Genomic DNA, 57,671 nt, shown 5'->3' with positions numbered 1-57,671 from the left:
CGTTTTGTTGGGCGCCAGCACCATCGTCGGTCGCTGCAAATCCGCGATCACATTCGCAATGGTGAACGTTTTCCCCGACCCCGTTACGCCAAGTAGCGTCTGATGCGCCAGGCCGTCCTCCAGTCCCTCTTCCAGACGGCGTATCGCCTCAGGCTGATCGCCGGAAGGTTTAAATGCGGAATTCAGTTTGAACGGTTTACTCATGAGCAGCTACCTGAAGGAATGAGCGGGCAGGTGTGTAATTTTACTCGCAGAAGATAATATTGCCAGTAAAATATACTGGATGAAAAAACAGTAACGCCTCATAAAATTTGTGTTACGCATGATAAAAGCGGATCGGAGATGGCTATAATTTCACCGCTGGCAAGATATTACACTATGAAGCGGGTTTATCCCCAGACCATTGACTTCGTTAACATTGTCAAGATGCGTGATGAAAGTTTTATTGCATTCAATGACCACAATATGACAGCCATTGATTTTATCTAACGCGCTGTAAATTAAAGGATATTTTATAAAGACGCCTTTCGCACCAATTCGGCTGGAAGCCGCGTAATCTCTCGCTTGCCTTGTGTTTTCTAACTCTAATACACAAGGTTATCCACAGGAATGGTGGATAACTGCCTGCAGGCCATATGGTCTGCCGCCTGGCAAATTCCCGGTCCAACCCACCAGGCAGCACATAAAAAAAAATTATCGCTAAATTTTGATTTTTATCAGCTAAAGAAGTGTCCCTGGCAGGCGAGATCTTGCTCGCAATTTCGCCTTTTACTCACCCGCGAGTAAAGCGAGATCCAGATATTGTCCTGTGGCCGCATTTTCGGCTCCCGCCGCCAGCCACGGGATTTCGCCTAACAATGGCGCAGGGATGACCCGTTTAAGCGTCGCCAGATACTCATGATGGCGTTTTCCCGGCGGCGTGACGTCATTCGCCACCCACCCGACAAGCGGAAGTCCTGCCTGCTGTACCGCCTGCGCGGTCAGCATCGCATGGTTTATACACCCCAGCTTCACGCCGACGACCAGGACCACCGGCAGGCGCTCGATCTGCACCCAATCAGCGAAGGTAAAATCCTCCGCAAGCGGGGTAAACCAGCCGCCAGCACCTTCCACCAGCAGCCACTCCGCCTGCGCGTCCAGCGCGCGCAGGCCGTCTGACATCACATCAGCACGAATTGGCCTTCCCTCATCAGCGCTGATGATATGCGGCGAGGTGGGTTCCGCGAAGGTGTAAGGATTCACCGCCGCGTAGTCCAGCGCCAGACTGCTGTTGCGCTGAAGCGCCAGGGCGTCGCTGTTGCGCAGTCCCTCTGGCGTCATGTCACTACCTGATGCGACAGGTTTATACCCGGCCGTCCGATAACCCAGACTGCGCGCCGCCTGTAGCAGCGCACAGCTGGCGACGGTTTTACCGACTTCCGTATCGGTACCGGTGACAAAATAACGTTTAGTCACGTGCAATCACTCCTGCAAAAAGATGGTAGGTCAGCAGATATTTCCCCTGCCGCTGCGGCCAGGCCAGTTGAAGCTGCTGCAACTGCGAGCGGGTTAAGACGCGCGGCTCGCGCCCCTCGTGCAAATGGGTCGCGCCGATGCCTTTCAGTGAGCGCATAGCGCTCAGGGCGTCATCAAACTCCAGCGTCAGGGAGATTGATTGATGATGCCCCTGCCAGCCGTGCATCGCTTCACACAGCGCCTCGCGGGATAAAAACCGGTTGCCGTGCGCCCGCTCATCCACCGCGCGCCAGGCCTGATGAAGCTCCGGTAGCGAATCCTGGGCCAGCGTGGTGAAGGCCACGCAGCCACCGGGGCGCACGACCCGATACAGTTCGCTCAGCGCCTGATGCAGACTGTTACACCATTGCACGGCCAGATTGCTCCAGGCCAGGTCAAACGTTGCGCTGGCTAACGGCAGTGACTCAATGTCGCCGGTGAGATAGTGATGCGCCACGTCCTGGCGACGCGCCTCGTCCAGCATGCGGGCAGAGAGATCCAGCGCAGTGACCTGACTCCCCAGCTCGCGCCAGTAGCGACTCAAACGCCCCGGCCCGCAGCCGGCATCCAGTACCTGTAAAAATGGGCGTTCCGGCAGTTGCGCCAGCAACGCGTCGGCGCTCAGGCGCTGCAATGTGGCGTGCTGCTCATAGTGCGCTGCCGCACGACCAAACGCCGCCGCGATTGCCTGTTTATTTACCTGCCCCATGCAGCACCTCCAGCAATCGGTCGATATCCTCAGGCTCATGCGCCTGAGTTAAGGTCAGTCGCAGACGGGCTGTCCCGGCGGGCACGGTCGGCGGACGGATCGCCGTGACCCAACATCCCTGACGGCGCAAGGTGTCCGCCAGCTGCAATGCGCGCGCATTTTCGCCGACAATCAGCGGCTGGATGGCGCTGTGCGACTGCGCCAGCATGAAATCGGGATGGTTGATAGCCGAGCGGAAGCGCTGGATCAGCGCAGTCAGTTTCTCCCTGCGTGCGTCACCTTCCTGACTGCGAATCACCGAAAGCGACGCCTGTAACGCCATCGCCTGCGCGGGCGGCATGCTGGTGCTGTAAATCAGATGACGGGCGAACTGCAGCAAATAATCGGCAACGTTTTCAGAGCACAGAATCGCCGCACCGCTGACGCCAAAGCCTTTGCCGAATGTTACGACCAATAGCTCAGGTTTTACCCGCTGCTGCCAGCAGCTCCCGCGACCCGCTTCTCCACTGACGCCAATGCCGTGGGCATCATCCACCAGCAACCAGGCATTACGCGCCTGTGCGGCCTGCTGAATGTCCGCAAGCGGCGCATTGTCGCCATCCATGCTGAACACGCCTTCGGTCACCACCAGTTGATGCCCGGAACAGGGGGCGCCAAGCAGGCGCGTGAGATGCGAGGCGTCGTTATGGGTAAAACGGCGAAGCTGCGCCGGGCAAAGACTGGCCGCTTCCAGCAGCGAAGCATGGCTGAGACGGTCAGCGACAATCCGGTCATCCTTTTCCATCAGCGCGGTAATCACCGCCTGATTTGCGGCGAAACCGGAAATAAACAGTAACGCGCGCGGATAGCCCAGCCAGTCGGCCAGTTCCTCTTCCAGTTGCTGATGGGCAATGGAATAACCGCTGACGTGGCCCGAGCCGCCGCTGCCGACGCCAAACCGCTCCGCCCCCTGCTGCCAGGCACGAAGGATATGCGGATGATGACTCAACCCCAGATAATCATTGCTGGAAAAATTGAGATAGCGCTGGTCATTCGTCTCCAGCCAGCGACCGGCTCCCTGTGCTACCACATAACGTCGGCGCAACGTATCCGCCGAACGACGCGCCGCCAGCGCATCGTCGATTTTGTGTTGCCAGGTCATACGGCAGCCGCGTTGTAGTAATCGTCAGTATCCGGTGTCAGCAGCGCCTGCTCCAGACGCGCACGCTGCTCGTTATCCCCGGCGAGCACCGCCGTTTGCTGCGGATTCAGCCCCAGCTTATGGAAAAGCTGGAGATCTTTGTCCTCTGCCGGGTTTGGCGTGGTGAGCAGTTTGCAGCCGTAGAAAATAGAGTTGGCGCCAGCCATAAAGCACATGGCTTGCGTTTGTTCATTCATCTGCTCACGACCGGCAGACAGGCGCACATACGAGGTCGGCATCATAATGCGCGCCACGGCAATGGTGCGAATAAAATCAAATGCGTCGACGTCATCGTTATCTGCCAGCGGCGTACCTTTCACCTTCACCAGCATGTTGATCGGCACACTTTCCGGCGGGGTCGGCAGGTTTGCCAGTTGCAGGAGCAGCCCGGCGCGATCGGTCACCGTTTCGCCCAGGCCGACGATGCCGCCGGAACAGACCTTGATCCCGGCCTCGCGTACTTTGTCCAGCGTGTCGAGTCGCTCCTGGTAGGAACGGGTGGTGATGATGTTGCCGTAAAATTCCGGCGAGGTGTCGAGGTTGTGGTTGTAATAGTCCAGCCCCGCCTCCGCCAGCCGTTGCGCCTGTGATTCATCGAGTGTGCCAAGCGTCATGCAAGCTTCCAGTCCCAGCGCTTTCACCCCCTGAACCATCTGCTGCAAATATGGCATGTCGCGCTCGTGCGGGTTCTTCCACGCCGCACCCATGCAGAAACGAGTGGAACCGGCGTTCTTCGCCTGGCGCGCCGACTCCAGCACCTGCTCAACTTCCATTAGCCGCTCAGCTTCAAGGCCGGTTTTATAGCGCGAACTTTGCGGACAATATTTGCAGTCTTCCGGGCAGGCACCGGTTTTGATCGACAACAGTGTGCTGACCTGCACCTGACGAGGATCGAAATGCTGACGGTGGATTTGCTGCGCCTCGAACAGCAGATCCAGCAGCGGTTTTTCAAATAATTCGGTGACTTGCGACAGCGTCCAGCGAGAATGAGTGGTCATAATTTTATACGTTTTGTGGTGATAAGGGTGTAGACTTGTAAACCTAAATCTTTTTAATTTGGTTTACAAGTCGATTATGACAACGGACGATCTCACGTTTGATCAGCGCCACATCTGGCACCCCTACACCTCTATGACCTCCCCGCTACCGGTCTATCCTGTTGAACGGGCCGAGGGCTGCGAACTGATTTTATCCAGCGGTGAACGCCTGATTGATGGCATGTCGTCGTGGTGGGCCGCGATTCACGGCTACAACCATCCGCAGCTCAATGCGGCGATGAAAACGCAGATAGACGCCATGTCGCATGTGATGTTTGGCGGGATCACGCATGCCCCCGCCGTCAACCTGTGCCGTAAACTGGTCGCCATAACGCCCGCGTCGCTGGAATGCGTGTTCCTCGCCGATTCCGGTTCCGTCGCGGTGGAAGTGGCGATGAAAATGGCGCTGCAATACTGGCAGGCCAAAGGGGAATCCCGTCAGCGCTTCCTGACGTTCCGTAACGGCTATCACGGCGATACCTTCGGCGCGATGTCGGTCTGCGATCCGGACAACTCCATGCACAGCCTGTGGAAGGGCTATCTGCCGGAAAACCTGTTTGCCCCTGCGCCGCAAAGTCGAATGGACGGCGAGTGGGATGAGCGCGATATGGTGGCCTTCGCGCGCCTGATGGCCGCACATCGTCATGACATTGCGGCAGTGATTCTCGAGCCGATTGTTCAGGGCGCGGGCGGAATGCGGATGTACCATCCGGAGTGGCTGCGCCGTATCCGCAAAATGTGCAACCGTGAAGGCATTCTGCTGATTGCGGATGAAATCGCCACCGGATTTGGCCGCACGGGCAAACTGTTTGCCTGCGAACACGCCGGGATCGCGCCCGACATTCTGTGTCTGGGAAAAGCGCTGACCGGCGGAACGATGACCCTTTCCGCCACCCTGACCACCCGCCAGGTGGCGGAAACCATCAGCAACGGCGAGGCGGGCTGTTTTATGCATGGTCCGACGTTTATGGGCAATCCGCTGGCTTGCGCGGTGGCGACCGCCAGCCTGTCACTACTCGAATCCGGCGACTGGCAGGCGCAGGTCTCGTCCATTGAAACCCAGCTACGCCAGGAACTCGCCCCGGCGCAGACATCGCCATGGGTGGCTGATGTCCGCGTGCTGGGGGCGATTGGCGTGGTGGAGACGACGCATCCGGTTAATATGGCGGCCCTGCAGAAATTCTTTGTGCGACAGGGTGTGTGGATCCGCCCGTTTGGCAAACTCATCTACCTGATGCCGCCGTATCTCATCCAGCCAGAGCAACTGCGCCGCCTGACGCAGTCCGTGAACGACGCTGTGCGCGACGAAACATTTTTTAACGGGTAACTGGCGGTAAGCTGTGCGGTTTCTGGCTACACTTTTTGGCGAGAATTAAGGAGAGTGCATGAAAGTAATCAGCAACGATTTTCGCGACGGGGAAAAACTCCCCCTGCGCCATGTCTTCAACGGTATGGGTTATGAAGGGGATAATATTTCCCCGCATCTGGCCTGGGATGAAGTGCCTGCCGGAACGAAGAGTTTCGTGGTGACCTGTTTCGACCCCGATGCACCGACCGGCTCTGGCTGGTGGCATTGGGTGGTGGCTAATTTACCGGCCGATACCCGTGTTCTGACCCAGGGCTATGGCTCCGGGCTGGTCGCCGTGCCAGACGGCGTTATCCAGACACGAACCGATTTCGGTAAAGCGGGCTATGGCGGCGCGGCGCCGCCAAAAGGCGAAACCCACCGCTATATCTTTACCGTTCACGCGCTGGATGTGGACAGGATTGACGTCGATGAAGGTGCCAGCGGGGCGATGGTCGGATTTAACGTCCATTTCCACTCGCTTGCCAGCGCCTCAATTACCGCGATGTTCAGTTGATCGCTGTTGTGCCGGATGACGACGCTCACGCGTCTTATCCGGCCTACGGGAGGGATTCACAGGCCGGATAAGCGTTAGCGCCATCCGGCGCGGTTCAAAGAAATTCCGGCACGAGCTGCAGCAACGCCCCCTGTGCAAGCAATTCTGTCGCACGCTCAATATCCGGGGCGAAGAAGCGGTCCTGGGTGTAATGCGCAACCTGCTCACGTAATACCGTTCGCGCCTGCTCCAGCAGCGGGCTTGACGTTAATCCTTCACGCAAATCGATCCCCTGACACGCGGCCAGCCATTCGACGGCCAGCACGCCGCGAGTATTCGCCGCCATTTCCCACAACCTGCGCCCTGCCGCCGGTGCCATCGAGACATGATCTTCCTGATTCGCCGACGTTGGCAGGCTGTCCACGCTGTGCGGATGCGCCAGCGCTTTGTTCTCGCTGGCAAGCGCCGCCGCCGTCACCTGGGCAATCATAAAGCCGGAGTTCACGCCCCCGTTTTTGACGAGGAAAGGCGGCAACTGCGACATATGCTTATCCATCATCAGCGCAATACGGCGTTCGGACAACGCGCCAATTTCAGCAATCGCCAGCGCCAGATTATCTGCCGCCATCGCCACCGGTTCAGCATGGAAATTACCGCCTGAGATAACGTCTCCCTGCTCAGCAAAAACCAGCGGATTATCGGAGACCGCATTGGCTTCCGCCAGCAGTACGTCCATCACCTGACGCATCTGTGTCAGACATGCGCCCATCACCTGCGGCTGACAGCGCAGAGAATACGGGTCCTGCACCTTTTCGCAATTGTGGTGCGACTGAGACAGCGCGCTGGTCTCCGTCAATACATGGCGATACAGCGCCGCCGCGTCGATCTGTCCACGCTGCCCCCGCGCGGCGTGAATACGCGCATCAAACGGACGGCGAGACCCTAACACCGCTTCGGTGGTTAACGATCCGCACATGACAGCCGACGCGAACAGCTCTTGTGCTTCAAACAGTCCGCGTAACGCAAACGCCGTCGATGCCTGTGTGCCGTTAAGTAACGCCAGCCCTTCTTTCGCCGCCAGCGTAATCGGCTCCAGGCCGGCTTTTTTTAACGCTTCCGTCGCCGGTAACCATTCCCCCTGCCAATGCGCCTTTCCTTCCCCCAGCAGCGTGAGCGACATATGGGCCAGCGGCGCTAGATCACCGGAGGCGCCTACCGATCCTTTCGCCGGGATGTGCGGCCAGACTTCGGCGTTCACCAGCGCAATCAGCGCCTCTATCACGCTAAGACGAATACCAGAAAAGCCGCGCGCAAGGCTGTTTATCTTCAGCACCATGATCAGGCGCACCAGTGCGTCATCTAAGGCATCACCCACGCCTGCCGCATGCGACAGCACCAGCGAACGTTGCAGGTTTTGCAGATCCTCATTGGCGATGCGCGTCTGCGCCAGCAGACCAAAGCCGGTGTTAATGCCGTAGGCCGTGCGGCCCTCAGCGACAATGGTGTTGACACAGGCCACGCTGGCGTTAATGCCGTCAATAGCGCTGGCGTCGAGGCGCAGTTTAACCGGCTGCTGCCAGACTTCGCGTAGTTGTGAAAAACTCAGATGGCCCGGCGTTAAGGTCATGGTATTCATATCAGCGTTTCCCCTGCGTTGCCGCAACCATCGGCAGATTCAGCCCTTGTTCCACAGCGCACGCCACGGCAATATCGTAGCCCGCATCCGCATGACGCATTACGCCGGTCGCCGGATCGTTATGCAAAACCCGGGCAATGCGCTCGGCGGCTTCATCGCTACCGTCACAGACAATGACCATCCCGGCATGCTGTGAGAAGCCCATTCCCACACCGCCGCCGTGATGCAGCGATACCCAGGTCGCCCCGCTGGCCGTGTTGAGTAGCGCATTGAGCAGCGGCCAGTCGGAGACGGCGTCAGAACCGTCGCGCATCGCTTCGGTTTCGCGGTTGGGGCTGGCGACAGAACCGGAATCCAGGTGGTCGCGACCGATCACAATTGGCGCAGACACTTCCCCCCTGCGCACCATTTCGTTGAATGCCAGACCCAGTTTTTGCCGCCATTCGAGCCCCACCCAGCAGATACGCGCTGGCAGCCCCTGAAAATTAATGCGCTCCCGCGCCATGTCCAGCCAGCGGTGGAGATGTTCGTCATCCGCCACGATCGCTTTCACTTTGGCGTCGGTTTTATAAATATCCTGCGGATCGCCGGAAAGCGCCACCCAGCGAAACGGCCCAATGCCGCGGCAGAACAGCGGGCGAATATAGGCCGGTACGAAGCCAGGAAAGGCAAAGGCGTTTTCCACGCCCATCTCTTTAGCCATCTGACGAATGTTGTTGCCGTAATCGAACGTCGGTACGCCCATGTCGTTGAACGCCAGCATCGCCTCCACGTGTTTTGCCATCGAGCGCTTCGCTGCCTCTACCGTACCCTGTGGATCGGCGAGCGCTTTTTGCTGATAGGTTTCCCAGTCCCAGCCGGAAGGCAGATAACCGTGCAGCGGGTCATGAGCGCTGGTCTGGTCGGTAACCATGTCCGGACGCACACCGCGCTTCACCAGTTCGGGCACCACATCCGCCGCATTGGCGCACAGGGCAATCGATACGGCTTGACCTTCGCGGGTGTATTTTTCGATACGCGCCAGCGCATCATCAAGAGATGTCGCCTGTTCATCGACATAACGAGTGCGCAGACGAAAATCGATACGACTCTGCTGACATTCAATGTTCAGGGAACAGGCGCCTGCCAGCGTCGCCGCCAGTGGCTGCGCGCCGCCCATGCCGCCAAGCCCGGCGGTTAACACCCAACGCCCGCGCAGGTCGCCGTCGTAGTGCTGCCGTCCCGCTTCAACAAATGTTTCATAAGTGCCCTGCACAATTCCCTGACTGCCGATATAGATCCAGCTTCCGGCCGTCATCTGTCCGTACATCGCCAACCCTTTCGCATCCAGTTCATTGAAATGCTCCCAGGTCGCCCAGTGAGGCACGAGGTTGGAGTTGGCAATCAGCACGCGCGGAGCGTTCTGGTGAGTTCTGAACACACCAACCGGTTTACCAGACTGGACCAGCAGCGTTTCGTCCTCTTCCAGTTGGGTCAGGGCGTTGACAATCGCGTCATAGCATTCCCAGTTACGGGCCGCGCGGCCTATACCGCCGTACACCACCAGCTCATGTGGGTTCTCGGCGACGTCGGGGTCCAGGTTGTTCATTAACATGCGCAATGGCGCTTCGGTCAGCCAGGATTTGGCCGTCAGCGTTGTCCCTCGCGGGGCGCGGATATCTTGCTGACGAAACTTGCTATGAGACATAACAACGACTCCTCACGGACATGCCGGAAAAGGTTTATCCGGCAAAGGGAATGATCGGGTGTGAGGTAAATATATACTTGTCTATACAAGACATAACAAGATGCAATTTAACAAATAAGATACATTTTTGTTATATTGCGTCAGCAATCACGCTTTCAGTCCGCGTGCGTCAGGAGGAGAAGTGGCCCTGCAAGCGGTAACGAGAGCCCGGAAAGAGCAACCGCGCGTGAGAAACGATCTGCGAGGCGGACCAGGTGGTACGACGAATGAGCAGGCAAGGATCGGTCTCGCCGATGTCGAGTAACGCGCACTCTTGCGTCGTGGCGCGCACCGCTTCAACAATGTGCTCCCCTTCCGTCAGCGGGGCAATCAGCGACAAATATGCATGCGGCGTGGTCTGGCTGTAATCCTGCGCCAGATATTCCGGCACAATGTCGGCATTCACACAGCGATCTTCAATCTGTACCGGCTGGTCGTTTTCAAAATGTACCATCACAGAATGAAAAATCGGCGTACCTTCCGTCACCTTCAGCGCCGCTGCCTGCCGCGCATTGGCCGGTTTCTTTTCCAGAATCAGCACCTCGCAGTGATGCCGATGCGCCCGTGCGGCAATTTCGTCGGCAATACTGCGAATTTCAAACAGCGCGGACTGGCCTTTCGGCTCCGCGACAAAGGTTCCCACCCCCTGCAAGCGCACCAACATCCCTTCGTCAGTCAGTTCACGCAGCGCCCGGTTGATGGTCATCCGGCTGAAGCCGTACTGCGCCACCAGCTCCGCTTCCGACGGAATACGATCGTGCGGCTGCCAGACGCCGCTGGCGATCTTTTCGCTAATCTCGCGTTTAACCGTCTCATAAAACGGTGCGGGAGCAGAACGAGGCCGAGAAAGTGTCATGGGAATGTTTACCTTATCAATCGATTACTGCCACCAGTGGGCGATTTGCCAGCCAAGCCGCGCCGCCACGCGTGCCGACCTGCCATCATTATCAAAGCGCGGATTAAATTCAACCACATCCACCGCCTGGAGCTTACCGCTGCGGCAAACAGGTTCAATCAATTTCAGCAGGGTCGTCAATGGCACGCCCAGCGCCGCAGGCGCCGATACGGCTGGCATCTCTCCAACGGGCAGGACGTCGAGATCGACAGTCAGATAGAGTTTATCCACCTCGCTGATAAACGCCGCCAGCTGAGCGTGGGCGTCATTACACTGCAAATCTTCCACCACCAGCACGTTGCGCTTGTGCGCCTCATCCCACAGCGCCTGGGTGTTTGCCGCCCGGCTAACGCCGATGCACGCATAGCGGAACTCACGCTGCTGCTGGTCGCAAAGCTGCGCCAGTTGACGAAACGGCGTGCCTGAGGTTGCCCGCCCAGCGTTACGCAGATCCAGATGCGCGTCGAGATTAATGATCCCTACCCGCTCGCCAGGGAATGCATCGAAAATGCCCGCTCCATGACCGAATGCCGTTTCGTGCCCGCCGCCAAGAACGAAGGTGCGCATCCCCGCCTGCTGACATTGACAGACCGCATCACGTAGTGCTTGCTGCGCCCCTTCCAGATCCGCTGTCGGGGCCAGCAGATTCCCCATATCCACCAGTCGCTCGTGTCCCGCGTGACTCGCCAGGTTAGCCAGCGCTGAACGCAGCGCGTCCGGCGCACCGGCGGCACCAGGACGCCCATGATTACGCTTGACCCCCTCATCGCAGGCAAAGCCGAGCAGCGCGATCCTGTCGCGGTATCGCTCTGGCGAAAACGTCAGGCTGCGATCGATCGTCTGAAACAGGCGCAGCGCGTTCGCGGCTTCGCCGCTGTCATCTCGCCCCCGCCACAGGTCAGGGGCAGCCGCTTCCCATTGTGTCATGTGATTTGTCCTCGAAATATGCGTAGATACAGCGGGTTGCGCCCAGGCTCATAGAGGATCTCCACCGGGTTTTGCGCATCCCAGACGTTAAAATCGGCAACGTAACCCGCCTTTAGCTGTCCGTGCGTCGCCTGGCGGCCCAGCGCCTGAGCGGCATGACGGGTGACGCCCGCCCATGCCTCTTCCGGCGTCAGTCCGAACTGAACGCAGGCCATGTTCATCGCCAGATGCAAGCTGATAAAGGGACTGGTGCCGGGGTTGAAATCGGTCGCCACCGCCATAGGTATCTGGTAACGGCGCAGCAACTCAACGGGCGGATGCTGCGTCTCTTTAAGGAAATAGAACGCCCCCGGCAGCAGAACGCCAACGGTGCCGCTGTGACGCATCGCGGCCACGCCCGCTTCATCAAGATATTCAATGTGATCCGCAGAAAGCCCATGATAGCGACTGACCAGTTGCGCTCCACCCAGCAGAGACAACTGCTCGACATGCCCTTTGACCGGAATGCCCGCCGCCTGCGCCGCGCGCAATACCCGCTCGCTTTGCGCCAGGGTAAAGCCCACGCTCTCACAGAACAGATCGACCGCTTCAAACAGCCCCTTTTCCCATAGCTGCGGCAGTATCGTTTCGCAGACGTGGGTGATATAGCCGTCAGGATTGTCACGATACTCAACCGGCACGGCATGGGCCGCCAGCAGCGTGGGGCTGATTTCGATAAGATTCTCTTCGGCCAGGCGGGCCGCGACGCGCAGCATCTTTTCTTCGGCTGTCGCATTCAGGCCATAGCCGGATTTCACTTCCAGTAGCGTCACGCCCTCGCGCATCAGACGCGCGATCCGCACCTGTGCAGAGGCAAAAAGCGCCTCCTCCGTCGCGGCACGCGTCGCCGTCACGGTGGCGTTAATCCCGCCGCCCTGCGCACTAATCTGCTGATAAGAAACGCCGTTCAACCGTTGCTCCCACTCGCTGGCGCGATTGCCGCCAAACACCAGATGAGTGTGACAATCAATCAACCCAGGCGTCACCAGACGTCCTTGCAGGTCATGCGTATTGGCATGCGCAGTCGGGAGTGAAGCCTCTGGCACAATCGCCAGCACCCTTCCCTTACGGATAATCAGCGCATGATGGTCCAGCATGCCATACGGTGCCGTCTGCGCCGGATCGAGCGTCGCCAGGCGCAGGTTTCGCCAGAGCGTATCATCAGGTAACAGGGGTTCCATGCTTTCTCCAGCTTGTCTTAGGTTGTATAGACATTTATTTGAGATCGCACGCGGGAAGTCAATCATCCCAGGCAAATATGTTATTTAATTGTGACTTTGACGGTACCCGAATCCGCGAGGAGGGGTTTAAAAACAACTTTTTAGCTTTTCACCTTTCTGTTTTGCTCAACTTAGTATAAAAAAGCAGGCTTCAATGGATACTTTTATAGCCCGGAGCAACTCGTGAACACATCATCAGTTTCCCGTCTGGCGCTGGCACTGGCTTTTGGCGTGACGCTGACCGCCTGTAGCTCTACCCCGCCGGATCAAATTCCTTCCGATCAAACCGCGCCAGGAACCTCCTCGCGCCCGATTTTATCGGCGAATGAAGCGCAGAATTTTGTCGCTAAAAACTATTTTTCTTCCCTGACGCCGAACACCGCGCCGTGGACGCCATCTTCAATTTCTCTGCCTGCGCAGCCTGACTTTGTGGTCGGCCCGGCCGGTACGCAAGGCGTTACCCACACCACCATTCAGGCGGCGGTGGATGCGGCGATCACTACGCGCACCAACAAACGTCAGTACATTGCGATTATGCCGGGTGAGTATCAGGGGACTGTCTATATCCCTGCGGCACCAGGCAGCCTGACGCTGTACGGAACGGGTGAGAAACTGCTGGACGTGAAAATTGGCGCGGCAATTGACGGTGAAATGAGCACCGCTGACTGGCGTCATACAGTGAATCCGGGCGGGAAATATATGCCTGGTAAACCGGCCTGGTACATGTTTGACAACTGCCAGAGCAAACGCGGCGCGACTATCGGCGTGATGTGTTCAGCGGTATTGTGGTCACAGAATAATGGCCTGCAGTTACAGAATCTGACCGTTGAAAACAATCTTGGCGATAGCGTGGATGCGGGTAACCACCCGGCCGTTGCGCTGCGCACCGACGGTGACAAAGTTCAAATCAATAATGTGAACATTCTGGGCCGCCAGAACACCTTCTTTGTGACCAACAGCGGCGTGCAGAACCGTCTGGAAAATAATCGCCAACCGCGTACCCTGGTGACCAACAGCTATATCGAAGGTGATGTGGATATCGTTTCCGGTCGCGGCGCGGTGGTGTTCGATAACACCGACTTCCGCGTAGTGAACTCGCGTACTCAACAGGAAGCGTACGTCTTCGCGCCTGCAACGCTTGCGAACATTTATTACGGTTTCCTCGCCACCAACAGCCGCTTTACCGCCGCCGGTGACGGCGTGGCGCAGTTGGGTCGCGCACTGGATGTCGACGGCAACACCAACGGTCAGGTCGTGATCCGTGATAGCGTGATTAACGAGGGCTTTAACATGGCACAGCCGTGGGCTGACGCCGTGATCTCTAAACGTCCATTCGCGGGCAATACCGGGGCGAAGGATGATAAAGGCGAAACCCAGCGTAACCTGAACGACACCAACTTTAACCGCATGTGGGAATACAATAACCGCGGTGTGGGCAGCAAAGTCGTGGCTGCGCCGAAGCAGTAAGCATAAAAAAACCGGCATCACAGGATGCCGGTTTTTATTTATCGGTTGGCTAATAAGCGCCCCTATTAATACGCGTTAACCACCACCCACATCGGGCCCTGGCCTACCGCATAACGTCCCTTCTCCGTTAACAGCCCCTGCTCACCGGCAATCTCGTACACCGCGATATGGTGTGACTTCTGTCCGGCAGCAATCAGGTATTTCCCGCTATGGTCAACGTTGAAACCACGCGGCTGTGTTTCGGTTGGCTGGAAGCCTTCTTTGGTCAACACGCTGCCATCTTCTGAAACGCTGAACACGGTAATCAGGCTGGCGGTACGGTCACAGGCATACAGATGACGACCATCCGGCGTAATGTGAATGTCCGCCGCCCAGCGGGTGTCGGAGAAATCAGCCGGCATCATGTCCAGCGTTTGCACGCATTCGATATCACCGTGCGGATCTTTCAGTTCCCAGACGTCCACAGAGCTGTTGAGCTCGTTGACGCAGTAGGCATATTGCTGATTCGGGTGGAACGCCATATGGCGCGGACCGGCCCCTTCAACGGTGGTCACTTCCGCAGGCTCTTGTGCCACCAGCTTACCGTCATCGCTGAGGGTAAACAGGCAGATACGATCCTGCTTCAGCGCAGGCACCCACAGGGTGCGGTTGTCCGGGGAGATATTGGCGGAGTGACAGCCATCCATTCCCTCCACCACATCCACCACCCCAACCGGCAGGCCGTCTTCCATACGGGTGACGCTGACGTTACCCGCGTTATAGGAGCCAACAAAAACAAAACGGCCATGATGATCGGTTGAAATGTGTGTCGGGCTACCCGGCAGCGCGGATTCTGCGGCAAACGTCAGCGCACCATCATCCGGCGCAATCCGGTAAGCCAGTACGCGGAATTCAGGACGCACGCCCACGTAGAGATAACGTTTATCCGGGCTGACCACCATCGGCTGAACCTGCCCGGGCACATCAACCACCTGTACCAGCTTCAATGCGCCATCATGATTCAGGCTCCAGACATGGATCTGTTGGCTTTCAGGGCTGGCGGTATAAACGGTTTGCTTCATGAATGCTCCTCTGCTTTAGGCAACTGGCTGCAAAAATGGAATACAGCTTAACGTAGTCGCTTTTAACGGTGAATGCTGAATATACGCACAAAATTTTGCCTGCTCCCCGTCCCGGTGTACCATTCAGGCAGACAAAACTTCAATGTTAATCGGGATGACGATATGACCGCTCGCGTGATTGCCCTTGATTTAGATGGAACCTTGCTAACCCCGCAAAAAACCCTGCTCCCCTCGTCTGTCGAAGCACTGTCGCGCGCCAGGGAGGCAGGCTACCAACTTATCATCGTCACCGGGCGTCATCACGTCGCAATTCATCCTTTTTATCAGGCACTGGCACTGGATACACCTGCAATTTGCTGTAATGGCACCTATTTGTATGATTATCACGCAAAAAATGTTCTCGCAGCCGATCCCTTGCCGGTTAACCAGGCGCTACAGCTTATTACGCTGCTGGAAGCGCATCAGATTCACGGCCTGATGTATGTCGATGACGCCATGCTGTATGAGCACCCGACCGGCCATGTCATTCGCACCTCAAACTGGGCGCAGACGTTGCCGCCGGAACAGCGCCCGATCTTCACCCAGGTGCCTTCACTGGCGCAGGCGGCGCACGATGTCAACGCGGTGTGGAAGTTCGCTCTGACAGACGACGATATTCCTAAGCTGCAGCAATTTGGCAAGCATGTCGAAGAGCTGTTGGGCCTTGAGTGCGAATGGTCCTGGCACGATCAGGTCGATATCGCTCGTCAGGGTAACAGCAAAGGCAAACGCCTGACCCAGTGGGTTGAATCTCAGGGTGGGTCGATGGAAAACGTAATTGCCTTCGGGGATAACTACAACGACATCAGTATGCTGGAAGCGGCTGGTACCGGCGTGGCGATGGGCAATGCTGACGACGCAATCAAAGCACGCGCCAACGTCGTCATCGGCGATAACACCACCGACAGCATCGCGAAGTTCATCTATAGCCAGCTGCTGTAATCAGGCGGTTATCGATACACTCTTAATCTGCGCATACAGCCAGAGGCCAGCTTTGATCCCCAATTCATCCCTGGCCCATGGGCTAATGCGCGCCCACAGCGTTTTACCTCCCACCTCAAGCTGAACTTCCACTTGCCCGTTATCGTCGTAGCAGTGGATCACCTTCGCGCGCAGGATATTACGAATGCTGGTCTGCTGCGGCGGCTGTAGCACCAGCGAGACATCCGACGCCTGAATGCGAATGCGCAGCGAGGCCTGCAGCGGCTCATTGAGCTTATTGACCCATAGATGCTGATCACCCAGCGCCAGCGCCGTCATCGCGTAATGCGGATGATGCTCCAGTACGCTCACTTTCAGGATGCTGCTCTGCTGTTCTTTCGGCAGCCATGGATGCATCACGCTGCTCCCCCAGACCTCTTCCAGCGCGCCAAACGCCTTCACCTGACCGTCTTCCAGCACCATTACGTTATCGGCCAGATGGAGAATTTCATCGAGCGAGTGACTGACATAGAGCATGGGAATATTGATCTCCCGCGCCAGCCGTTGCAGATAGGGCAACAGTTCACGCTTACGCGGAATATCCAGCGAGGCGAGCGGTTCATCCAGGAGTAACAGTTCCGGCGCGGTCAACAGCGCCCGGCCAATCGCCACACGTTGTTTTTCACCGCCGGAGAGGCCGCCCGGCAGTCTGTCGAGCAGAGGCTCAATACCCAATAGCGCCACCAGCTTATCGAACTGGCCGGCCATACTTTTCGCCATGCCGTAACGCAGGTTGCCGCGCACTTTATAATGGGGAAACAGGCGCGCATCCTGAAAAACGTAGCCTATCCGGCGTTTTTCCGGGGTCAGACAGATGTGGTTTTCCGCGTCATTCAGCACCCGTCCGTTGAGTACAATGCGCCCTTTCTGCGGTCGCGTCAGGCCACTGATGGCATTGATCAGCGAGGTTTTTCCAGAACCAGAGACACCAAATATCGCGGTGATACCGCTGGCGGGCAGCGTTTCGTTGAGCGAGACGCAGTGGGTCCCCAGCGTCTGAGAGAAATTGAGTTCCAGCATAATTATCGCCCCGTCCGCTCACGGCTGAGTCGCGCCAGCCATTCAGAAATTAACAGCGAAATCAGCGCCAGTACGATGGAAATAAGACACAGCCTTGCCGCAGCGCTTTCACCGCCCGGCGTCTGAATCAGGGTATACATCGCCGAAGGAATGGTGCGGGTTTCGCCGGGAATATTGGAAACGAAGGTAATCGTCGCGCCAAACTCGCCGAGCGAACGGGCAAATGCCAGTACCGTCCCGACGATAATGCCAGGAAGCGTCAACGGAAGGGTAATGGTGAAGAAGACGCGCCAGCGTCCCGCCCCCAGCGTCCGGGCGGCCTGCTCAAGCTTAAGATCCACCCCTTCCAGCGCAAGTCGGATAGCCCGCACCATCAGCGGAAAAGACATCACTGCCGCCGCCAGTACCGCGCCGCGCCAGCTGAAGGCAAAGGTTATGCCGAACCAGTCGTATAGCCACTGGCCGATAAATCCGCGTCGTCCCATCGAAACCAGCAGCAAATAACCGACCACCACCGGCGGTAATACCAGCGGCAGATGCAGTACGCTGTCCAGCAGGGCTTTGCCTGGGAAAGTGCAGCGCACCAGCAGCCAGGCAAAGAAGATCCCAAATGGCAAACTAAACAACACGGCCAGGGAAGACACTTTCAGGCTCAGAAGCACGGCCTGCCATTCAGGATCGGTCAATATCATTACTTGGTCGTAAATCCGTAACGTTTAAAGATTTCAGCAGCCTGCGGTCCTTTCAGGTAATCATAGAACGCGCTGACCGTGGCGTTTTTATGTCCATCGACAATCGCGATGGGGTACTCCACTTTTTTGTGCGAATCTTCCGGGAAGGTGGCCACGACGTTAACGCCTTTACTGGCAACCGCGTCAGAGCCGTAAACAATGCCCAACGGTGCTTCGTTACGCTCGACCAGCGCCAGCGCGCCGCGCACATCTTCCGCCGGAGCCAGTTTCGGTGACAGCGTCTCCCAGGCCCCCAGTTTCTGCAGCGCCTCTTTCGCGTAAATCCCTGCCGGAACGTGTTCCGGGTCGCCTACCGCCAGACGTCCACCGTTCAGCAGCGTCGTCCAGTGGGTATTATTGTCAATCGTAAACGCTTTCTGCTCATTGGCTTTTGGCGCCACCACCACAAGGCTGTTGCCCAGCAGCGTCTGACGCGTTGCGGTATCAATCGCTTTCTTATCTACCGCGTAATCCATCCATTTCTGATCGGCAGAAATGAACAGATCTGCTGGCGCACCGGCTTCTATCTGGCGAGCCAGCGTGGAAGACGACGCAAAAGAGGAGACCACGTCGACATTCTTCTCTTTTTTATACTCTGCCGCGATATCCTGCATCGCATTAGTCAATGACGCTGCGGCAAACACGGTGATTTTCCCTTCATCCGCCAGCGTTTGTCCAGCAACCGAAAATGATAAGGTTGCCCCAGCAAACAGGCGTAACCAGGTACGAGCCATTTGTAACTCCTTTGCATATCGTTATGTATTTATGAATATAACGATAAAGCAACGATTTTCCCAGAAGTTATTGATACCACTAAGAGGTTACGCAAAGAAAATATCGGCAGGAATAAGGAGAACTTGAGAAACAATCCCAATGGGGTGCGCACTGCATTGAGGCGCGACCAACTAAAGATACGGTTTGAAAGATGAGAAAACAAAAACGCCCGACTGAGCGGGCGTTTGGGAAATCAATGATTCTGTCTGGACTGGTTTTTCTGACCGATACCGGAGAAAATGTTGAACACTTCACCGAGACCGTAAATCAGACCCAGGATGATGGCCATCACCACAGGTACCATGATTACGGCGAATACCAGACTTTTCAATAACTCTAACATGGTCAACTCCTGATATAGTCCTTGTAGTATTCTAACCGCATCACTGAGAAAAGCACTCCCCTTTTGTGCGGTCGGCTTTGCGTCTCTGCAGTTTTCCGTCACAATACCCTTTTTGCCAGGATCTTGTTATGCAAGCCGAAATCCTTCTTACCCTGAAACTTCAGCAAAAACTGTTCGCCGATCCCCGACGCATCTCTTTGCTCAAGCACATTGCGCTTTCCGGTTCCATTAGTCAGGGCGCGAAAGACGCAGGCATCAGCTATAAGAGCGCCTGGGACGCCATTAATGAAATGAATCTTCTCAGCGAGCAAACGCTGGTCGAGCGTGCGACAGGCGGTAAAGGCGGCGGCGGTGCGGTGTTAACCCGCTACGGTCAGCGTCTGATCCAGCTCTACGATCTGCTGGCACAGATTCAGCAAAAAGCCTTCGATGTTTTAAGCGACGATGACGCGCTGCCGCTCAACAGCCTGCTGGCGGCCATCTCGCGTTTTTCTCTGCAGACCAGTGCGCGCAACCAGTGGTTTGGCACCATTACCGCCCGCGATCGCAATCAGGTACAGCAGCATGTCGACGTGCTGTTAGCCGATGGCGAAACGCGACTGAAAGTGGCCATTACCGCCCAGAGCGGCGAGCGTTTAGGGCTTGATGAAGGCAAAGAGGTTCTCGTGCTGCTGAAAGCGCCGTGGGTGGGGATTACCCAGGACGACGCCATCGCCCAGGCGGCGGATAACCAGCTCCAGGGCATTATCAATCATATTGAACGCGGTACAGAGCAGTGTGAAGTACTGATGGCGCTACCGGACGGTCAGACGTTGTGCGCCACCGTGCCGCTGGACGCCGCCGCCACGCTGACGGAAGGCACGAACGTGACGGCGTATTTCAACGCCGACAGGGTAATTATCGCAACATTGTGCTAAGTATCGCCACCACGGTGATTACGGCGGGATGTTACCCGCCGTAAATTTTTCTTTGAAATTCATTACAGGATGAATAATTCCACCCGGCAAAAAACGACGCATCGTTGGCTATTTTTTGCTGGCGACAGAGGACAGTAAAAAGCTCATCGTACTCGCAATCCCCTCTTTTTATTGCGGAATACGGAGCAAAATATGTCAGACTTATCAGAGTGGCAGACACTCGCCAACAAGGAGCTCAGCCGGCGGAATAAAACCGTCGAGTCGCTGGTCACACAGACAGCGGAAGGCATTGCCATCAAGCCGCTGTACACCGAAGCCGACCTCGATAAACTGGAGGTTACCGGCACCCTTCCCGGCCTGCCGCCTTACGTTCGCGGCCCACGCGCTACCATGTATACCGCGCAACCGTGGACCATTCGTCAGTACGCTGGCTTCTCTACCGCCAAAGAATCTAACGCCTTCTATCGTCGCAACCTTGCCGCCGGGCAAAAAGGCCTTTCTGTCGCCTTCGATCTCGCCACCCACCGCGGCTATGATTCCGATAATCCACGCGTCGCAGGCGATGTCGGGAAGGCCGGTGTGGCTATCGATACCGTTGAAGACATGAAGATACTGTTCGACCAGATCCCGCTGGATAAGATGTCGGTATCAATGACCATGAACGGCGCGGTGCTGCCAGTAATGGCTTTTTATATCGTGGCCGCGGAAGAGCAAGGCGTTTCGCCGGAACAGCTTACCGGCACCATTCAGAACGATATTCTGAAAGAGTACCTGTGCCGTAACACTTACATTTACCCGCCGAAACCCTCCATGCGCATTATCGCCGACATCATCGCCTGGTGTTCGGGCAACATGTCACGCTTTAATACCATCAGCATCAGCGGCTACCATATGGGCGAAGCAGGCGCCAACTGCGTGCAACAGGTCGCTTTTACCCTGGCGGATGGTATTGAATACATCAAAGCCGCCCTTTCAGCCGGGCTGAACATTGATGACTTTGCGCCCCGCCTTTCGTTCTTCTTTGGCATCGGCATGGATCTGTTCATGAACGTCGCCATGCTGCGCGCGGCGCGTTATCTGTGGAGCGAAGCGGTGAGCGGCTTCGGCGCAGCAGACCCGAAATCGTTAGCCCTTCGTACCCACTGCCAGACTTCCGGCTGGAGCCTGACCGAACAGGATCCCTATAACAATGTGATCCGTACCACTATCGAAGCGCTCGGCGCCACGCTTGGCGGCACCCAGTCACTCCATACCAACGCCTTTGACGAAGCACTCGGTCTACCCACCGACTTTTCTGCCCGCATCGCGCGTAACACGCAAATCATCCTGCAAGAGGAATCAGAAATCTGCCGCACCGTGGATCCGCTGGCTGGCTCTTACTATGTGGAGTCGTTGACCGATCACATTGTTAAACAGGCGCGGGCCATCATCCAGCAGATCGACGACGCGGGCGGGATGGCAAAGGCTATCGAAGCCGGGCTACCGAAACGGATGATTGAAGAAGCGTCTGCCCGCGAGCAATCACTGATCGACCAGGGCAAACGCGTCATTGTCGGCGTCAACAAATACAAGCTGGAAAAAGAGGACGACACGACCGTCCTGGAGATCGACAACGTCAAGGTGCGCAACGAGCAGATCGCCTCTCTGACGCGGATCCGCGCGACCCGCGATGATGCCGCCGTTCACGCGGCGCTGGCGGCGTTGACTCACGCCGCATTGCATCATGAAAACCTGTTGGCCGCCGCCGTGAACGCCGCACGCGTCCGCGCCACGCTGGGTGAGATCTCCGACGCGCTGGAGTCGGTATTTGACCGTTATCTGGTGCCAAGCCAGTGCGTCACTGGGGTGATTGCGCAGAGCTACCATCAGTCCAACCAATCGGCCTGCGAGTTTGACGCCATTGTTGCGCAAACAGAGCAGTTCCTGGCAGACCGCGGTCGTCGTCCGCGCATTTTGATCGCCAAAATGGGTCAGGATGGTCACGATCGCGGCGCAAAAGTGATCGCCAGCGCCTATTCCGATCTCGGCTTCGATGTCGATCTCAGCCCGATGTTCTCCACTCCGGAAGAGATCGCCCGCCTGGCGGTAGAAAACGATGTACACGTCGTCGGCGCCTCATCGCTCGCGGCCGGTCATAAAACACTCATCCCGGAACTGGTCGGCGCGTTGAAAAAATGGGGACGCGACGATATCTGCGTGGTCGCCGGCGGCGTGATCCCTCCCCAGGATTACGCCTTCCTGGAGGAGCGCGGCGTGGCGGCCATTTATGGACCCGGCACACCAATGCTGGAAAGCGTACGCGACGTACTGAAACGGATAAGTCAGCATCATGATTAGCGAATCCACGCTGGCTGACACCGTGCGGCGATTACGCCAGGCCGAGCGGGCAACGCTCGCCCAGGCCATGACGCTGATTGAAAGTCAGCACCCTCGTCACCAGACGCTGAGCACACAACTGCTGGATGCCATAATGCCTTTCACCGGCAACGCGCTGCGTCTGGGAATCACGGGTACGCCGGGGGCCGGGAAAAGCACCTTTCTGGAGGCTTTCGGTACGCGACTGATCCGCGACGGACTGCGCGTGGCGGTGATTGCCGTCGACCCCAGCAGTCCGATCAGCGGTGGCAGCATCCTTGGCGACAAAACGCGGATGACCGAACTGGCGCGATCGGATGCCGCCTTCATCCGTCCGGCCCCCTCCCGCGGGCATCTGGGTGGAGCCTGTCTGCATGCACGAGAGCTGGGGCTGTTGTGCGAAGCGGCGGGCTTCGACGTTGTGATTATCGAAACCGTCGGCGTTGGACAATCGGAAACAGAAATTGCCCAGATCGTGGACTGCTTTGTGTCGTTACAGATAGCCGGCGGCGGCGACGACCTGCAGGGCATCAAAAAAGGGATCATGGAAATGGCGGACGTGATTGTCATCAACAAGGATGACGGGGAAAACCATAACCGTGTCGCCATCGCCCGCCATATGTACGAAAGCGCACTGCATATTGTGCGGCATAAATATGCCGAGTGGCAGCCGCAGGTATTGACCTGTAGCGCGCTGGAAAAACGCGGGATTGACGAGGTCTGGCAGACCATCTGCGATTTCAGAACACAGATGACCTCCAGCGGACGGCTGCAACAGGTGCGCCAGTTGCAGGAAATTGCCTGGTTGAAAAAGCAGACGGAAGCCGAGGCGTTGCGATTGCTGTTCTCCCGTGACGACTTCGACCGCTACTACCACCTGACGCAGCAGGCCGTCAAAAACAACCGTCTCTCGCCGCGCGCTGGCCTTCAGCGAATCAGCGAATACATTCAGAATCATTACTTTGCATAAAGAGAAAAATATGTCTTATCAATACGTTAATGTTGTTATCATCCGTAAAGTGGCGGTCATTGAGTTCAACTATGCCCGCAAACTGAACGCCCTGAGCAAAGTCTTTATTGATGATCTCATGCTGGCGCTCAGCGATCTCAATCGCCCGGATATTCGCTGTATTATCCTGCGTGCGCCCAGCGGCGCGAAGGTCTTCTCCGCCGGTCATGACATTCATGAACTTCCCTCCGGACGTCGCGATCCGCTCTCTTATGACGATCCGCTGCGCCAGATCACCCGCATGATTCAGAAGTACCCCAAACCGGTGATCTCCATGGTCGAAGGCAGCGTCTGGGGAGGGGCGTTTGAGATGATCATGAGCTCCGATCTGATCATCGCCGCCAGTACCTCCACGTTCTCCATGACCCCGGTCAACCTTGGCGTTCCATACAATCTGGTCGGGATCCACAACCTGACCCGCGATGCGGGTTTCCATATCGTCAAAGAGCTGATCTTCACCGCGTCCCCTATCACCGCACAGCGCGCGATGGCGGTCGGCATTCTCAACCATGTCGTCGCCGCCGAAGAGCTGGAGGATTTCACGTTGCAGATGGCGCACCATATCTCGGAAAAAGCGCCGCTGGCCATTGCCGTGATCAAAGAAGAGCTACGCGTGCTTGGCGAAGCGCACACTATGAATTCCGATGAGTTCGAACGTATTCAGGGGATGCGCCGCGCCGTTTACGACAGCGAAGATTATCAGGAAGGGATGAACGCGTTTATGAATAAACGTAAACCCAATTTTGTGGGCCATTGATACCAGGAAGGGACAAGATATGAAAGACCCCTGGACACGGATGAGCGCCGACGACGCCGCGCAGGTCATTGAGCACAATGCGATGGTTGCTTTCAGCGGCTTTACCCCCGCCGGTTCGCCCAAAGCACTCCCTGCGGCTATCGCCCGCCGCGCCAGCGAACTGCATCAGGCGCAACAACCGTTTCAGATTCGGTTATTGACGGGAGCGTCTATTGGCGCTGCCGCCGATGATGCGCTGTCTGAGGCTGACGCCATTTCATGGCGTGCGCCCTATCAGACGTCAGGCAGCCTTCGGCAAAAAATCAATCAGGGTCAGGTTCGATTTGTAGACCTGCATCTGAGTGAAGTGGCGCAGATGGTAAACTATGGTTTCTTTGGTGATATTGACGTCGCGGTGATTGAAGCCTCGGCGATCGCGCCTGACGGACGAGTCTGGCTCACCAGCGGGATCGGCAATGCGCCCACCTGGCTACTGCGGGCGAAGAAAGTCATCATTGAGCTGAATCACTACCATAACCCACGCGTCGCTGAACTGGCTGATATCGTCATTCCCGGCGCACCGCCGCGTCGCAACAGCGTCCCCATTTTTCATGCGATGGATCGCGTGGGCGCCCGGTATGTGCAGATTGATCCCATCAAGATTATTGCGGTGGTCGATACAGAACTCCCCGACGGCGGAAACGTGCTGGATAACGCCAATCCTGTCTGCCAGCAAATCGCCGATAACGTCGTAACGTTTCTGCTGGAAGAAATGGCGCGTGGGCGGATCCCCGCGGAGTTTCTGCCGCTGCAAAGCGGGGTGGGTAATATCAATAATGCCGTGATGGCGCGACTGGGTGAAAATCCGGATATTCCGTCTTTTATGATGTATTCGGAGGTGTTACAGGAGTCTGTCGTGCATCTACTGGAAACGGGAAAAATCACCGGAGCCAGCGCCTCCAGTCTGACGGTATCCGCTGATTCCTTGCGAAAGATTTATGACAATATGGACTTCTTCGCCAGCCGTATTGTGCTTCGCCCACAGGAGATCTCGAATAATCCGGAAATTATTCGCCGTCTTGGCGTAATAGCCCTTAATGTCGGGCTGGAGTTTGATATCTACGGCCATGCCAACTCAACGCACGTGGCTGGCGTGAATCTAATGAACGGCATTGGCGGCAGCGGTGATTTTGAGCGCAACGCCTACCTGTCTATCTTTATGGCGCCATCCATCGCCAAAGGCGGCAAGATTTCCACTATCGTCCCCATGTGCAGTCACGTTGATCACAGCGAGCACAGCGTGAAGGTGATCATCACCGAACAGGGGATCGCCGATCTGCGGGGACTCTCACCGCTACAACGGGCGCACACGATCATCAACAACTGTGCGCATCCTCTCTATCAGGACTATCTACATCGCTATCTCGCCAGTGCGCCTGGCGGGCACATTCATCACGATCTCAACCACGTGTTCGATCTGCACCGTAATCTGATTGAACGCGGTTCGATGCTCGGCTAAGCCATCTCTGCGCCACGATCTTCCGCAATATGCTGAAGCATCGTGGCGGTATAGCGGTGGTTTTTCAGGGAGTAAAGGTACTCCTGCATATACATCGTACCGCCGGGCGCATCGAAATACTTCAACGTTGCCGGATTCACCAGACGCCAGGCAAACCAGGGGATCACGGTCAGAAACTGCCCGCGCTCTACCGCGCTTATCTTCGCCATAAAGCTGTAGGGACGATAGATGATCGTTGGGTTAATACCGCATGGCCGCATATGCGCTTCCAGTATCGCTTCAAAATTGGCCCGATTCTGAAAGCGCATTTGCAGCCAGGGCAGTTCACGCAAAAGCGTCTGCGGCTGTTTATCCTCGTAGCGACGGGAAACAAGAAACCCCAGACGCAAAGGCTTCAACTCACTGATGGTCAGATTGTCCAGCTCCTGCACGCGAGCCGAAACATACTGTGGAGAAATGATAAAATCGAGCTGGCGGCTAAACAGGTCATCAATGACTTCATTCTCGCTGAACTCAACGGACTTTACGGTCACGCCGTCATACTTATCGCCCAGGCTAATCAACTGGTCGAAAATAATCGTTGGGTAGGTGTTGTCGACGCCAATGACTATGTTGCGCGAACCACGTGCAGCGTGATGAATTTCATTATCGATTGCCGACAAGGACTGATAAATCGGAAAAAGTTTCTGGTACAACTCCTGCCCGGCCTTGTTCAGGCTTATGCTGTTGTCTTTACGGGTAAACAGCGTATAGCCAATTTGATCTTCCAGCGCAGAAATGCTTTTACCAAATGGCGATGCCGTCATGTGTATTTTCTCAGCCGCTCTGGCGATATTATTGGTTTGCGCCAACAGGATGAAATTACGCATTTTTTTCGAGATAAAAACATCCATAAAACACTCCATTATTCATCGCCATGACATCTCAACTGGCTGCGAAAAAATACTGGATAACGCGTCACCCTTTTTTGCAGTTGTTCACAAAACAGCGATAGTTCTGTTGCCGCAACCGCCGCACGGCACAGATATCGACATCGATATTTAAGCGCTGTTTTTTATCCGCAGTCGTGCTAATCACATTGACATTCCTCCGCAGAACACGTATCCCTGTCATTCATTGCTGCATAAAATGGGATACAAAATGTCATCGTTGCAAATTTCGCAAGGCACGTTTCGTCTTAGCGACACAAAAACGCTTCACCTGGATTCCGTGACGTTAAACGCGGGTGAGAGTTGGGCGTTTGTCGGTTCGAACGGAAGCGGGAAATCAGCGCTGGCACGCGCGCTGGCCGGCGAATTGTCGCTGCTCAAAGGTGAACGCCAGTGCGCATTCTCGCGGATAACACGCCTCTCCTTCGAGCAACTGCAGAAACTGGTCAGCGATGAATGGCAGCGTAATAACACCGATATGCTCAGTCCTGGCGAAGAGGATACCGGACGCACTACGGCGGAAATCATTCAGGACGAAGTGAACAACCCGGCCCGCTGCGCGACGCTGGCGCAGCAGTTTGGTATCACTCACCTGCTCGATCGCCGCTTTAAATATCTCTCTACCGGCGAAACGCGTAAGACGTTGCTCTGCCAGGCGCTGATGGCTGAGCCGGACCTGTTGATTCTCGACGAGCCGTTTGACGGTCTCGACGTCGCCTCCCGCCAGCAACTGGCAGGACTGCTTGAAACGCTCCATCAGTCAGGTATCACGCTGGTGCTGGTGTTGAACCGCTTTGATGAAATCCCGGCATTTATTCAGTATGCCGGTGTGCTGGTCGACTGCACCTTAACGGAAACCGGCGCGAAAGCCGATTTACTCCAGCAGGCGCTGATCGCTCAACTTGCGCATAGCGAGCGACTGGAAGGGGTGGCATTACCTGAAGCCGACGAACCCGCCGCCCAGCCTGCTCTGGCCACCGATGCGCCGCGGATCATCCTCCGGGATGGCGTCGTGTCGTATAACGATCGCCCTATTCTCGATCGTCTGAGCTGGCAGGTCGATCCCGGCGAACACTGGCAGATTGTCGGCCCCAACGGGGCAGGAAAATCGACGCTGCTCAGCCTGATCACCGGCGACCATCCGCAGGGTTACAGCAACGATCTGACGCTGTTTGGTCGTCGTCGCGGCAGTGGGGAAACTATCTGGGATATCAAAAAGCACATTGGCTACGTCAGTAGCAGTCTGCATCTCGACTACCGGGTGAGCACCACGGTGCGCAATGTGATTCTGTCGGGCTATTTCGATTCCATCGGGATTTATCAGGCCGTGTCGGATCGTCAACAAAAACTCGCACAGCAGTGGCTGGACATTCTGGGACTCGACAAACGTACCGCTGACGCGCCGTTTCACAGTCTTTCCTGGGGACAACAGCGACTGGCGCTGATCGCCCGTGCGCTGGTTAAGCATCCGACCCTGCTGATCCTCGACGAACCCTTACAGGGGCTGGATCCGCTGAACCGCCTGCTTATTCGTCGCTTTGTCGATGTGTTGATTAGCGAGGGCGACACGCAACTGCTGTTTGTCTCCCATCACGCTGAAGATGCGCCTGCCTGCATTACCCATCGTCTGGAATTTGTGCCAGAAGGCGAGACCTATACCTATCAGCAAACGCGGCTGCGTTAGTTTTCATCCGTGGGCGCGAAAGCGCCCTTTTTTTTCGGATAAAAGGCGCAATCATTCTTAAAGTTAATGATTTATAATCGATTAATTGATGACTCAGCGTGAGAAATCGTGAGTGTAAACGATTCCACTATTTTATTCCATGTCACACTTTTCGCATCTTTGTTATGCTATGGTAATTCCATACCATAAGCTTAACGGAGCGAATTATGAGAGTTCTGGTCACCGGTGGTAGCGGTTACATAGGAAGTCATACTTGTGTACAATTGCTGAAAAACGGTCATGACGTCATCATCCTTGATAACCTCTGCAACAGTAAGCGTAGCGTACTGCCTGTTATTGAACGTCTGAGCGGCAAACATCCAACGTTTGTTGAAGGCGATATCCGTAACGAAGCGCTGATGACGGAGATCCTGCACGATCACGCCATTGACACCGTCATCCATTTTGCCGGACTGAAGGCCGTCGGCGAATCCGTTGCAAAGCCGCTGGAATACTATGACAACAATGTCAACGGAACGCTGCGACTGATTAGTGCCATGCGCGCCGCCGGCGTCAAAAACTTCATTTTCAGCTCATCCGCCACCGTCTACGGCGACCAGCCGAAAATCCCTTACGTTGAAAGCTTCCCGACCGGCACGCCGCAAAGCCCTTATGGCAAAAGTAAGCTGATGGTTGAGCAAATCCTCACCGATCTGCAAAAAGCCCAGCCGGAATGGAGCATCGCGCTGCTGCGCTATTTCAACCCGGTCGGCGCGCATCCATCAGGGGACATGGGCGAAGACCCGCAGGGCATCCCGAATAACCTGATGCCTTACATCGCCCAGGTTGCAGTGGGCCGTCGCGACTCCCTCGCCATTTTTGGCAACGATTATCCGACCGAAGACGGTACCGGTGTCCGCGATTACATCCACGTGATGGATCTGGCTGATGGTCACGTTGCCGCGATGGAAAAACTGGCGGGCAAACAGGGCGTCCATATTTACAACCTCGGCGCAGGCGTCGGCAGCAGCGTGCTGGACGTGGTCAAAGCCTTCAGCAAAGCCTGCGGAAAACCGGTGAATTATCATTTTGCTCCGCGTCGTGATGGCGACCTGCCAGCCTACTGGGCAGATGCCAGCAAAGCCGACCGCGAACTGGACTGGCGTGTCACGCGCACGCTTGATGAGATGGCGCAGGACACCTGGCACTGGCAGTCGCGTCATCCGCAGGGATACGAGGATTAAGAAATATCATGAGTCAATTCAACCCCGTCGATCATCCGCATCGTCGTTTTAATCCGCTCACCGGACAGTGGATTCTGGTGTCGCCGCATCGTGCCAAACGTCCCTGGCAAGGGGCGCAAGAAACGCCCTCTAGTGACGTACTGCCAGCACACGATCCCGACTGTTTCCTGTGCGCGGGCAATACCCGCGTCACCGGTGATAAAAATCCGGATTACAGTGGGACGTTTGTGTTCACTAACGACTTTGCCGCGCTGATGACGGATACGCCTGACGCGCCGGACAGTCACGACCCGCTGATACGCTGCCAGAGCGCACGCGGCACCAGTCGCGTTATTTGCTTTTCACCGGATCACAGTAAAACCCTGCCGGAGCTTAGCATTCCTGCCCTGACAGAAATAGTGAAAACCTGGCAAGAGCAAACCGCTGATCTTGGGAAACGTTATCCCTGGGTACAGGTCTTTGAAAACAAAGGCACGGCGATGGGCTGCTCGAATCCCCACCCCCACGGCCAGATTTGGGCCAACAGTTTCCTGCCAAACGAAGCTGAACGCGAAGATCGCCTGCAAAGAACTTATTTTGCTGAGCAGGGGTCGCCGATGCTGGTTGACTATGTGCAGCGTGAACTGGCTGACGGCAGCCGTACGGTAGTAGAAACCGATCACTGGCTGGCTGTCGTCCCTTACTGGGCAGCCTGGCCCTTCGAAACGCTATTACTGCCGAAAGCGCATGTGCTGCGCATTACTGATTTGACCGACGAACAGCGCGCAGACCTTGCGCTGGCGTTGAAAAAACTGACCAGTCGTTACGACAACCTGTTCCAGTGCTCTTTCCCCTATTCAATGGGCTGGCACGGCGCGCCGTTTAACGGTGCAGAGAACGAACACTGGCAGCTACACGCGCACTTTTATCCGCCGCTGCTACGCTCCGCGACCGTCCGCAAATTTATGGTCGGTTACGAAATGCTGGCCGAAACCCAGCGCGATCTCACAGCAGAACAAGCGGCAGAGCGTCTGCGCGCGGTCAGCGACATCCATTTTCGCGAATCCGGAGTATAAAAATGAGTCTGAAAGAGAAAACACAATCTCTGTTTGCTGAAAAATTCGGCTACCCTGCAACCCACACTATTCAGGCGCCAGGCCGCGTCAATCTCATCGGCGAACACACCGATTATAACGACGGTTTTGTGTTGCCCTGCGCCATTGATTATCAAACCGTGATCAGTTGCGCTGCCCGCAACGACCGCCAGATCCGTGTCATTGCGGCCGATTACGATAATCAGACTGACGAGTTTTCTCTTGATGCTCCTATCGTCACCCATGACAGCCAGCAGTGGGCAAACTACGTACGCGGCGTGGTGAAGCACCTGCTCAAGCGCGACAGCAGCTTTGGTGGCGCAGACCTGGTGATCAGCGGTAATGTCCCACAGGGCGCGGGGCTGAGCTCTTCCGCTTCGCTGGAAGTGGCCGTCGGTACCGTGTTCCAGCAGCTTTACCATCTGCCACTGGACGGCGCGCAGATTGCGCTCAACGGTCAGGAAGCGGAAAACCAGTTTGTCGGCTGTAACTGTGGGATTATGGATCAGCTCATCTCCGCGCTGGGCAAGAAAGATCATGCCCTGCTGATCGACTGCCGCACGCTGGGCACCAAAGCGGTCTCAATGCCAGAAGGCGTAGCGATCGTCATCATCAACAGCAATTTTAAGCGCACGCTGGTCGGTAGCGAGTACAACACTCGCCGTCAGCAGTGCGAAACAGGCGCGCGTTTCTTCCAGCAACCGGCATTGCGTGATGTCAGTCTCGATACCTTTAACGCCGTAGCGAATGAACTGGACCCACTGGTTGCCAAACGCGTCCGTCACGTGTTAACTGAGAATGAACGTACTGTTGAAGCCGCCAGCGCGCTGGAAAAAGGCGATCTGCAACGCATGGGGCAACTGATGGCGGAATCGCACGCCTCAATGCGTGATGATTTTGAAATCACCGTGCCGCAGATTGATACGCTGGTTGACATTGTCAAAGCCACAATCGGGGAGAAAGGCGGTGTACGCATGACCGGCGGTGGATTTGGCGGTTGTGTTGTGGCGCTGATCCCGGAAGCGCTGGTCCCTGCCGTCCAGCAAGCCGTGGCTGCACAGTACGAAGCTAAAACCGGTATCAAAGAAACATTCTATGTGTGCAAACCATCACAAGGAGCAGGACAGTGCTGAATGAAACACCCGCACTGGCACCCGATGGTCAGCCGTACCGCCTGCTAACCCTGCGCAATGACGCAGGGATGGTGGTTACGCTGATGGACTGGGGTGCTACGTTACTCTCGGCCCGTATTCCCCTTTCCGACGGCAGCGTGCGTGAAGCGTTACTGGGCTGCGCCAGTCCGGAGCATTATCAGGATCAGTCGGCGTTTCTGGGTGCCTCGATTGGCCGTTACGCCAACCGGATTGCCGACAGCCGTTACACGTTTAGCGGTGAGACGGTCAGTCTGCTGCCAAGCCAGGGCGTCAATCAGCTACATGGCGGGCCAAACGGATTTGATAAACGCCGCTGGCAGATAGTCAATCAGAACGAACGTCAGGTACTGTTCGCCCTCACCTCCGACGATGGCGATCAGGGGTTTCCGGGCAATTTGTGCGCCACGGCGCAATATCGTCTGACCGATGACAACCGCATCTCGATTACCTATCGCGCGACGGTGGATAAGCCGTGTCCGGTCAATCTGACTAACCACGTTTACTTCAACCTCGATGGCGATCAAACCGACGTGCGCAACCATAAGCTGCAACTTCTGGCGGATGAATATCTGCCGGTGGATGAAGGCGGGATCCCACGGGACGGCCTGAAACCGGTCGCCGGAACCTCATTTGATTTCCGCACCGCGAAGGTGATCGCCAGCGAATTTCTTGCCGATGACGACCAGCGCAAAGTGAAAGGCTACGATCACGCCTTCCTGTTGCAGGCAAAAGGCGACAGTAAAAAACCGGTTGCCCTGCTCACTTCGCAAGACGGGAAGTTGCAGATGGAGGTCTACACCTCGGCCCCGGCGCTACAGTTTTACTCCGGTAATTTTCTCGGTGGCACCTCTTCACGCGGACCGAACGCCTACGATGATTATCAGGGCCTGGCGCTGGAGAGCGAATTCCTGCCAGACAGCCCGAACCATCCGGAATGGCCGCAGCCAGACAGCGTTCTGCGCCCCGGAGAGGAGTACGCCAGCCTGACGGAATATCGTTTTATTCCTTCCTGATGGTGCGGCACAGCCAATGTAAAATGCCCGATAGCGCCTGCGTATCGGGCTTAAGATATCGCATCTTGCTCAAATCCCCATCACTCAAAGACAAAATCGCAACTTAGAGTTCACAAGAACCTTACACTGCTGCACTATTTTCGCTATGGTTATGCGTAAGCATTGCCGCTGCCCCGTCACGGCAATATAATGAGAATTATTATCATTCGATAAAGCTTGAGGAGTGAGAGTATGGCTGTAACTAAGCTGGTTCTGGTACGCCACGGCGAAAGCCAGTGGAACAATGAAAACCGCTTCACCGGTTGGTATGACGTTGACCTGTCCGAGAAAGGCGTGGGTGAAGCGAAAGCAGCAGGCAAACTGCTGAAGGCTGAAGGCTATAGCTTCGATTTTGCTTATACCTCTGTGCTGAAACGTGCCATCCATACGCTGTGGAACGTCCTGGATGAACTGGATCAGGCCTGGCTACCGGTTGAGAAATCCTGGAAACTGAACGAACGTCACTACGGTGCGTTGCAGGGTCTGAACAAAGCAGAAACCGCTGAGAAATACGGTGACGAGCAGGTTAAACAGTGGCGTCGTGGCTTCGCGGTGACCCCGCCGGAGCTGACCAAAGATGACGAGCGCTATCCGGGGCACGATCCGCGCTATGCCAAACTGACGGAAAAAGAATTGCCGCTGACCGAGAGCCTGGCGCTGACCATCGATCGCGTAATCCCTTACTGGAATGAAACCATTCTGCCGCGCATGAAGAGCGGCGAGCGCGTGATCATCGCTGCGCACGGCAACTCTCTGCGCGCGCTGGTGAAATACCTCGACAACCTGAGCGAAGACGAAATCCTCGAACTGAACATCCCGACCGGCGTGCCGCTGGTGTATGAGTTCGACGAAAACTACCAGCCAATCAAACGTTACTATCTGGGTAATGCCGACGAGATCGCGGCGAAAGCGGCTGCCGTCGCCAACCAGGGTAAAGCGAAGTAATTTACCTTACGACGTAAAAAAGCCGACTCAATGAGTCGGCTTTCTATTCGCAAGACTTAACCGCGACGCGCTTTTACCGCATCCGCAAGTTGGCGCAGGATGGTGTCGGTATCTTCCCAGTTAATGCAGGCATCGGTAATGCTTTTGCCGTACACCAGCGGCTCACCGCTGTCCGGGTTCTGATTGCCTTCTACCAGATGACTTTCAATCATCACGCCCATTATCGCAGTCTCACCGTTAGCAATCTGCTGGCAGACATCAGCCCCAACTTCCATCTGCTTTTTAAACTGCTTACAGGAGTTGGCATGGCTGAAATCAATCATGATTTGCGCAGGCAGACCCGCTTTCGCCAGACCCTCTTTCACCGCCGCGACATGTGCAGCGCTGTAGTTCGGCTCTTTGCCGCCGCGCAGAATGATATGGCAATCGCCGTTACCGCTGGTATTCACAATGGCAGAGTGACCCCATTTGGTGACAGACAGGAAGCAGTGCGGTGCACCAGCGGCGTTGATGGCGTCAATCGCCACTTTAATGGTGCCATCAGTACCGTTCTTGAAGCCGACCGGACAAGAAAGACCCGACGCCAGCTCACGGTGAACCTGAGATTCGGTAGTACGCGCGCCAATCGCGCCCCAGCTCATCATGTCCGCCAGGTATTGCGGGGTGATCATATCGAGGAATTCCCCTGCCGTCGGCAGGCCGCTGTCGTTAATATCCAGCAGCAGCTTACGCGCAATGCGCAAACCGTCATTGATCTGGAAGCTGTTATCCATGTGCGGATCGTTAATCAGCCCTTTCCAGCCAACGGTCGTACGCGGTTTTTCAAAGTAGACACGCATGACGATTTCCAGCTCGCCTTTCAGCGCTTCGCGCAGCGCCAGCAGACGACCTGCGTACTCTTTCGCCGCCACAGGATCATGAATAGAGCACGGCCCAATCACCACCAGCAGGCGATCGTCATTCCCCTTCAAAATTTTGTGAATGGCTTTACGCGCATGGGCAACCGTGTTGGCGGCATTTTCTGTAGCGGGGAATTTTTCCAGCAGTGCGACAGGGGGTAATAACTCGTTGATCTCTTTAATACGTAAATCGTCGTTCTGATAATTCATGATTATTCCAGCGTTGCCATACTTATCTAAATGAATGCAATCCCTCCAATCTATATCCTCAGCCAAAAAGTGTAAACGGGCTTTTACACTTCGGACGGAATAATCCTGGAATTCAGCTAAAAAACGCCACAAAGTAGCGAAAAACGAGATCTAACCTACAATTTTTAACTGTAACCACTCTGTTTATGAATCTTTTCAAGATTCTCTGCTGAGCCTTTGCGCTCGTTTGAGATCGTTAACCATTGCCTGACCCTTGACTGGCATATGCACTGTTGGAAGACGTTATCCGACATCTCAACCATAACAGGAGCATCTGATGAAAATGACAAAATTAGCTTCACTTTTCCTGACCGCTACGCTCAGCCTTGCCAGCGGCGCAGCGCTGGCAGCCGAAACCAGCGCCCAGACCAATAATGGCCAGGCGAACGCCGCCGCCGACGCAGGCCAGGTCGCTCCGGATGCAAAAGAAAACGTGGCGCCAAATAATGTCGATAACGACAACATCAACTCAGGTGGCACAATGCTGCATCCGAATGGTTCATCGATGAACCATGAGGGGATGACCAAAGATGAGGTGCACAAAAACACCATGTGTAAGGACGGGCGCTGCCCGGATGTGAATAAAAAAGTGGAAACCGGAAATGGCATTAACAACGACGTTGATACTAAAACCGATGGCACCACTCAGTAACACTGATCAGTAACACTGAAAATGGCTAATAACGGGAGAGCTCAGGCTCTCCTTTTTTAATTTATTAATCCAGAAACGGTATGATGTCATACAGTTAAGAAAAGAATACCCAAGGGATGACATTATGGCGCACTCACACTCACATTCGGCCCCTCATCTGCCCGAGGATGGCAACGCCCGCCGTCTGATGCTCGCGTTTTGCATCACGGCAGGCTTTATGTTGCTGGAGGTAGTGGGCGGGATTTTATCCGGTTCACTGGCGTTGCTCGCCGACGCAGGGCATATGCTGACCGATGCCGCCGCACTGTTGTTTGCGCTATTGGCCGTTCAGTTCGCCCGCCGACCGCCGACTATCCGCCACACCTTTGGCTGGCTGAGACTGACGACGCTGGCCGCTTTCGTCAATGCGATTGCATTAGTCGTGATTACGATTTTAATCGTCTGGGAGGCGATTGAGCGCTTCTACACGCCGCGTCCGGTGGCGGGCGGCATGATGATGGTCATCGCCATCGCCGGATTGCTGGCGAATATCCTTGCCTTCTGGATCCTCCACCGCGGCAGCGAAGAGAAAAACCTGAACGTACGCGCCGCGGCGTTGCATGTGATGGGGGATTTATTGGGTTCTGTGGGGGCCATCATCGCGGCGGTGATTATTATCTGGACCGGCTGGACGCCTGCCGACCCTATTCTGTCAATACTGGTTTCACTGCTGGTCCTGCGCAGTGCGTGGCGCTTATTGAAAGATAGCGTGAATGAGTTGCTGGAAGGTGCCCCGGTTTCGCTGGATATCGCTGCGCTGCAGCGCCACCTCAGCAGGGAGCTTCCTGAAGTGCGAAACGTCCATCACGTACACGTGTGGATGGTGGGGGAAAAACCGGTCATGACCCTGCATGTACAGGTGATCCCACCGCACGATCATGACGGGCTGCTGGCGCGCATCCAGCATTTTCTGATTCATCATTACCAGATTGCACACGCCACCATTCAGATGGAATATCAGCCCTGTCACGGGCCGGACTGCGATCTCAATCAGAAAGTGTCCGGCCATTCACATCATCACCACTAATGGGACAGCGCGTGTGAGCCTCGTTCGCGCGCGCTGTTAATCCACATCCGGCTACCGTTAAGCGCAATGAAGGTCAGGATCAGGTACTCCAGCGACATCGCATAGACCCCCTGCAGGGCAAAGATCACCACGCTAATCACATTGATCACCACCCAGAGCAGCCAGTTCTCAACGTATTTGCGGGTCATCAGGATCATCGCCACGATCGACAAAACCATCATGCAGGAATCCCAGAACGGGAAGGCATCGGGCTGTAAATCCGGTACAGCAACCTGCAGGCCAAGTATCTGCATGATCGATACCGCAATACGGGTCAGAAAAGCAAAGACCGGGTCGATATAGACTGTCATCAAACCGATCGCCACCACACAAACCGCCAGCCAGCCCAACGCCTTCGGCAGAGGCAGCCAGCGAATCTTGAGCTCCGCCTCATTCTGCGTGGTCTGCCGCGACCACGCATACCAGCCGTAAATGTTGGCGGCGAAAAAGAAAAGCTGCAACAGCAGGCTGGCGTAGAGCTGGATCTGGAAAAAGATGATCGCAAACAGCGTGACGTTAATCAGGCCAAAAACGTAGTTGCTGATCTTCTCCATACTGGCGAGACCAATACACAACAACCCCGCGATAGTGCCTATCGCTTCGATCCACGACAGATCGTACCCCCCAGCACCAATGGGTATATGTACCAGAATGTTCTGCGTGCTAAAAAAGTCCATCTTTTCCCCCGGAGCGTGTGATTATCTACGCACGTAGTGTAGCCGCAAATTCCAGCATACGGTTTAACGGCACTAATGCGCCTTCTCGCAGCGCTTCGTCAACCTGAATCTCATGGGACTGCCCACCCTGCTCCAGCCCCTCAGCGATGGCTTTAAGGCCGTTCATCGCCATCCATGGACAGTGCGCGCAGCTGCGGCAGGTGGCGCCTTCTCCGGCTGTGGGCGCTTCCAGCAACTCTTTGTCCGGTACCGCCTGCTGCATTTTGTAGAAAATACCCCGATCGGTAGCAACAATAAGTTGCTGATGTGGCAGCGTTTTAGCTGCATTAATGAGCTGGCTGGTGGAACCGACAGCATCAGCCATATCCACTATCGCCTGCGGTGATTCCGGGTGAACCAGGATCGCGGCGTCCGGGTATAAACCTTTCATGCGACTCAGCGCCTGCGTTTTGAACTCGTCATGGACAATGCACGCCCCTTGCCAGCAAAGGACATCCGCCCCTGTCTTCTTTTGAACATATTTTCCGAGATGGCGATCCGGTGCCCAGATGATTTTTTCACCCAAACTATCCAGATGCTCAATCAGTTCAACCGCGATACTGGACGTCACCACCCAGTCGGCGCGAGCCTTAACCGCCGCGGAGGTATTGGCATAAACCACGACGGTGCGATCCGGATGGGCATCGCAGAACGCGCTGAATGCGTCGATCGGACAGCCAAGATCCAGCGAACATTCCGCCTCGAGGGTCGGCATTAAAATGGTTTTTTCCGGGCTGAGAATTTTAGCCGTCTCCCCCATAAAGCGAACGCCTGCAACGAGCAGCGTCGAGGCGGGATGATTGGCGCCAAAGCGGGCCATCTCCAGTGAGTCAGAAATACAGCCGCCGGTCTCTTCGGCCAGTTGCTGGATTTCGGGGTCGGTGTAATAGTGCGCAACCATCACCGCATCACGCTCTTTCAGCAGACGCTTGATTTTTTCGCGGTAGAACGCTTTTTCATCGGCACTCAGCGGTACCGGCTTCGGGGGAAACGGATAGATTGCGGTTTCAGGATCAAACATCACGCTCATCATGCTTTCTCGTTTTGCTAGCTTAACGAATTAACCGACTTAAGGCGTGATGCATGCCATGATCGGTCATATTTGTTTTATATGCTAAACAAGATAGCGGATTGAGCGGCAAAAGTCACAACAATTGCGCTTGATAATGCCGGATGGCGACTGACGTCTTATCCGGACAGGAAGGGCGTAGCCTTTGACCCGATCAATCATTGTCGGCCTGGTAAACGAAGCGTCATCAGGCGCTACGCAGGTTCGAATCGTTACATTCTGCGCATAGCAAAAAGGCGCCTTTAGGGCGCCTTTTTACACTGGTGGGTCGTGCAGGATGACTTGGCTTCGCCTCGCCCTTCGGGCCGTTGATGAAGCAACGTTATCCTTCACGTTTAACATCTGATGTTGATGTTAAATTGGTGGGTCGTGCAGGATTCGAACCTGCGACCAATTGATTAAAAGTCAACTGCTCTACCAACTGAGCTAACGACCCCTTACGGGACTTTCTTAATTAATCATTCAGGATGGTGGGTCGTGCAGGATGACTCGGCTTCGCCTCGCCCTTCGGGCCGTTGCTAAAGCAACGTTATCCTTCACGTTCTCTACCAGTAACCACCTTAATATTGGTGGGTCGTGCAGGATTCGAACCTGCGACCAATTGATTAAAAGTCAACTGCTCTACCAACTGAGCTAACGACCCATTCGGGTGTTACCTGAAAGATTTTTTACTCGTCACCAATTTAATATTCAATGTTAAATTGGTGGGTCGTGCAGGATGACTCGGCTTCGCCTCGCCCTTCGGGCCGTTGCTGAAGCAACGTTATCCTTCACGTTTAACATCTGAGTTTGATGTTAAATTGGTGGGTCGTGCAGGATTCGAACCTGCGACCAATTGATTAAAAGTCAACTGCTCTACCAACTGAGCTAACGACCCGAGTGGTGGGTGATGACGGGATCGAACCGCCGACCCCCTCCTTGTAAGGGAGGTGCTCTCCCAGCTGAGCTAATCACCCGATACTACGCTGGATATTACTGACTACCTTTGTTCGTGGCGGGTCGTGCAGGATGACTCGGCTTCGCCTCGTCCTATGGTCCGTTGCTTTCGCAACGTTATCCTTCACGTTCTACTATCGCGTCCACCAGAACGATTGGTGGGTCGTGCAGGATTCGAACCTGCGACCAATTGATTAAAAGTCAACTGCTCTACCAACTGAGCTAACGACCCACTTTTGCGCTGCTTTTGGTTTGTTTGATATCCCTTGGCAACGGCGGCATATATTACTGATTTAAGATTTGAGCGCAACAAAAATTTCGATGTAGATCACTCAACTGCTTAGGAATCGCACGACACGACCAGAAATAATTCGATTTCTGGTCGTATGCTGTGCATTACATCGCGCCAAGACGTTTCTGCGCTTGTTTTGCGCCTTCGGTGCCTGGGTATTTGCTGATAACCTGTTGATAAACCGCTTTTGCTTTCGCAGTGTCACCTTTGTCCTGCATGATCACACCGACTTTATACATCGCGTCAGCAGCCTTTGGTGACTTCGGGTAGTTTTTCACCACCGAAGCAAAATAAAACGCGGCATCATCTTTTTTACCCTTGTTGTAATTCAACTGACCGAGCCAGTAGTTGGCGTTCGGCTGATAAGTCGAATCAGGGTATTTTTTGATGAAGTTCTGGAATGCCACAATTGCATCATCCTGGCGGGATTTATCCTGCACCAGGGCAATTGCCGCATTGTAATCGGTATTCGCGTCACCGCTTTGTACTGGCGCACCCGACGTCGCAGCACCTGCGTCAGGCGCAGACGTCGCTGTCCCCGCAGTTGATCCGCTCTGATCGCCGCTTGTCGACTGCGCGGAAGCGCCACCGCTGCTCAGACTGTCCATCTGTAACAGGATCTGCTTCTGACGCTCAACTACCTGATTCAGTTGATACTGACTTTCCTGAATTTGACCACGCAGGGAGTCTATATCGGCCTGATTATCAGAGAGTTGCTGCTGGAGTTGGGTTAAAAGCTGGCTGTGAGCGTTAGAAATACGCTCGAGTTGAGTGACACGGTCTTCGACCGAGCCTGAGCCGACACTACTGATTGGCGCCTGAGCAAAAGCGGCCCAGGGGGCCGCTATGCCAACCAGTAACGACAGACTCAACAGATGATGTCTGAAGTTACTGCTCATGCAATTCTCTTAGTAAACCAGTACGGCACGACGGTTTTTGGAGTAAGCCGCTTCGTCGTGACCCAGTACTGCAGGTTTTTCTTTACCGTAAGAAACGATGGAGATCTGGTCAGCAGAAACGCCTTTACCCTGCAGGTACATCTTAACAGCGTTCGCACGACGTTCACCCAGGGAGATGTTGTACTCAGGAGTACCACGTTCGTCCGCGTGACCTTCTACGGTGACTTTGTAAGACGGGTTGCTACGCAGGAAGTTAGCGTGCGCATCCAGCATTGCAGCGAAGTCAGAACGGATATCGTACTTGTCCAGATCGAAGTAAACGATGTTGTTCTGCTGCAGCTGTTGCATCTGCAGACGAGCCTGCTCTTCAGAGGACATGTTGCCGCTGCCGTTTGCATCCATACCAGTGCCGGCACCCAGCATGCCTTCGCTGCCGTCATTGCTGGCGTTCTTGTTAGAAGAACATGCCGCAATAGCCATAACAGGCAGAGCGATCATCAGCCCTTTCAGCACTTTGTTCAGTTGCATTTCAATGATTCCTTTATTAATCAATTATTTATTATCACAGATACGGCGACCAGGCAGGGAATTTAACCTGTCCATCAGTTGCCGGAAGACGCGCTTTGAAACGCCCATCTGTAGAAACCAAATTCAGCACGGATCCCATCCCCTGAGAAGAGCTGTAGATTACCATAGTGCCGTTAGGTGCCAGACTTGGCGTTTCGTCCAGGAACGTTGACGACAGAACTTGTACGCCACCCGCTACCAGATCTTGTTTGGCAATGTGCTGCTGACCATTGGCCGAGCTTACCATTACCATAAATTTGCCGTCGCTGCTGACATCAGCATCCTGGTTTTGTGAACCTTCCCAGGTAATACGCTGCGGAGCACCGCCGTTAACGTTAACTTTATACACTTGCGGACGACCCGCCTGATCCGATGTAAAGGCCAGGTTCTGGCTGTCCGGGAACCAGGTCGGCTCCGTATTGTTGCTGCGGCCATCGGTCACCTGACGGATCTGGCCAGAACCAATATCCATCACATACAGGTTCAGGCTCCCGGTTTTTGACAGGGCAAACGCCAGTTTGCTGCCATCCGGAGAGAACGCAGGCGCACCGTTGTGACGCGGGAATGACGCAACCTGACGGACCGCGCCGTTAGACAACGTCTGAATAACCAGCGCAGAACGACCGCTTTCGAAGGTGACATACGCCAGTTTAGAACCGTCCGGAGACCAGGCCGGAGACATCAACGGCTGCGGTGAACGGTGAACCACAAACTGGTTGTAGCCATCGTAGTCAGACACGCGCAGTTCATACGGGAACTGACCGCCGTTAGTCTGAACAACATACGCGATACGGGTACGGAATGCGCCTTTAATACCGGTCAGTTTCTCAAACACTTCGTCACTGGCAGTATGGCCGGCATAACGCAGCCACTGCTTGTTCACTTTGTAAGAGTTCTGAGCCAGTACAGTACCCGGCGCACCGCCGGTGTCAACCAGCTGGTAAGCAACATTGTAGGAACCGTCCGGATTCGGAGTCACCTGACCGACCACGACCGCGTCAATCCCCAGCGCAGACCATGCAGCAGGTTGAACGTCCTGCGCAGTCCCCGGCTGTTGTGGCAAACGAGACCGATCTAACGGATTAAATTTACCGCTGTTGCGCAGGTCAGCGCCAACAATGCCACCGATATCTTCAGGTGCAGCACCCGGCCCAGCCCACTGGAATGGCACAACCCCAATCGGGCGCGCCGAGTCCACCCCCTGGGTTATCTCAATACGTACTTCTGCGTGCAGCACCGCTGCCCACAGCATCAGAAAACCAAATGCTACTCGTAATGCCTGCTTCATCATATCTCCCTTATCCAGGCGATCAGCCCACGATAATTTAGCAGAATGTTAACAAACTCAAATACACAAAACTACCAGAACCCAGCGACTACCGCAGATTGTTTTCCCCGTCATAACGGGGAAAGTTTAGCTTACGGTTTAAAGTCCAGAGGTGCGTTTTTAAACACTTCATATACCGCCTGGCTCGGTGGTTTTGGAATCTTCGCTTGTCGGGCTGCAGCAAGCGCTGCCTGACAAAGCGCGGGATCGCCACCTTCAGACTGGATGTCGAGCAGCATACCGTCAGAAGCCAGTTTTATCCGCAGCGTACAGGTTTTACCTGCATAAGACGATGCGTCGTAGAACTTGCTTTCAATGGCAGATTTAATCTGCCCGGCATAGTTGCTGATATCCGCGCCTGATGCGCCATTATTTTTAGTATTACCACTCCCCGCAGGAGAAGCGTTGTTCCCTTTTGCCCCACCGCCGGTTTTCGGCGCATTCTTACCGGAGCTAAGATCGCCAAGCAGATCGTCAACGCCAGATGCTGCAGCCGCTTTTTCAGCAGCGGCCTTTTTGGCCGCAGCGGCTTTCTCGGCTGCTGCTTTCTTATCGGCAGCGGCTTTCTCAGCTGCAGCTTTTTTATCAGCGGCGGCCTTTTCTGCGGCGGCTTTTTTCTCAGCAGCGGCTTTCTCGGCGGCTTTTTTCTCAGCAGCGGCTTTCTCGGCGGCGGCGGCGGCTTTGGCTGCAGCCGCTTTTTCCGCGGCGGCTTGCTTAGCGGCTTCGGCCTCGGCTTTCTTCTTCGCATCGGCAGCCGCTTTAGCCGCTTCTGCTTCTGCTTTCTTCTTCGCGTCAGCAGCGGCTTTTGCCGCCTCTGCTTCGGCTTTCTTCTGTGCATCCGCCGCGGCTTTTTTCGCGGCTTCTGCGGCTTCTTTCACCTGCGCATCAGCTTTCGCTTTGGCATCCGCCGCGGCTTTCTTCGCCGCTTCTTCAGCCTGTTTCTGCTGTTCCTGCGCTTTCTTCGCGTCGGCTTCAGCCTGCTTCTGCTGTTCCTGAGCCGCTAAACGTTCTTTCTCGATCTGCTTAAGCCGTTCCTGTTCGGCAGCCTGCTTCTCACGAAGCTCTTCCGCCTGCTGCTGCTCCAGTTTTTCACGTTGCTCTTTGGCACGCTGCGCACTTGACTGTTGCTGCTGCTGACGTTCGTACTGCTGAACCACGGCGCCAGGATCAACCATCACGGCATCGATGGAAGAACCACCGCCGCCGCCGGCTGAAGCCTCAATATGCTCATCGAACGAACTCCAGATCAGGACTGCAAATAGGATGACATGCAGCACCGCTGAAATAATTATCGCCCGTTTGAGCTTGTCGTTTTGTTCGGTTGCCTTTGACACTCTCGGTTCCCAAAAACTGTTCGCCTGTTACACGTTCTCTTTAAAACCAGAGACGCAAATGATCAGATAGGCTGCGTCATTAAGCCAACCGACTTCACACCTGCACTGTGCAACAAGTTCAGCGCTTTAATTATTTCATCGTAAGGCACATCTTTCGCGCCCCCGATCAAGAAGACCGTTTTCGGATTGGACTCCAGGCGACTTTTCGCCTCGGCGATCACCTGTTCCGGCGGTAGTTGTTCCATACGATCTTTCTCAACCACCACGCTGTACTGCCCTACTCCGGAAACCTCAATAATGACCGGCGGATTATCGTTACTGCTAACGGCCTGCGACTCGGTCGCATCCGGCAGATCGACTTCCACGCTCTGCGTAATGATCGGCGCTGTCGCCATAAAGATCAGCAGCAGCACCAACAGCACGTCGAGCAACGGTACGATGTTGATTTCGGACTTCAGGTCGCGACGACCTCGTCCACGCGATCTGGCCATGGCTTACCCCTTGTTGCTTTCGCTAACGGTAAACGCCTGACGGTGCAGAATCGCGGTGAACTCTTCCATAAAGTTGTCGTAATTCAGTTCCAGCTTGTTAACACGCTGATTCAGACGGTTGTAGGCCATGACCGCCGGGATTGCCGCAAACAGACCAATTGCCGTAGCAATCAATGCTTCCGCGATACCCGGAGCAACCATCTGCAACGTCGCCTGTTTTACCGCCCCGAGCGCAATAAACGCATGCATGATCCCCCACACGGTACCGAACAGACCGATATACGGGCTGATGGAACCCACGGTGCCGAGGAACGGAATATGCGTTTCCAGCGTTTCAAGTTCACGGTTCATCGAGATCCGCATCGCACGAGACGCCCCTTCCACCACTGCTTCCGGCGCATGGCTGTTTGCCCGATGCAATCGTGCAAACTCTTTGAACCCGCTATAAAAGATTTGTTCCGAACCCGCCAGATTATCACGGCGTCCCTGACTCTCCTGATACAGGCGAGACAGTTCAATTCCGGACCAGAATTTGTCTTCGAACGCTTCGGCTTCACGCGCGGCGGCGTTAAGAATACGGGTCCGCTGGATAATGATGGCCCAGGATGCGATTGAAAAACCAATCAAAATCAACATGATAAGTTTAACCAGAAGGCTTGCCTTCAGGAACAAATCAAGGATATTCATGTCAGTCACTGCTTAAACTCCGCGACAATAGACTTGGGAAGCGCACGAGGCTTCATTTTGAGTGGATCAACGCAAACAATCAGAACCTCAGCCTCATTGAGCACGGTGTTCTCTGCGTTGACAATGCGTTGCGTGAAAACCAAAGAGGTGCCACGCATTGACGTAATTTCTGTTTGGATTTCGAGCATATCGTCGAGTCGCGCAGGCGCGTAGTATTCCAGCGTCATTTTACGCACCACGAAGGCAACTCGCTCAGCCAACAGCACCTGCTGACTGAAGTGATGATGACGCAGCATCTCTGTGCGTGCTCGTTCATAAAAAGCGACGTAACTGGCGTGATAAACCACACCACCGGCGTCGGTGTCTTCATAGTAAACACGTACCGGCCATCGAAATATATACTTATTCATTCCTGCTGCCTTTTTGTTGGCTTCGTCCACTCACACCGTCACTTACGCCTGTAAGCTCCTGGTGATTCGCGTACTTACCGCCGCGATGCTTCAAGAATGCTGTTGTATATAGCGTTGTATTCACTTTACATCCCGGTAATGCAATTAGGCTGTTGACTGCCATTGTTTACGGATGGCAGGACACAGCCTCACGTTAGTGCTTTTAAACGTTGCTACTATACGCGCGCGATTGAGGCTTGGGAATGGGGGGAAGTTAAGGGAGAGTAAAAATATATGGGCTTATGCAAGCCCATAGATCATTCAGGATGTTTCTTATTCAAAAGAAGAAGAATATCAGACCGACAATAAGCACGATATCGGCGAGTAGCGGAGAGAAAATCCCCTGCCAGTGCGCGGCGCGAGGACGAAAACCCACGCCATGAATGATGCCCGCACAGACCGCCCACATCAGCAGCAGACCGTGCCAGATTTCCAGCCCGCTGGTTTTAGCCGCGAAGCGGGAGGGATCCCAAAACATACATCCTGCTAACACTAGCGCCATCACCAAAGAAAGCGCCCGTAACGGGCGCTTGTCCATCGCGTTATATTGCATCGCGATCAGGGTGGTCATCAGTGTTCTTCTTGACCGTCTTTGCTTGCCTCGACGTGCTCAAGGGCCAGCGCAGTGATGATCCCAAATGCACAGGCAAGAAGCGTTCCCAGAATCCAGGCGAAATACCACATAGTTTGCTCCTTACTTAGTACAGAGAGTGGGTATTGTTTTCAATATGCTCTTTGGTGATGCGACCGAACATTTTCCAGTAACACCAGCTGGTGTAGATGAGAATGATCGGAACAAACACCACAGCAACCCAGGTCATCAGATTCAGCGTCAACTGACTGGACGTCGCATCCCACATGGTCAGGCTCGCGTTCATCATGGTGCTTGAAGGCATCACGAACGGGAACATGGCGATACCGGCAGTCAGGATGATGCAGGCCAGCGTCAGAGAAGAGAACAGGAATGCCCATGCCCCTTTCTCCATGCGGGACGTCAGAATCGTCAGCAACGGCAGCGCCACACCCAGTGCCGGAACCAGCCACAGGATCGGTGCATTGTTGAAGTTGACCATCCAGGCACCCGCTTCACGTGCCACTTCTTTGGTCAGCGGGTTAGACGCTGCATGATGATCAATCGCAGAGGTCACCACGTAGCCATCAATACCGTACATCACCCAGACACCCGCCAGTGCGAAGCAGACCAGAGTGACCAGCGCCGCAATCTGCGATGTCGCACGTGCACGCAGGTGCAGTTCACCCACGGTACGCATTTGCAGATAGGTTGCGCCCTGAGTAATGATCATCCCTACGCTCACCACGCCCGCCAGCAGACCAAACGGATTCAGCAACTGGAAGAAATTACCGGTGTAGAACAGACGCAGATACTCATCGATATGGAACGGTACGCCCTGCAACAGGTTGCCGAATGCCACGCCGATCACCAGCGGCGGCACGAAGCTCCCCACGAAGATGCCCCAGTCCCACATGTTGCGCCAGCGGGTGTCTTCAATCTTAGAGCGGTAATCAAAACCGACCGGACGGAAGAACAAGGATGCCAGCACGAGGATCATCGCCACATAGAAACCGGAAAACGCCGCGGCGTAGACCATCGGCCAGGCTGCAAACAACGCGCCGCCCGCGGTGATCAGCCACACCTGGTTACCGTCCCAGTGCGGGGCGATGGAGTTAATCATAATTCGACGCTCGGTGTCGTTACGACCGAGGAAACGGGTGAGCATGCCCACCCCCATGTCGAAGCCATCGGTGACCGCAAAACCAATCAGCAGAATGCCAACCAGCAGCCACCAGATAAAACGTAGTACTTCATAATCGATCATTTGACGACTCCTGTCTTAGCGTGCCGGCTGAGAAGCCACGGTGGACTGCTCATAGTGGTAGCGACCCGTTTTCAGGCTGCTTGGGCCAAGGCGTGCGAACTTGAACATCAGGAACAGTTCAGCCACCAGGAACAGGGTATACAGGCCACAAATCAGGATCATGGAGAACAGCAGGTCACCGACGGTCAGCGACGAGTTCGCCACTGCGGTTGGCAACACCTCACCGATCGCCCACGGCTGACGGCCATATTCGGCAACAAACCAGCCGGCTTCTACTGCAATCCACGGCAGTGGAATACCGTACAGCGCGGCGCGCAGCAGCCATTTCTTCTCACCGATGCGGTTACGAATCACGCTCCAGAAGGAGAGCGCAATGATCGCCAGCAGCAGGAAGCCACAGGCCACCATGATACGGAAGGCGAAATACAGCGGCGCAACGCGAGGAATAGAATCTTTCGTCGCCTGCTGAATCTGCGCTTCAGTCGCATCAGAGACGTTCGGGGTATAGCGTTTCAGCAGCAGGCCGTAACCCAGGTCTTTTTTCATCACGTTGAACTGATCGCGAACCGCCTGGTCGGTCGAACCGGCACGCAGTTGCTCCAGCAGTTCATACGCTTTCATCCCGTTACGGATACGCTCTTCATGCTGCACCATCAGGTCTTTCAGACCGATAACTGGCGTGTCGACAGAACGTGTCGCAATGATGCCCAGCGCATACGGGATCTGAATCGCCAGTTTGTTTTCCTGCGAATCCTGATCCGGAATACCAAACAGGGTAAAGGCAGCTGGAGCGGGCTGAGTCTCCCACTCTGCTTCAATGGCCGCGAGTTTGGTTTTCTGCACGTCACCCATTTCGTAACCGGATTCATCACCCAGAACGATAACAGACAACACAGCAGCCATACCGAAACTGGCAGCGATAGCAAAAGAGCGTTTTGCGAAAGCGATGTCGCGACCTTTCAGCAGATAATAAGCACTGATACCGAGGATGAACATCGCACCGGTCACGTAGCCAGACGCCACGGTGTGCACAAATTTCACCTGGGCTACCGGGTTAAGGACCAGTTCAGAGAAGCTCACCATCTCCATACGCATGGTTTCGAAGTTGAAATCCGATGCGATAGGGTTCTGCATCCAGCCGTTTGCGACCAGGATCCACAGAGCGGACAGGTTAGAACCTAATGCGACCAGCCAGGTTACCGCCATGTGCTGAACTTTACCCAGACGATCCCAGCCGAAGAAGAACAGACCTACAAAGGTGGATTCGAGGAAGAAGGCCATCAGACCTTCGATCGCCAGCGGCGCACCGAAGATATCCCCAACGTAGTGGGAATAGTAAGACCAGTTTGTCCCGAACTGGAACTCCATGGTCAACCCGGTTGCGACACCCAAGGCGAAGTTGATACCAAACAACTTGCCCCAGAACTTAGTCATATCTTTATAAATCTGTTTGCCGGAAAGGACGTAAACCGTTTCCATAATGGCCAGCAGGAACGCCATACCGAGCGTCAGTGGCACAAAGAGGAAGTGGTACATCGCGGTCAAGGCAAACTGTAAGCGCGACAGTTCGACTATATCTAACATCATGACTCCTTGCTCATCGCATGAAGACTCCGAGAGTGAACCCCGTTAGAAAGGGTCACACGCATGCCCCAATACAAATTTATTTGTGCACTCTCGCCGTTGCCGTTTTCCTGGAGAAGGAAACAGAAAGGGCGAAAGGTTACAAACATGTTAATAAAAAACTCAAATTGATCCCGCAATTATATTACGCCGCAAAATCCTTACAATAAACAGGTTTTTATTGAGGAATATTTGCATTTTTCGACAGTGATCAATTTATAGCGAATTCATCACTTTTCCACCAATTTGATCGGCGACAATTTAACTCGTTTCACGTCGGTTTTCCAATGTTTAAACCTTGATTTAAATCAAAAACAGGACTTTTTGTTAACTATGTTTAAATGGAGTAATTATGGTGAAAAACATGTTGCAAACATGTGCATCTACGGGAGGGATGGTTACTAAGTGAAAATGTATATATAAAAAAACAGTGTTTTAATTAACGCCAACACAGGAATTTATCTTCCCTTTCCCGATGAGTTCAGCGTAGACAATTTATTGTTATTTGCCAGGATATAAATTTCACGTGTCAATATTCACAATTATTTCACTTTTATAGCGGTATAAATTAACACCGCACAGTTATTATTCTGTTAAGAAAAAAGCCACGCGATGCGTGGCTTGTGTCTGTTTGCTGGCTATTCACACAATTTTGTAGCTGAACGTTCGTGTTTGTCCCGGCAAAACCGGGCCGAAGTCGCTGCGCTTTTCATCAACGCTCTTAAGCGGCTGCTCATCCAGACGCGTTTCTGTACACGATTGAACCGCGCTACCGAAGGCAACCGTTGCGTCGCATGGCTCCGAATCGGAGGGATTAAACAGGCGCAGGATCAGTTCATTCCTCCCTTCAGCTTTCTTCAGGGTGCTCAACTGACACCCAACCGGTGGCATAGTGAATAAACTGTAGTGGTCAGGCGTCATGAAACCGGCCTTGTTCAGTTTCATCGCATCCCACGGAATCTTGTTATAACACTGTACGGGTGTGAGCCAGGCCCTGGCCTGCTGAGCAATACCGGCATTCACAGGCGTACCGGTATAACTGAAAAGGCTCAACCGACCGTGCAATCGTCCGCGCAGTTGTGCATCCGGTACCGCCATTTTAATGCCTGAAGGACGACCTGGACGCAAAAGCAGATCCTCTTTCCCCAGTAGTCCTACACCGCGTAGTAGCGTGATGGCGAAAGTTTTTTCCCGGTCACCCAGCACTTCAAATTCCCGCAATCCTTCAGTGAAAACTGCCAGACCATTTCTGCCCTCCTGAAGCGTCGCATAGTTAAGCATATTCCAGACGGGAATCGGTGCCTCTTTCCAGCCCTCTTCCCGCCAGTTTGCCAGTGCGGGATCCCGCACGGGGCGACTCACCGTACCAAACTGCGTATCTGCCAGCACAGTGTCGGTCACAAACGGAGTGGGGATCAGTACCCGCAGACGATGATCGTCTGCCTGATTATCCAGAAGGACTTCAATATCAATTCGCCTGCTGTTGTGACTCAGGATGACCGTTATTTCAACCCCAATCCTACCGCTACGCTGGCGAGCGCGACGTTCCGTAAGATTGAGCGGCACGTCCATTTGATAACGAATCCGCGCCCGGCTTTGCCAGGCTTCATGGGTCATAACACACTCTGCTTTTACCGATGCGGAAGTCAACCGCCACTCTTCTCTGGCGGGCGAGTAGTCATACTCATCCCCATCATCAGATCCCTCTTCCAGCACCAGAACGCGGTCATAGCAGATGCCGCTATCTTTGTCATACAGACGCAGCGTTCCGTCGTCGTTAACGGCTATCTGCCAGAACGCATTTTCCAGCACTTCTGCCCCTGGCGTTTCTGGTGCAACGTGATTTCCCGCCTCCCCTTGCGTTACGTACAGCGTGCGATAACCCATCGACGGTACTATCTGCTGGATTTGGATATCAAACTCCATAAACGGTTCGTAGTTACCGTAATGCACGATCTGCCTGTCTATCAGACCAGGATCGATTTCGCGAACCCCGCGAACAAAAAAGGGAACGGGATTTCCCCGATCGTCACGCAGGCAAAACTGATGACCTCTCAGGCGGATCGTTGTGTTAATCACCTCTTCACGCGGCCACGGCATCAGGTTAAACAGCACCAGTTTATCGCTGTCGCTGAGCGGCATGTTGTCCGTGATTTTGCGCAGATAAAAGCGGATCAGGTTATCCGCCATATCCTCCGCCAGTTCGAAGCGCGCGATGATTTCCCGGTGAACCTTATCGCTGCAGCAACATCCAATGCTGTCGTGAGCATGATTCTTTAAAATCTCTTTCCACATTTTTTCCAGCAAACCGTGGTGATACTCAAAGCCAAGCGTCCAGGCCAGCGTCGCCAGAGGTTCAAGGATATTGACTACCTTATTTTCAATACGCGCATGAATGAGTTTGATGTCCATCCGCGTCGAGCCAATCGTACGGTGTACCCGCATATACTTACCGTCAATAAATTCGCCTTTCAGCGTGGCCAGTTGTTCACGTCGATTCTCGATATGTTCAAACACCGCTTCAAAACGGCTCATCACAAACTTTCGCTGCGGGTAGATCTCGCGCAGTTTGTCCATCACCGCAAAAATGTTCTGTTGCAGCGGCATCTGATCGTGACCATTCGGCAGCAATATCTCTTTTGTCACAGACGCTTTTTCCAGCACCTCAAAATAGCTGTCAAGCCGTTTGCGCAGCCCGCTCTCATCCTCGGGTAAGTACTTACCAATCGCGTAACCCAGTGGCAATACCTGCGCGACGACTTCACTGCCATCGCTGCTTTGCCATAAAAATTCGGTCTTATCGGTACCGTGTCGCTCTGAACAACCGCGCCAGAACATCGTGCGGGTGATGCCAAATCCGTTGTAGATATGCGGAAGCTGTCCCGACATGCCAAAGGAATCGGGTAGATAGCCAATTTTCATCGGCTCGCCAAAAGCCAGGCAATCACGCATGCCATACAGCAGGTTACGCACAATAGACTCACCGGAGACAATGGTGGTATCCGTCTGGGTGTACCATGGGCCGATAATTAACTTTCCGGTTTGCACCAGACGTTGTACCCGATGGGTATTTTCCGGCTTTATCGCAAAGTAATCCTCCAGCACTGCCGTCTGTCCATCAAGAACGTAATATTTATAGTCGGTATCCTGTTCCAGTCGGGTGAGGATCTCTTCCATATTGTTGACCAGCAAAATGCGTGACGCTTCGGTGGTAAAATACCACTCCCGATCCCAGTGCATATGCGGGGTAATGTGAACGCGAGATACAGCTTTCATCTTCGTTTCCTGTTCAGAATTAAGACATTACGCCATCAGTCGTATATTTACCCTGCTTCACCGCATAGCGTCGCCAGAGCAGCAAAACCAGCGTTGAGATAACGGTTCCCACCAGCGCCGCACCGAACCAGCCTGCCGCGGCCAGTACGCCGCCGTACCCGGCATCGTGCAGCAAAAAGAGTGAAAAAATACCCGCGCCAGGCGTTGAGAGACCAATATTCATCGCCCCAACCATTGCCCCTGTCGCCATTGACCCGAGGACAAAGGAGCCAATCACCCGCACAGGATCTTCAATCGCCATCGGGATTGCCCCTTCTGTAATACCCGCCAGCCCTAGCAGCCATGTGGATTTCCCGGTTTCAATTTCAAACTCTTTAAACAGACGGGGAGAAATTAACGTTGACGCGGTCACCGTAAATGCGGAGACCATTTTGACCGAGGCAAAGATGGCATAAGGACCGTAGACGCCGTTCGCCATCGCCCCCAGACAAAAGGCATAGGCGGCCTTATTGACCGGGCCCCCCAAATCAAATGAACACATAAAGCCGAGAATCGCGCCAAGCAGCAGCGCATTCGCCCCAGATAAACCGTTAAGCCAGGCGGTCAGGCTGTTGTTAATCCATGCCACCGGTTCGCCGACAACAAACAACATCAGGCTGCCTGCCCCCAGCGTACCAACCACCGGATAGAGGTAAAACGACAAAAAACCGTTGAATTTACTGCTCAATCGCAGGTGTTTTTTCACCCAGCGCATCAGGTATCCAGCAATTAATCCCCCTGCGATTGCGCCAAGAAAACCGGAACCAATCATGTTCGCGGCAAGCCCGGCAGCAAAACCGGGTGCCAGTGCGGGTTTATCCGCCAGAGAATACGCGGTGTAAGCCGCCAGTACAGGCACCATCAACACACCGAGCATTCCACCGCCAAGTTTGCGATACATCCACAGCCAGGAGTTCTCCTGTTCGAACAGCGGTTGCAGACCGAATATCTGCGCCAGTAATACCGCGACAGCAAGTACCGTCCCACCCGCAACAATCAGCGGCACGGCAAAGGAGATCCCACTCAGTAAGGCCTGTTTTATCTCCGTCTTAAGCCCTTTAGGCTGATGGCTCTCTTCCTGCCGCACGCGCTTGACATTTTGTGGTTCAAGCGCCAACGCTTGCCGGATCAGTTGCTCAGCATGGCGAATCGGTTCGGCGACGGGTACCGTCAGCACCGGGATCCCTGCAAACCGTTCGCTCTCTTTGATTGTCACCTCAGCGGCCAAAATACAGGCACTGGCCGAATTCAGTTGATCTGCCGTTAAGCGCCCTTCAATACCGTTAGCGCCCTGCTTTTCAACAAACACATTGACGCCCAACTTCCGTCCGGCTTTCTCCAGATATTCCGCCGCCATATAGGTATGCGCGATCCCCGCCGGACAGGCGGTCACACACACAATTGTGGGGGCGTTGAATGGCGTTGCGACCATTGGTCCATGCCCGTTGTCATCCAGCGCCGCCAACAGCTCGTCAGCACTCGTTGCCGCCATAACACGGGCTCGCGTTTCTTCATCAGCCAGCCTCGTGGTGAGCGCGGTCAACAATTGCATATGGGTACTGCCCGCCTCTTCCTGTGGGATGGCGAGCAGGAAAATCAGGTCAACAGCTTCCGGACCGTCGACCCCTTCCCAGCTCAGGGGCTTGCTGAGCGTCGCCACCGCAAAAGCGGCTTCTTTCACAGCCGACGTTTTCCCGTGTGGTACCGCCAGCCCTTCTCCTAACGCAGTCGGTCCGAGGTTTTCACGTGCAAACACGGCTTCCAGAAAGGTATCAGAATCAGCAATTTTGCCCAACGCCGTCAGCCGCTGCGCTAACGTACGAATCGCCTCTTCACGGCTGGTAAACCGGGCGTTCAGGCACAGCGCGTCCCGCTGGGTTAACGTCGTCAGGTTCATCATGATCCTCACAAAATGGTTGTTTTATGTGCGAAGGAGTGTGCCAGACAAAACAATACATTTATGTGATCATTTTCACTTAAAGACGATAATTTGTATTTAATTTGTATTGTTTACACATTCAATTCATTAGGCATAATGTGAAAAGTCGTCTTAACAACCTGACAGAAAAAACCATGAGCCGAAAACCACTTTATCGACAGATAGCCGACGGGATCCGTGAACAAATCCAGCGAGGTGAGTTGAAGCCCGGTGATGCTCTGCCGACAGAATCCGCGCTACAGGCGGCATTTGGGGTCAGTAGGGTCACCGTGCGTCAGGCGCTAAGGCAGTTAACCGAGCAGCAGATCATCGAAAGCATTCAGGGCAGCGGCACATACGTTAAAGAGGATCGGGTTAATTACGACATCTATCAATTAACCAGTTTTGATGAAAAGCTGACCGACCGTAGCAGCGATACGCACAGCGACGTGCTGGTTTTCGAAGTGATTCAGGCCGATGATTTTTTGAAAAATCAATTACAACTGGCTGATGACAAACGGGTCTGGCACGTCAAGCGGGTGCGTTACATCAAGCAAAAACCAGTCGCGCTGGAGGAGACGTGGATGCCGTTGGCATTATTCCCTGATTTAACCTGGCAGGTGATGGAAAACTCAAAGTACCACTTCATTGAAGAGGTGAAGAAACAGGTCATTGAACGCAGTGAGCAGGAGTTGATTCCACTGATGCCCACCGAAGAGATGAGCCGCCTGCTTGCTATCCCGCTCACAAAGCCAATCCTGGAAAAAGTGTCGCGTGGTTTTTTAAAGGGAGGACAGGTATTCGAATACAGTCGCAATGCGTTTAATACTGACGATTATAAATTTACGTTGATCGCCCACAGGAAACAGCGTTAATCGGAGTGCGCTTTAAAACTATTTCGACGAAGTGTTAACTGCTTCACAAATATAAAGTCAATGTAATATGCTGAATTTTTCATGTCCCAACGCGGGAATTGCAAACAACTCACCATCATATTTATCATTTTATTAACAATAATAAAATGGCGTATAGAAACATTATGCTTTATTCCGTTACGCGCCTCACACTTCTTCTTCTAAAATTATTTAAACACCTATTCCGCACAAAGATAAACAAATAGGATTTAGATCACAAACATAGAAAGCCGTTTAATAGGAATCTATTTATTAAATATATACACCATCCAGAATAAAGCATATAACTAATTGATAATAAACAATTTTTAAATTTTCATTCATAGAACAGTCGTTTTTCGAAAGATATTTTGAAAATAGATCAATTGCATCCATCGCGCCTCCCCACGACACTCCGTCCCTATTAAAACATTGCAAAACTTTTTATTTCTTACCCTGAGTCCTGGAGAGGATTACCCATGAAAAAATCAACACTCGTTATTGGCGTCATTGGTGCTGACTGCCATGCCGTAGGCAATAAAGTTCTGGACCGCGTTTTTACTGCCCATGATTTTCGCGTAATCAATCTGGGCGTAATGGTAAGCCAGGATGAATATATCGATGCCGCGATCGAAACCGGCGCCGATGCGATTGTCGTCTCTTCCATTTATGGCCACGGCGACATCGACTGCCTGGGTCTGCGCGAGCGCTGCATCGAACGCGGTATCGGCGACATCCTGCTTTATGTCGGCGGCAACCTGGTGGTCGGGAAGCATGATTTCGCAGACGTCGAAGCCAAATTCAAAGAGATGGGCTTCCAGCGCGTCTTTGCCCCAAGCCACGATCTCGAAGATGTGTGTCAGCTGATGGCAGCGGATATCAACAAGCGCCACGGCATTGAAAAGCGTTGTCTGGAAGAGGCCATCTGATGCAAACCGTCTCTGTCGATATCGGCTCGACGTGGACCAAAGCTGCCCTCTTCGCAAAGGAGGGGGATGCGTTAACACTGGTTAACCACGTTCTGACTCCGACGACGACCCATCATCTGGCGGAAGGTTTTTTCGCCAGCCTGAACCAGGTGCTGAACGTTGCCGATGCGCGCCCACTGCTCAACCGGGGTGAAGTGACCCTGAAATACTCCTCGTCCGCGAAAGGCGGTCTTGCCGTCGCCGCAATGGGACTGGTGCCGTCGATCACTCTGGAATCGGCAAAAGTCACGGCGCATTCCGCCGGGGCAAAAATCGCCCAGTACTATTCGTACAAACTGAATCGCCATGATATTCAGGCGCTGGAAGCTTCACCACCGGACATTCTGCTGTTTACCGGCGGCACCGACGGTGGTGAAGAGAGCTACGGCCTGGCCAATGCGCGCGCCCTGGCAGAGTCCAGCCTCGACTGCGCCATTATCTACGCCGGAAACCGCGACATTCAGGATGATGTCCAGGCGATTCTGGGACACAAAGATCTGACCACGGTAGACAACATTCTGCCCGATCTCGATCACCCGAATCCCTTCGCCGCCCGCAAGGCGATTTGTGATGTCTTCCTGTCCCGCATTGTGAAAGGCAAAGGCCTGGATGTGATTGTCGGTGAAACCGGCGAAGAGCCCATGCCAACACCCTGGACGGTGTACGAACTGGTCAAAGCCATCAGCGAAGTCGATAGCGCGTGGAGAGAATTCATGCTCATCGACATGGGCGGCGCGACCACCGACGTCTATTCCGCCAGTGCCAACACCCTCTCGCCCGACACCGTGCTGCACGGTGTCCCGGAGCCCTTTGTTAAGCGCACCGTGGAAGGCGATCTCGGCATGCGCGTCTCCGCCGTGGTGGTAGGCGAAAGCACACAGGAACTGGTGAAGGTGGTATTCGCTCAGCAACCGGCACGCCAGGAGGCCTTCTATGGCTACCTGCGTCATCTGGTGGCGCATCCCGATTATCTGCCGCAGAGCGAGGAAGAGAAATACTTTGATTCTCTGTTAGCCGGACTGTGCGTCGGCTATGCCGCCGAGCGTCACGCTGGCACTAAAAAGCAGGTCTGTACCTGCGTTGGCAATGTCGATTTACAGATGGGGCGCGACCTGACCACCGTGCGCAAAGTGGTTGGCTCGGGCGGCTGGCTCTCCCGCGCCAGTCAGTTTGATATCCATCACTGGCTCAAATATCGCGAACTGGACGACGACGGTAGACGCATTCTTTTACCCACTCAGTTTGAGTACTACCGCGACGCAAAAGGTCTGCTCCCCCTGCTGGCAAACGTTGCCAGACTGGATCCTCAGGCCGCTGCGCGCACCAGCATTCACTGTTTAACCCTATAAAACCTAAGGCAGCGACGAATGGAACTTCGAAATAAAAAATTAACCCATGACGAATTTATGACCGAACGGCATCAGGTGTTGCAGACGTGGCATACCGGCAAAGACGTCGAACATTTTGAAGATGGCGTGAAGTATCAGCAGACCATTCCTGAGAAAAAACGTTTCTCTCATGCCTTGCTGAAGGCGGATCAGGAAGGGAAAACCCTGAGCCAACCGCGTGCCGGTGTGGCGTTGATGGATGAGCATATCGAACTGCTGAAAACCCTGCAGGTTGAGTGTGACCTGCTGCCGAGCACCATCGATGCCTACACCCGTCTGAATCGTTATGAAGAAGCCGCCATTGGGATCCAGAAATCTATCGAAGCCGGGACCTCAAAAC

General features: G+C 54.6%; 53 protein-coding genes and 5 tRNA genes (2 of these 58 only partly in view). 21 read left to right on the top strand and 37 right to left on the bottom strand.

Translation table 11 applies throughout. The features are described 5' to 3' along the window. The 5 genes from uvrB to bioB form a co-directional block, all read right to left on the bottom strand. Positions 1 to 204, bottom strand: the 5' end (the start) of a protein-coding gene (uvrB, locus tag C2U53_RS17540) for an excinuclease ABC subunit UvrB (protein WP_043001304.1). Its footprint begins 1,818 nt before the window's first position; the window shows 204 of its 2,022 coding nt (coding positions 1-204); it begins with the start codon at positions 202 to 204; the stop codon falls past the left edge of the window. 564 nt (positions 205 to 768) lie between these two features. Further along, complete coding sequence (gene bioD / locus C2U53_RS17535) at positions 769 to 1,455, bottom strand: dethiobiotin synthase (RefSeq protein ID WP_046401466.1); 687 nt, start codon at positions 1,453 to 1,455, stop codon at positions 769 to 771. Then, positions 1,448 to 2,203, bottom strand: coding sequence for a malonyl-ACP O-methyltransferase BioC (bioC, locus tag C2U53_RS17530; RefSeq protein ID WP_043001307.1), 756 nt, complete (start codon positions 2,201 to 2,203; stop codon positions 1,448 to 1,450). The genes bioD and bioC overlap by 8 nt, the downstream gene beginning before the upstream one ends. Continuing rightward, the gene (gene bioF / locus C2U53_RS17525; protein ID WP_104446167.1) at positions 2,187 to 3,344 is read right to left on the bottom strand and encodes an 8-amino-7-oxononanoate synthase; all 1,158 of its coding nucleotides are present in this window, start codon (positions 3,342 to 3,344) and stop codon (positions 2,187 to 2,189) included. The genes bioC and bioF overlap by 17 nt, the downstream gene beginning before the upstream one ends. Then, complete coding sequence (bioB, locus tag C2U53_RS17520; RefSeq protein WP_043001309.1) at positions 3,341 to 4,381, bottom strand: biotin synthase BioB; 1,041 nt, start codon at positions 4,379 to 4,381, stop codon at positions 3,341 to 3,343. The genes bioF and bioB overlap by 4 nt, the downstream gene beginning before the upstream one ends. A gap of 76 nt (positions 4,382 to 4,457) precedes the next feature. Between bioB and bioA the strand changes: the two genes are divergently transcribed. Both bioA and C2U53_RS17510 read left to right on the top strand, forming a co-directional pair. Beyond that, positions 4,458 to 5,747, top strand: coding sequence for an adenosylmethionine--8-amino-7-oxononanoate transaminase (gene bioA / locus C2U53_RS17515; protein ID WP_104446896.1), 1,290 nt, complete (start codon positions 4,458 to 4,460; stop codon positions 5,745 to 5,747). A 58-nt stretch (positions 5,748 to 5,805) separates the two neighbouring features. Beyond that, on the top strand, positions 5,806 to 6,282 hold the full coding sequence (locus C2U53_RS17510; RefSeq protein ID WP_043001310.1) for a kinase inhibitor: 477 nt from the start codon (positions 5,806 to 5,808) through the stop codon (positions 6,280 to 6,282). Between the two features lie 94 nt (positions 6,283 to 6,376). Here the strand turns inward: C2U53_RS17510 and hutH are convergent, their stop codons facing one another. The 5 genes from hutH to hutI all read right to left on the bottom strand — a co-directional run bounded on the left by hutH (position 6,377) and on the right by hutI (position 12,665). After that, the gene (gene hutH, locus C2U53_RS17505; protein WP_099433388.1) at positions 6,377 to 7,897 is read right to left on the bottom strand and encodes a histidine ammonia-lyase; all 1,521 of its coding nucleotides are present in this window, start codon (positions 7,895 to 7,897) and stop codon (positions 6,377 to 6,379) included. Between the two features lies 1 nt (position 7,898). Continuing rightward, a complete protein-coding gene (gene hutU / locus C2U53_RS17500; protein WP_043001312.1) occupies positions 7,899 to 9,584 on the bottom strand; it encodes a urocanate hydratase in 1,686 nt (561 codons plus the stop codon). Positions 9,585 to 9,753: 169 nt separating this feature from the next. Beyond that, the gene (locus C2U53_RS17495; protein ID WP_043001313.1) at positions 9,754 to 10,479 is read right to left on the bottom strand and encodes a histidine utilization repressor; all 726 of its coding nucleotides are present in this window, start codon (positions 10,477 to 10,479) and stop codon (positions 9,754 to 9,756) included. A gap of 24 nt (positions 10,480 to 10,503) precedes the next feature. Next, the gene (gene hutG, locus C2U53_RS17490) at positions 10,504 to 11,445 is read right to left on the bottom strand and encodes a formimidoylglutamase (RefSeq protein ID WP_104446166.1); all 942 of its coding nucleotides are present in this window, start codon (positions 11,443 to 11,445) and stop codon (positions 10,504 to 10,506) included. Further along, entirely contained in the window at positions 11,442 to 12,665 is a 1,224-nt protein-coding gene (hutI, locus tag C2U53_RS17485) for an imidazolonepropionase (protein WP_104446165.1), read from the bottom strand. The genes hutG and hutI overlap by 4 nt, the downstream gene beginning before the upstream one ends. 222 nt (positions 12,666 to 12,887) lie before the next feature. On the opposite strand from hutI, the gene C2U53_RS17480 reads away from it, so the two are divergent. Then, on the top strand, positions 12,888 to 14,171 hold the full coding sequence (locus C2U53_RS17480; protein ID WP_104446164.1) for a putative acyl-CoA thioester hydrolase: 1,284 nt from the start codon (positions 12,888 to 12,890) through the stop codon (positions 14,169 to 14,171). A 65-nt stretch (positions 14,172 to 14,236) separates the two neighbouring features. On the opposite strand, the gene pgl is transcribed toward C2U53_RS17480, so the two are convergent. Continuing rightward, positions 14,237 to 15,232: a 6-phosphogluconolactonase gene (gene pgl / locus C2U53_RS17475; protein WP_104446163.1), complete on the bottom strand. Its 996-nt coding sequence runs from the start codon at positions 15,230 to 15,232 to the stop codon at positions 14,237 to 14,239. A 162-nt stretch (positions 15,233 to 15,394) separates the two neighbouring features. Between pgl and C2U53_RS17470 the strand changes: the two genes are divergently transcribed. Further along, complete coding sequence (locus C2U53_RS17470; RefSeq protein ID WP_043001318.1) at positions 15,395 to 16,213, top strand: pyridoxal phosphatase; 819 nt, start codon at positions 15,395 to 15,397, stop codon at positions 16,211 to 16,213. On the opposite strand, the gene modC is transcribed toward C2U53_RS17470, so the two are convergent. From modC to C2U53_RS17450, 4 genes are all read right to left on the bottom strand, one after another. Continuing rightward, positions 16,214 to 17,272, bottom strand: a complete 1,059-nt coding sequence (modC, locus tag C2U53_RS17465; RefSeq protein WP_104446162.1) for a molybdenum ABC transporter ATP-binding protein ModC — start codon at positions 17,270 to 17,272, stop codon at positions 16,214 to 16,216. A 2-nt stretch (positions 17,273 to 17,274) separates the two neighbouring features. Next, positions 17,275 to 17,964 carry a molybdate ABC transporter permease subunit gene (gene modB, locus C2U53_RS17460; RefSeq protein ID WP_043001320.1) on the bottom strand — a complete coding sequence of 230 codons (690 nt, stop codon included), beginning with the start codon at positions 17,962 to 17,964 and terminating at the stop codon, positions 17,275 to 17,277. Continuing rightward, the gene (modA, locus tag C2U53_RS17455) at positions 17,964 to 18,737 is read right to left on the bottom strand and encodes a molybdate ABC transporter substrate-binding protein (RefSeq protein WP_104446161.1); all 774 of its coding nucleotides are present in this window, start codon (positions 18,735 to 18,737) and stop codon (positions 17,964 to 17,966) included. The genes modB and modA overlap by 1 nt, the downstream gene beginning before the upstream one ends. 233 nt (positions 18,738 to 18,970) lie before the next feature. Then, entirely contained in the window at positions 18,971 to 19,120 is a 150-nt protein-coding gene (locus C2U53_RS17450) for an AcrZ family multidrug efflux pump-associated protein (RefSeq protein ID WP_043001322.1), read from the bottom strand. A 128-nt stretch (positions 19,121 to 19,248) separates the two neighbouring features. Here C2U53_RS17450 and modE point away from each other — a divergent pair, with 128 nt between their 5' ends. From modE to C2U53_RS17425, 5 genes are all read left to right on the top strand, one after another. Beyond that, entirely contained in the window at positions 19,249 to 20,037 is a 789-nt protein-coding gene (gene modE, locus C2U53_RS17445) for a molybdenum-dependent transcriptional regulator (RefSeq protein WP_044256486.1), read from the top strand. Positions 20,038 to 20,229: 192 nt separating this feature from the next. Continuing rightward, complete coding sequence (gene scpA / locus C2U53_RS17440) at positions 20,230 to 22,374, top strand: methylmalonyl-CoA mutase (RefSeq protein ID WP_104446160.1); 2,145 nt, start codon at positions 20,230 to 20,232, stop codon at positions 22,372 to 22,374. Further along, positions 22,367 to 23,362: a methylmalonyl Co-A mutase-associated GTPase MeaB gene (gene meaB / locus C2U53_RS17435; protein ID WP_104446159.1), complete on the top strand. Its 996-nt coding sequence runs from the start codon at positions 22,367 to 22,369 to the stop codon at positions 23,360 to 23,362. Before scpA ends, meaB begins: the two co-directional genes overlap by 8 nt. A 10-nt stretch (positions 23,363 to 23,372) precedes the next feature. After that, entirely contained in the window at positions 23,373 to 24,158 is a 786-nt protein-coding gene (gene scpB, locus C2U53_RS17430) for a methylmalonyl-CoA decarboxylase (protein ID WP_044256718.1), read from the top strand. Between the two features lie 19 nt (positions 24,159 to 24,177). Continuing rightward, positions 24,178 to 25,656, top strand: a complete 1,479-nt coding sequence (locus tag C2U53_RS17425) for an acetyl-CoA hydrolase/transferase family protein (protein ID WP_104446158.1) — start codon at positions 24,178 to 24,180, stop codon at positions 25,654 to 25,656. On the opposite strand, the gene C2U53_RS17420 is transcribed toward C2U53_RS17425, so the two are convergent. Next, positions 25,653 to 26,549 (bottom strand): LysR family transcriptional regulator, encoded by an 897-nt coding sequence (locus C2U53_RS17420; RefSeq protein WP_044256509.1) that lies wholly within the window; start codon positions 26,547 to 26,549, stop codon positions 25,653 to 25,655. The genes C2U53_RS17425 and C2U53_RS17420 overlap by 4 nt on opposite strands. A gap of 247 nt (positions 26,550 to 26,796) precedes the next feature. Here C2U53_RS17420 and modF point away from each other — a divergent pair, with 247 nt between their 5' ends. From modF to gpmA, 6 genes are all read left to right on the top strand, one after another. Continuing rightward, entirely contained in the window at positions 26,797 to 28,269 is a 1,473-nt protein-coding gene (modF, locus tag C2U53_RS17415) for a molybdate ABC transporter ATP-binding protein ModF (RefSeq protein WP_054176164.1), read from the top strand. A gap of 206 nt (positions 28,270 to 28,475) precedes the next feature. After that, entirely contained in the window at positions 28,476 to 29,492 is a 1,017-nt protein-coding gene (galE, locus tag C2U53_RS17410) for a UDP-glucose 4-epimerase GalE (protein WP_043001328.1), read from the top strand. An 8-nt stretch (positions 29,493 to 29,500) separates the two neighbouring features. Further along, positions 29,501 to 30,547, top strand: coding sequence for a galactose-1-phosphate uridylyltransferase (galT, locus tag C2U53_RS17405; RefSeq protein ID WP_044327774.1), 1,047 nt, complete (start codon positions 29,501 to 29,503; stop codon positions 30,545 to 30,547). 2 nt (positions 30,548 to 30,549) lie between these two features. Further along, positions 30,550 to 31,698, top strand: a complete 1,149-nt coding sequence (galK, locus tag C2U53_RS17400; protein WP_104446157.1) for a galactokinase — start codon at positions 30,550 to 30,552, stop codon at positions 31,696 to 31,698. Continuing rightward, on the top strand, positions 31,692 to 32,732 hold the full coding sequence (gene galM / locus C2U53_RS17395; RefSeq protein ID WP_044256517.1) for a galactose-1-epimerase: 1,041 nt from the start codon (positions 31,692 to 31,694) through the stop codon (positions 32,730 to 32,732). The genes galK and galM overlap by 7 nt, the downstream gene beginning before the upstream one ends. Before the next feature lie 231 nt (positions 32,733 to 32,963). Continuing rightward, positions 32,964 to 33,716 (top strand): 2,3-diphosphoglycerate-dependent phosphoglycerate mutase, encoded by a 753-nt coding sequence (gene gpmA, locus C2U53_RS17385; protein WP_043001332.1) that lies wholly within the window; start codon positions 32,964 to 32,966, stop codon positions 33,714 to 33,716. A 56-nt stretch (positions 33,717 to 33,772) separates the two neighbouring features. On the opposite strand, the gene aroG is transcribed toward gpmA, so the two are convergent. Then, on the bottom strand, positions 33,773 to 34,825 hold the full coding sequence (gene aroG / locus C2U53_RS17380; protein WP_043001333.1) for a 3-deoxy-7-phosphoheptulonate synthase AroG: 1,053 nt from the start codon (positions 34,823 to 34,825) through the stop codon (positions 33,773 to 33,775). Positions 34,826 to 35,141: 316 nt separating this feature from the next. On the opposite strand from aroG, the gene C2U53_RS17370 reads away from it, so the two are divergent. Then, positions 35,142 to 35,516 carry a YbgS-like family protein gene (locus C2U53_RS17370; RefSeq protein ID WP_043001334.1) on the top strand — a complete coding sequence of 125 codons (375 nt, stop codon included), beginning with the start codon at positions 35,142 to 35,144 and terminating at the stop codon, positions 35,514 to 35,516. Between the two features lie 124 nt (positions 35,517 to 35,640). Then, on the top strand, positions 35,641 to 36,582 hold the full coding sequence (gene zitB / locus C2U53_RS17365) for a CDF family zinc transporter ZitB (protein WP_061070364.1): 942 nt from the start codon (positions 35,641 to 35,643) through the stop codon (positions 36,580 to 36,582). Here the strand turns inward: zitB and pnuC are convergent. From pnuC to mngA, 20 genes are all read right to left on the bottom strand, one after another. Beyond that, positions 36,579 to 37,298 (bottom strand): nicotinamide riboside transporter PnuC, encoded by a 720-nt coding sequence (pnuC, locus tag C2U53_RS17360; protein ID WP_044256522.1) that lies wholly within the window; start codon positions 37,296 to 37,298, stop codon positions 36,579 to 36,581. The two genes, zitB and pnuC, sit on opposite strands and share 4 nt — an antisense overlap. 25 nt (positions 37,299 to 37,323) lie before the next feature. Continuing rightward, positions 37,324 to 38,367 carry a quinolinate synthase NadA gene (gene nadA / locus C2U53_RS17355; RefSeq protein ID WP_043001337.1) on the bottom strand — a complete coding sequence of 348 codons (1,044 nt, stop codon included), beginning with the start codon at positions 38,365 to 38,367 and terminating at the stop codon, positions 37,324 to 37,326. A gap of 399 nt (positions 38,368 to 38,766) precedes the next feature. Continuing rightward, a tRNA-Lys gene (locus C2U53_RS17350) sits at positions 38,767 to 38,842 on the bottom strand. A 131-nt stretch (positions 38,843 to 38,973) separates the two neighbouring features. Then, positions 38,974 to 39,049: transfer RNA gene (locus C2U53_RS17345), tRNA-Lys, on the bottom strand. 158 nt (positions 39,050 to 39,207) lie between these two features. Continuing rightward, positions 39,208 to 39,283, bottom strand: a tRNA-Lys gene (locus C2U53_RS17340). Between the two features lie 3 nt (positions 39,284 to 39,286). Further along, positions 39,287 to 39,362: transfer RNA gene (locus C2U53_RS17335), tRNA-Val, on the bottom strand. 136 nt (positions 39,363 to 39,498) lie between these two features. Then, positions 39,499 to 39,574: transfer RNA gene (locus C2U53_RS17330), tRNA-Lys, on the bottom strand. A gap of 164 nt (positions 39,575 to 39,738) precedes the next feature. Next, positions 39,739 to 40,533 (bottom strand): cell division protein CpoB, encoded by a 795-nt coding sequence (cpoB, locus tag C2U53_RS17325; protein WP_104446156.1) that lies wholly within the window; start codon positions 40,531 to 40,533, stop codon positions 39,739 to 39,741. Positions 40,534 to 40,542: 9 nt separating this feature from the next. Beyond that, entirely contained in the window at positions 40,543 to 41,061 is a 519-nt protein-coding gene (gene pal / locus C2U53_RS17320) for a peptidoglycan-associated lipoprotein Pal (protein ID WP_006685431.1), read from the bottom strand. Positions 41,062 to 41,095: 34 nt separating this feature from the next. Further along, a complete protein-coding gene (tolB, locus tag C2U53_RS17315) occupies positions 41,096 to 42,388 on the bottom strand; it encodes a Tol-Pal system beta propeller repeat protein TolB (RefSeq protein WP_043001339.1) in 1,293 nt (430 codons plus the stop codon). 131 nt (positions 42,389 to 42,519) lie between these two features. Next, positions 42,520 to 43,761, bottom strand: coding sequence for a cell envelope integrity protein TolA (tolA, locus tag C2U53_RS17310; protein WP_043001340.1), 1,242 nt, complete (start codon positions 43,759 to 43,761; stop codon positions 42,520 to 42,522). A gap of 62 nt (positions 43,762 to 43,823) precedes the next feature. Further along, a complete protein-coding gene (tolR, locus tag C2U53_RS17305) occupies positions 43,824 to 44,252 on the bottom strand; it encodes a colicin uptake protein TolR (protein ID WP_044266307.1) in 429 nt (142 codons plus the stop codon). A gap of 3 nt (positions 44,253 to 44,255) precedes the next feature. Further along, entirely contained in the window at positions 44,256 to 44,948 is a 693-nt protein-coding gene (gene tolQ / locus C2U53_RS17300) for a Tol-Pal system protein TolQ (protein WP_080343208.1), read from the bottom strand. Continuing rightward, the gene (ybgC, locus tag C2U53_RS17295) at positions 44,945 to 45,349 is read right to left on the bottom strand and encodes a tol-pal system-associated acyl-CoA thioesterase (protein WP_043001341.1); all 405 of its coding nucleotides are present in this window, start codon (positions 45,347 to 45,349) and stop codon (positions 44,945 to 44,947) included. The genes tolQ and ybgC overlap by 4 nt, the downstream gene beginning before the upstream one ends. Before the next feature lie 316 nt (positions 45,350 to 45,665). Beyond that, positions 45,666 to 45,959 carry a cyd operon protein YbgE gene (gene ybgE / locus C2U53_RS17290; protein WP_042320596.1) on the bottom strand — a complete coding sequence of 98 codons (294 nt, stop codon included), beginning with the start codon at positions 45,957 to 45,959 and terminating at the stop codon, positions 45,666 to 45,668. Further along, positions 45,959 to 46,072, bottom strand: a complete 114-nt coding sequence (gene cydX, locus C2U53_RS17285) for a cytochrome bd-I oxidase subunit CydX (RefSeq protein WP_042320599.1) — start codon at positions 46,070 to 46,072, stop codon at positions 45,959 to 45,961. Before cydX ends, ybgE begins: the two co-directional genes overlap by 1 nt. A gap of 14 nt (positions 46,073 to 46,086) precedes the next feature. Next, positions 46,087 to 47,226, bottom strand: coding sequence for a cytochrome d ubiquinol oxidase subunit II (gene cydB, locus C2U53_RS17280; RefSeq protein ID WP_043001342.1), 1,140 nt, complete (start codon positions 47,224 to 47,226; stop codon positions 46,087 to 46,089). A 15-nt stretch (positions 47,227 to 47,241) separates the two neighbouring features. Continuing rightward, the gene (gene cydA, locus C2U53_RS17275; protein ID WP_043001343.1) at positions 47,242 to 48,810 is read right to left on the bottom strand and encodes a cytochrome ubiquinol oxidase subunit I; all 1,569 of its coding nucleotides are present in this window, start codon (positions 48,808 to 48,810) and stop codon (positions 47,242 to 47,244) included. A 681-nt stretch (positions 48,811 to 49,491) separates the two neighbouring features. Then, complete coding sequence (gene mngB / locus C2U53_RS17270; RefSeq protein WP_104446155.1) at positions 49,492 to 52,125, bottom strand: mannosylglycerate hydrolase; 2,634 nt, start codon at positions 52,123 to 52,125, stop codon at positions 49,492 to 49,494. A gap of 19 nt (positions 52,126 to 52,144) precedes the next feature. Then, positions 52,145 to 54,061 (bottom strand): PTS 2-O-a-mannosyl-D-glycerate transporter subunit IIABC, encoded by a 1,917-nt coding sequence (gene mngA / locus C2U53_RS17265; protein ID WP_104446154.1) that lies wholly within the window; start codon positions 54,059 to 54,061, stop codon positions 52,145 to 52,147. 176 nt (positions 54,062 to 54,237) lie between these two features. Here mngA and C2U53_RS17260 point away from each other — a divergent pair, with 176 nt between their 5' ends. The 4 genes from C2U53_RS17260 to C2U53_RS17245 all read left to right on the top strand — a co-directional run. Beyond that, complete coding sequence (locus C2U53_RS17260; RefSeq protein WP_043001346.1) at positions 54,238 to 54,957, top strand: GntR family transcriptional regulator; 720 nt, start codon at positions 54,238 to 54,240, stop codon at positions 54,955 to 54,957. 497 nt (positions 54,958 to 55,454) lie between these two features. Further along, entirely contained in the window at positions 55,455 to 55,904 is a 450-nt protein-coding gene (glmS, locus tag C2U53_RS17255; RefSeq protein ID WP_043001347.1) for a methylaspartate mutase subunit S, read from the top strand. After that, positions 55,904 to 57,292: a methylaspartate mutase accessory protein GlmL gene (glmL, locus tag C2U53_RS17250; protein ID WP_043001348.1), complete on the top strand. Its 1,389-nt coding sequence runs from the start codon at positions 55,904 to 55,906 to the stop codon at positions 57,290 to 57,292. The genes glmS and glmL overlap by 1 nt, the downstream gene beginning before the upstream one ends. A gap of 18 nt (positions 57,293 to 57,310) precedes the next feature. Beyond that, positions 57,311 to 57,671, top strand: partial view of a methylaspartate mutase subunit E gene (locus C2U53_RS17245; protein ID WP_043001349.1) — the 5' end (the start) only. The gene runs 1,085 nt beyond the window's last position; the window shows 361 of its 1,446 coding nt (coding positions 1-361); the start codon lies at positions 57,311 to 57,313; its stop codon lies beyond the right edge, outside the window.

Origin of the sequence: Citrobacter sp. CFNIH10 (genome assembly GCF_002934585.1) — a bacterium.
In the GTDB taxonomy this organism is placed as follows: Bacteria; Pseudomonadota; Gammaproteobacteria; order Enterobacterales; family Enterobacteriaceae; genus Citrobacter_A; species Citrobacter_A amalonaticus.
The sequence above is the reverse complement of the archived record's forward strand: the minus strand, read 5'-3'. Positions and strand labels throughout refer to the sequence as shown.

Bases quoted from the DNA above. Each gene is read 5' to 3' on its own strand.
- bioC (WP_043001307.1), bottom strand. From the start codon at position 2,203: ATGGGGCAGGTAAATAAACAGGCAATCGCGGCGGCGTTTGGTCGTGCG.
- bioF (WP_104446167.1), bottom strand. From the start codon at position 3,344: ATGACCTGGCAACACAAAATCGACGATGCGCTGGCGGCGCGTCGTTCG.
- bioB (WP_043001309.1), bottom strand. From the start codon at position 4,381: ATGACCACTCATTCTCGCTGGACGCTGTCGCAAGTCACCGAATTATTT.
- bioA (WP_104446896.1), top strand. From the start codon at position 4,458: ATGACAACGGACGATCTCACGTTTGATCAGCGCCACATCTGGCACCCC.
- C2U53_RS17510 (WP_043001310.1), top strand. From the start codon at position 5,806: ATGAAAGTAATCAGCAACGATTTTCGCGACGGGGAAAAACTCCCCCTG.
- hutH (WP_099433388.1), bottom strand. From the start codon at position 7,897: ATGAATACCATGACCTTAACGCCGGGCCATCTGAGTTTTTCACAACTA.
- hutU (WP_043001312.1), bottom strand. From the start codon at position 9,584: ATGTCTCATAGCAAGTTTCGTCAGCAAGATATCCGCGCCCCGCGAGGG.
- C2U53_RS17495 (WP_043001313.1), bottom strand. From the start codon at position 10,479: ATGACACTTTCTCGGCCTCGTTCTGCTCCCGCACCGTTTTATGAGACG.
- hutG (WP_104446166.1), bottom strand. From the start codon at position 11,445: ATGACACAATGGGAAGCGGCTGCCCCTGACCTGTGGCGGGGGCGAGAT.
- hutI (WP_104446165.1), bottom strand. From the start codon at position 12,665: ATGGAACCCCTGTTACCTGATGATACGCTCTGGCGAAACCTGCGCCTG.
- pgl (WP_104446163.1), bottom strand. From the start codon at position 15,232: ATGAAGCAAACCGTTTATACCGCCAGCCCTGAAAGCCAACAGATCCAT.
- C2U53_RS17470 (WP_043001318.1), top strand. From the start codon at position 15,395: ATGACCGCTCGCGTGATTGCCCTTGATTTAGATGGAACCTTGCTAACC.
- modC (WP_104446162.1), bottom strand. From the start codon at position 17,272: ATGCTGGAACTCAATTTCTCTCAGACGCTGGGGACCCACTGCGTCTCG.
- modB (WP_043001320.1), bottom strand. From the start codon at position 17,964: ATGATATTGACCGATCCTGAATGGCAGGCCGTGCTTCTGAGCCTGAAA.
- modA (WP_104446161.1), bottom strand. From the start codon at position 18,737: ATGGCTCGTACCTGGTTACGCCTGTTTGCTGGGGCAACCTTATCATTT.
- C2U53_RS17450 (WP_043001322.1), bottom strand. From the start codon at position 19,120: ATGTTAGAGTTATTGAAAAGTCTGGTATTCGCCGTAATCATGGTACCT.
- modE (WP_044256486.1), top strand. From the start codon at position 19,249: ATGCAAGCCGAAATCCTTCTTACCCTGAAACTTCAGCAAAAACTGTTC.
- scpA (WP_104446160.1), top strand. From the start codon at position 20,230: ATGTCAGACTTATCAGAGTGGCAGACACTCGCCAACAAGGAGCTCAGC.
- meaB (WP_104446159.1), top strand. From the start codon at position 22,367: ATGATTAGCGAATCCACGCTGGCTGACACCGTGCGGCGATTACGCCAG.
- scpB (WP_044256718.1), top strand. From the start codon at position 23,373: ATGTCTTATCAATACGTTAATGTTGTTATCATCCGTAAAGTGGCGGTC.
- C2U53_RS17425 (WP_104446158.1), top strand. From the start codon at position 24,178: ATGAAAGACCCCTGGACACGGATGAGCGCCGACGACGCCGCGCAGGTC.
- C2U53_RS17420 (WP_044256509.1), bottom strand. From the start codon at position 26,549: ATGGATGTTTTTATCTCGAAAAAAATGCGTAATTTCATCCTGTTGGCG.
- modF (WP_054176164.1), top strand. From the start codon at position 26,797: ATGTCATCGTTGCAAATTTCGCAAGGCACGTTTCGTCTTAGCGACACA.
- galE (WP_043001328.1), top strand. From the start codon at position 28,476: ATGAGAGTTCTGGTCACCGGTGGTAGCGGTTACATAGGAAGTCATACT.
- galT (WP_044327774.1), top strand. From the start codon at position 29,501: ATGAGTCAATTCAACCCCGTCGATCATCCGCATCGTCGTTTTAATCCG.
- galK (WP_104446157.1), top strand. From the start codon at position 30,550: ATGAGTCTGAAAGAGAAAACACAATCTCTGTTTGCTGAAAAATTCGGC.
- gpmA (WP_043001332.1), top strand. From the start codon at position 32,964: ATGGCTGTAACTAAGCTGGTTCTGGTACGCCACGGCGAAAGCCAGTGG.
- aroG (WP_043001333.1), bottom strand. From the start codon at position 34,825: ATGAATTATCAGAACGACGATTTACGTATTAAAGAGATCAACGAGTTA.
- C2U53_RS17370 (WP_043001334.1), top strand. From the start codon at position 35,142: ATGAAAATGACAAAATTAGCTTCACTTTTCCTGACCGCTACGCTCAGC.
- zitB (WP_061070364.1), top strand. From the start codon at position 35,641: ATGGCGCACTCACACTCACATTCGGCCCCTCATCTGCCCGAGGATGGC.
- pnuC (WP_044256522.1), bottom strand. From the start codon at position 37,298: ATGGACTTTTTTAGCACGCAGAACATTCTGGTACATATACCCATTGGT.
- nadA (WP_043001337.1), bottom strand. From the start codon at position 38,367: ATGAGCGTGATGTTTGATCCTGAAACCGCAATCTATCCGTTTCCCCCG.
- cpoB (WP_104446156.1), bottom strand. From the start codon at position 40,533: ATGAGCAGTAACTTCAGACATCATCTGTTGAGTCTGTCGTTACTGGTT.
- pal (WP_006685431.1), bottom strand. From the start codon at position 41,061: ATGCAACTGAACAAAGTGCTGAAAGGGCTGATGATCGCTCTGCCTGTT.
- tolB (WP_043001339.1), bottom strand. From the start codon at position 42,388: ATGAAGCAGGCATTACGAGTAGCATTTGGTTTTCTGATGCTGTGGGCA.
- tolR (WP_044266307.1), bottom strand. From the start codon at position 44,252: ATGGCCAGATCGCGTGGACGAGGTCGTCGCGACCTGAAGTCCGAAATC.
- ybgC (WP_043001341.1), bottom strand. From the start codon at position 45,349: ATGAATAAGTATATATTTCGATGGCCGGTACGTGTTTACTATGAAGAC.
- ybgE (WP_042320596.1), bottom strand. From the start codon at position 45,959: ATGACCACCCTGATCGCGATGCAATATAACGCGATGGACAAGCGCCCG.
- cydX (WP_042320599.1), bottom strand. From the start codon at position 46,072: ATGTGGTATTTCGCCTGGATTCTGGGAACGCTTCTTGCCTGTGCATTT.
- cydB (WP_043001342.1), bottom strand. From the start codon at position 47,226: ATGATCGATTATGAAGTACTACGTTTTATCTGGTGGCTGCTGGTTGGC.
- cydA (WP_043001343.1), bottom strand. From the start codon at position 48,810: ATGTTAGATATAGTCGAACTGTCGCGCTTACAGTTTGCCTTGACCGCG.
- mngB (WP_104446155.1), bottom strand. From the start codon at position 52,125: ATGAAAGCTGTATCTCGCGTTCACATTACCCCGCATATGCACTGGGAT.
- mngA (WP_104446154.1), bottom strand. From the start codon at position 54,061: ATGAACCTGACGACGTTAACCCAGCGGGACGCGCTGTGCCTGAACGCC.
- C2U53_RS17260 (WP_043001346.1), top strand. From the start codon at position 54,238: ATGAGCCGAAAACCACTTTATCGACAGATAGCCGACGGGATCCGTGAA.
- glmS (WP_043001347.1), top strand. From the start codon at position 55,455: ATGAAAAAATCAACACTCGTTATTGGCGTCATTGGTGCTGACTGCCAT.
- glmL (WP_043001348.1), top strand. From the start codon at position 55,904: ATGCAAACCGTCTCTGTCGATATCGGCTCGACGTGGACCAAAGCTGCC.